Below are 55,890 nucleotides of genomic sequence, written 5' to 3' on the forward strand. Positions count from 1 at the left end.
GTTCCTTGATCCACGCCCCTACTGCCGGGGCGCTCTAAACGTGGGTGTGCTCAGGCGTTCTCGAGGAGATCCGGCGAGACACTCGCCTCGGTGTTTGGCAGCCCGAGCGCGTGCGCCCGCTTGTCAGCCAGCGCAAGCAGCCGCCGGATCCGACCGGCGACCGCGTCCTTGGTCAGCGGCGGGTCCGCGAGCGCGCCCAGCTCCTCCAGGGAGGCCTGGGCATGCTCCAGACGCAGCTGCCCGGCGGCGAGCAGATGCCCCGGCGCGTCGTCGCCCAGAATCCTCAACGCGGCCTGGACCCGGGCACCGGCCGCAACCGCCGCCCGCGCGGAACGGCGAAGGTTGGCATCGTCGAAGTTCGCCAGCCGGTTCGCGGTTGCCCGCACCTCCCGGCGCATCCGCCGGTCCTCCCAGGCGAGCAGGCTGTCATGCGCACCGATTTTTGTCAGCAGCACGCTGATCGCGTCGCCGTCCCGGATCACCACCCGGTCAACCCCGCGCACATCCCGGCTCTTGGCCGCGACACCGAGCCGGCGGGCCGCGCCGACCAGCGCGAGCGCGGCCTCCGGCCCCGGCGAAGTGATCTCCAAGGAGCAGGAGCGGCCCGGCTCGGTCAGCGAACCGTGGGCCAGGAACGCCCCGCGCCACGCAGCCGCGGCGTCGCAGGACGCGCCCGTCACCACCTGCGGCGGCAATCCCCGCACCGGTCGGCCCCGCTGGTCAAGCAGCCCGGTCGACCGCGCCAGCTGCTCACCGTCACGCTCCACCCGGACGATGTAGCGCGCCGAACGGCGCAGCCCACCCGCGGCGAGCACCGCGATGCCCGACGGGAAGCCGAACACCTCCGCGATCTCGCGGCGCAGCCTGCGGGCGGTGGCGCCCGCGTCGAGTTCGGCTTCGACGACGATGCGGCCACGCACGATGTGCAGCCCGCCACCGAAGCGCAACAACGCGGCCATCTCCGCTCTGCGACAACATGGCTTCGCCACCCGCAACCGGCTGAGCTCGTCCTTGACGGTGGCGGTCATTGCGGCCACACGAATCATTCCTCACCTTCACGAGCGGAGACGGTGGCCGCGGGATCGCCGCGCACCGCATCGTCTGAAACCAGCTTGTCGTCCGCGACTGGACCTGGCCGGACGCCGGAACCGGCCCCTGCCATCCCGGCGAACACCGCCTTGAACGCGGCGGCCAGCCGTCGCGGGTCATGGCGCGGCTCACCGGGGTAGGCGACCGGTACGAGGTGCAGCCGCGCTCCCAGATCGGCCGCGGCACGGGCGAGCGCGCCCGGCTCACCGACCGCGTCGCGGTCCGCGATCACGACATCGAACAGGAGGCCCGGCGCATGCTTCCCGATGACCCGCAGATGCGCCTCGGGCGGATAACCGGCGGTCTCACCGGGCTGTGGCACCAGGTTCAGGACCACGACGCGGCGAGCCGGCGAACCGAGCAGGCGCTCGGTCATCTCGGGCACCAGCAGATGAGGCAGCACGCTGGTGTAGAGCGAACCCGGGCCGAACACCACCCACTCGGCCCGCTCGACGGCGTCCAGCGCCGGTGGGCACGCCGGAGGCGTCGCGGGCTGCAGACGCAGGCTCCGGACCCGGCCGGCGGTGGTAGCCACCTCCGCCTGGCCGTGGACCTCGACGACGGCGGCCGGCTGAACCGGGTCGAGCCCGGCCACCTCGGCGACGATGTCGATGCCCGTGTCCGACAGCGGCAGCACCCGCCCGGAGGCCCCCAGCAGCCTGGCCGCAAGGTCGAGCGCGGCCACCGCGGAACCCTGGCGTTCGGCGAGCGCCGTCAGCACCAGATTACCGACAGCGTGACCGGCGAGCGGGCCGCGGCCACCGAACCGGTGCTGGAACAGCTCCGCCCAGGTGGCCGACCAGGTGTCGGCACCGGCGAGCGCGGCCAGCGCCATGCGCAGATCACCCATGGGCAGCGCTCCCAGCTCGTTGCGGAGCCGGCCCGACGATCCACCGTCATCACCTACTGTCACGACGGCGGTGAGATGCTGGGTGATGCGCCGCAACGCCCGCAGGGACGCGGCCAAACCGTGGCCACCGCCGAAAGCCACCACCGCGGGACCGGTACCCGTCACTCCCGCCCCAGATCACGATGGACGACCCGGACACCGACGCCGTCGCCCGCGAGCCGCGCGGCGAGCTGTTCGGCCATGGCCACACTGCGGTGCTTGCCACCGGTGCACCCGACCGCGAGTGTCAGATAACGCTTGCCTTCCCGCACGTACCCCTCCCCCACCAGCCGCAGCAACGCCGCGTACTGGTCGATGAACTCCGCTGCCCCTGGCTGGGCCAGGACGTAGTCACGAACATCTGGATCACGGCCGGTGAACGGTCGCAGTGCCTCCACCCAGTGCGGATTCGGCAGGAACCGGCAGTCGGCCACCAGGTCGGCGTCCAGCGGCAGACCGTACTTGTAGCCGAAGGAGACCACCGTCGCGTTCAGGCGGTTCCCGCTCGGCTGGCCGAACGCGGTGTCAATCTTGGCCCGCAACTCGTGGACGTTGAGATCGGTGGTGTCCAGGACCAGGTCCGACTCGCCGCGCAGCTCCGCCAGCAGCGCGCGCTCACGGCTGATGCCGTCGACCACCCGTCCGTCGCCCTGGAGCGGATGCGGCCGGCGGACGTGGTCGAACCTGCGGACCAGCGTCTCGTCCGAGGCCTCCAGAAAGAGCACCTGCGGATGCATGCCACGGGCCTCGAGCGCGTCCAGCGTCGCGCGCAGGTCGGAGAAGAACGCCCGGCCGCGGACGTCCACGACCACGGCGATGCGATTGACCGCGCCCTGTGACCGCAGCCCGAGTTCGGTCATGGTGGCTAACAATGCCGGTGGGAGGTTGTCAACGACGAACCAGCCGAGATCCTCCAGGCACTTGGCCGCGGTGCTGCGGCCAGCTCCGGACAACCCGGTGATGATGGCGAGGTCAAGCGGCACGGCGGAGGTCATGTGGGAACACCCCAGGTTGACGTGGTATCGGGACCGGGCCCAGCGGTGGTGGTGCCGGCCGCGGCAGCTCCCGATGGCCCCGGTTCGGGCGCGGACACCGCGGGTGGGGGCACCGGCGCGGTTCCGTCAGTCCCAAGAATTTCCCCCGTGTACGGGTCGACCGCGGGTGGGGCGACCGCCGCGGCTCCCGGCCCGGTCGCGGCCAGCGCGTCCACCACGGCCTGGGCCGTCCGCCGGCCGATGCCTGGAACCTCGGCGATCTGGTCGGCCGTTGCCCGGCGTATCCGAGCGAGCGAGCCGAACGTCGCCAGCAGCGCTTTGCGGCGCGTCTCACCGAGCCCCGGCACGTCGTCGAGCAGCGAATGAACCATGGCCTGGGAGCGCTTCTGGCGATGATAGGTGATCGCGAACCGGTGCGCCTCGTCCCGGATCCGTTGCAACAGGTACAGCGCCTCGCTGGTGCGGGGCAGAATCACCGGATCATCCTCAGCCGGCAGCCACACCTCCTCCAGCCGCTTGGCGAGCCCGCACAGGGCGATGCCGCCGGGGCCGCTGTCGATACCGAGCGCGTCCAGAGCTCGGCGGGCCGCGGCGACCTGTGGGGGGCCGCCGTCGACAACGACCAGGCTGGGCGGGTAGGCAAAACGCCTCGACCGGTCCGTGACCGGGCCCGGCGGGGTGCTGGACGGGTTCGCCAGCCCGGCGACGTCCTCGTCCTCGGTGCGCGCCTGCTCGGCAAGGTAGCGACTGAACCGCCGGCTGATCGTCTCGTACATGCTCGCGACGTCGTCCTGCCCGTCCACCCCGCGGATGGCGAACCGCCGGTACTCCGACTTGCGGGGCAGCCCGTCCTCGAAGACGACCATGCTCGCGACGACGTTGCTGCCCTGCAGGTTGGAGATGTCGAACGACTCGATCCGCAGCGGTGGCTCGGCCAGGCCGAGCGCGTCCTGGATGTCCGACAGCGCCCGGCTGCGCGCGGACAGATCACCGGCCCGTTTCGTGCGATGCAGGGTGAAGGCCTGGGCCGCGTTGCGCTCGACGGTCTCCAGCAGGGTCCGCTTGTTCCCACGGCGAGGAACCCGCAGGTCGACCTGGCTGCCACGGGCGGCGCTGAGCAGCTCGGCCACGGCGGCCGCGTCCGGCGGGAGCACCGGGACGAGCACCTCTCGCGGGATCTCGTTGGCGGCGCCGGGGCCGGCGGGCTCGCCGGCCCCGGCCAAGGCGTCGGTCCGGGCAGCGGCCTGGGGGGCGGCCTGGGGGGCGGCCTGTGACAGGTACTCCTGGGCGAGGAACTGCTCGACCAGCTCCCCTGTGGTCAGCTCCTCGAGCTTGTCGACCACCCAGCCGCGCTGGCCGCGGACCCGGCCGTCACGCACGTAGAAGACCTGGACGGCGGCTTCAAGATCGTCCTGGGCGAACGCTATGACGTCGGCGTCGGTGCCGTCGGGCAGCACCACGGCCTGTTTTTCCATGGCCTGGCGCAGAGCGCCGATGTCGTCCCGCAGCCGCGCGGCGCTCTCGTACCGCTGCTCCGCCGCGGCCTGCGCCATCTCGCGTTCGAGCGTGCGGATGTACCGGTCGGTCCGCCCGGACATGAAGTCGCAGAAATTCTCGACGATGCGACGGTGCTCGGCCGCGTCGACCCGGCCCACGCACGGTGCCGAGCAGCGGCCGATGTAGCCGAGCAGGCAGGGGCGGCCCATCTGACCCGCGCGCTTGAACACGCCCGCACCGCACGTACGGGCCGGGAAGACGCGCAGCAGGAGGTCGAGGGTCTCCCGGATGGCCCACGCGTGGGGGTACGGACCGAAGTAACGGACGCCGGCGCGCTTGGGACCGCGCATGACCTGCAGCCGGGGGAACTCCTCGTGCAGCGTCACCGCGAGGCTCGGGTAGCTCTTGTCGTCCCGGTAGCGAACATTGAAGCGAGGATCGAACTCCTTGATCCAGGTGTACTCGAGCTGAAGCGCTTCGACCTCCGTCGACACCACCGTCCAGTCGACCGCGCTCGCGGTCGTCACCATGTGCTGAGTACGGGGGTGGAGGTTGTGTATATCGGTGAAGTAGGTTGACAACCTGGCGCGAAGGTTCTTCGCTTTGCCCACGTACACCACGCGGCCGTGCTCGTCGGAGAACCGGTACACCCCGGGTGTCGCCGGAACCGATCCCGGCGCGGGACGGTAGGACGCCGGATCAGCCATGAACCGAGCCTACGGCGCGCCGGACAGCCATCGAACAACGCCTCCACGTAACCATTTCATCACGCTGGGCATCTGCCCTTGAAGGGCGGCCATGACCCGGGGCGGAACAAAGCCCCGTGACGACCATGGCTGGGCATATCTCACAGCTGGCGGGACACCCGTCATGGCGCGGGGCGGCCGGCGATGCCAGGGTCCATGCTCGGAGACCATGAGCGGTGTGCAAACCATGGCCCGTCAGGCGCTCGCCGTCCGATGGCCACGACGACCGGTCCGACCGGCGCTGATCCCGCGACACCTGCGTGCCGCCATCCCCGGAGAGGGCCTCCTGAGGCTGGCGTCGACCTTGTCCAGGCTGGTCCCGAACAAGTCCCTTAACGTGTTCCGGGTGGCATCTTGCCTGACCGGCTGTCACCCTCGATACCGCGGTGCACAGCGTCGCTGGATGACGAAGGAGGCACGACGGATGCAGGTGGACGATGTGACCACCGAGTTGGTCGTCAATGACGCACCTTCCCGCGGGCGGCTGACCGTGCTGCAGGTGAGCTGGCGACGGGCCGACCCGCTTGCCGTGACGTTGGAACTCATCTCCCGGCCCGATCATCCGGCGCTGCCGCGAGGCACCTGGGTGGTGCTGCGAGACGCGCTACGCGCCGGTCTGGACATCCCCACCGGCGGCGGTGACGTGCGGATCACCCCGGAACCGGACCGCGGCTGTGTGCGGCTCGATCTGACATCTCGTGAACTCCACTCCGTCGTCCGGCTGGACATCGAGGCCGCACGGGCGTTCCTCGACGCGACCGAACAGGTGGTTCCCCGCGGTGCGGAACGTTCTGCCGAGGAACTCGACGCCGTTCTGGCCGATCTGCTACGTACCTGACCTCCGCGTACCCGGTCTGGGGCCGTGCGGACCTGTCCCGTTGTCCCGCGGCGTGACAGGAACCCCGGCGGTCAGGACGCGGCTGACGCCGGCCCGGCCGCCGGCCCGAAGCCGGCCCGTGGCCCGAGGATCTCCCGGAGGAACAGCCCAGTATGGCTGCTCTCGACCGTGGCGACCACCTCGGGCGGTCCTTCGGCGACGACCCGTCCGCCACCGGTCCCGCCCTCCGGCCCCATGTCGATGACCCAGTCCGCCGTCTTGATGACGTCCAGGTTGTGCTCGATGACGATGACCGTGTTGCCAGTGTCCACAAGGCGGCCGAGAACGCCCAGCAGTTTACGGATGTCCTCGAAGTGCAGCCCGGTCGTGGGCTCGTCCAGCACGTAGGCGGTGCGGCCGGTGGAGCGCCGCTGGAGCTCGGCGGCGAGTTTGACCCGTTGCGCCTCCCCACCGGACAGCGTCGGTGCCGACTGGCCGAGCCTGACGTAGCCGAGACCGACGTCGTTGAGGGTGCGCAGATGCCGGGCGATCGCGGGAACGGCCGCGAAGAACTCCGCGGCCTCCTCGATCGGCATATCGAGGACCTCGGCGATGCTCCGGTTCTTGTAGTGGACCTCCAGCGTCTCCCGGTTGTACCGAGCACCGTGGCAGACCTCACACGGCACGTACACGTCCGGCAGGAAGTTCATCTCGATCTTGAGAGTGCCGTCCCCGGCGCAGGCCTCGCAGCGGCCGCCCTTGACGTTGAACGAGAATCGCCCGGGGAGGTACCCACGGACCTTGGCCTCGGTGGTCTCGGCGAACAGGCGGCGAACGTGGTCGAAAACGCCGGTGTAGGTGGCGGGGTTCGACCGCGGGGTCCGGCCGATCGGGGACTGGTCAACCCTGACGACCTTATCAAGATGATCAATGCCGGTGACGCTACGATGCCGTCCCGGCACTTCCCGAGCGCCGTTGAGCTTGTTCGCCAGTACCGCGGCCAGGATGTCGTTGACGAGAGTGGACTTCCCCGAGCCGGAGACGCCCGTGACAGCCACGAAACAGCCGAGGGGGAACGACACCGTCACATCCCGCAGGTTGTGCTCACGGGCCGCGTGGACGGTCAGCGCGCGGCCCGTGGCCGGCTGCCGCCGGATGTCGGGCACCGGTATCTCACAGCGGCGCGACAGGTACGCCCCGGTGATCGAGGACTCCTCGCTGAGCAACGCCTCCACCGAACCGGACACGACGACCGTGCCGCCATGCTCACCAGCCCCCGGCCCGATGTCCACCACCCAGTCGGCGGCGCGGATCGTGTCCTCGTCGTGTTCGACGACGATCAGGGTGTTACCGAGGTCGCGCAGCCGGACCAGCGTCTGGATGAGGCGACGGTTGTCCCGCTGGTGCAAGCCGATCGACGGCTCGTCCAGGACGTAGAGGACCCCGACCAGCCCCGAACCGATCTGGGTGGCGAGCCTGATCCGCTGCGCTTCCCCCCCGGCCAGCGTGCCGGCGGCACGGTCCAGGGACAGGTAGTCCAGCCCGACGTCGAGCAGGAACGCGAGCCGCGCGTCGATCTCCTTGAGTACCCGGCCGGCGATCGTCCGTTCCCGCTCGGTGAGCTCGAGCGCCCGCAGGAACTCGGCGCATTCCCCGATGGCCATAGCGGCCACCTCGGCGATCGAACGACCGCCCAGGGTCACCGCCAGTGATTCGGGTTTGAGCCGGGCGCCGCGGCAGGCCGGGCAGGCGATGTCACGCATGTAGCCCTCGTAGCGCTCACGGCTGCTGTCCGACTCGGCTTCCCGATGGCGGCGGCCGAGGAAAGCGATCACCCCCTCGAAGGCGGTGAAGTACTGGCGTGACCGGCCGTACCGGTTGGTGTAGGCGACCTGGACCTCGGTCTCCCCCCGGCCGTGCAGCACAGCCTTGCGCGCGCGTTCCGGCAGGCCCTCCCAGGGGATGTCCATCCGGAAACCGAGATCGTTGGCCAGGGCCTCCAGCAGCCGGGTGAAGTACTCCTTGTTGTGGCCGGCTGACCACGGCGCGATCGCTCCGTCGTTCAGCGACAGCGTCGGGTCGGGAACGACGAGCTCGGGATCGACCTCCTTGCGGGTGCCCAGGCCGGAACAGTCCGGACAGGCACCGTACGGGGAGTTGAAGGAGAAGGACCTCGGCTCCAGCTCCTCGAACGACAGGTCGTCGTACAGGCAGGCGAGATGCTCGGAGTACATCCGCTCACGGTCGGGGTCGCCCGGGTCGCGGTCGACGAAGTCGAGCAGCACCAGACCACCACCAAGGCCGAGTGCCGTCTCGATGGAGTCGGTCAGCCGCTGCTTTGCCGACGCCTTCACCGCCAGCCGGTCAACCACGACCTCGATCGTGTGTTTACGCTGCTTCTCCAGTTTCGGCACGTCGGTGAGAGCGAGGACGCCGCCGTCGACACGCGCCCGGGCGAATCCCTTGGACTGCAGGTCCGCGAAGAGGTCGAGGTATTCGCCCTTGCGGCCCCGGACGATCGGGGCGAGCACCTGGAAGCGAGTGCCTTCGGGTAGCTCGAGCAGCCGGTCGACGATCTGCTGCGGGGTCTGCCGGGAGATCGGTCGCCCGCACTTCGGGCAGTGCGGGCGACCCGCCCGCGCGAACATCAGGCGCAGGTAGTCGTACACCTCGGTGATCGTTCCGACTGTGGACCTGGGGTTTCGTGAGGTCGACTTCTGGTCGATCGAGACGGCCGGCGACAGCCCCTCGATGAAGTCGACGTCGGGCTTGTCCATCTGGCCAAGGAACTGGCGGGCATAGGCCGACAACGACTCGACATACCGCCGCTGCCCCTCCGCGAAAATTGTGTCGAAGGCGAGGCTGGACTTTCCCGAGCCCGACAGCCCGGTAAAAACAATCAAGGAGTCCCGTGGCAGGTCGAGGTCGACATCGCGCAGGTTGTGCTCTCGCGCGCCGCGAACGACGAGACGGTCTGCCATCGTGGGATCCTTCGCGGTCTGCTCGGGTGACGGGACATGCCGCGTTCGAGGACGGATGTCCGCGGCGCCTGCCATGGTACGGACGAGCTCCGACAGCTTCGGAGCGACATCGCGGTGGGGACAGCTGAGGCGAGCCCCGCCATGGTCGCCGGCATGGCCTGGCCTGCCACGGCCACCGGCGGCGGTATGATGTTCAGCGGAGGAGAACATGGGACACGGCGAGCACGGGTATTCGGGAATGGTCGCGGCCGGCGGGCCGGCGGATGTCCGCGAGCTACCGGGGCTGACGATCATCAAGGTCGCGGTCGGTCCGATGGACAACAACGCCTACCTGCTGCGGTGCGCCGCCACCGGCGAGCAGCTTCTGATCGACGCCGCGAACGAGGCCGAGACGCTGTTGGGCCTCATCGGTGCGGCGGGGCTCACCACCGTGGTGACGAGCCACCATCATGATGATCATGTGCAGGCGCTGGACGCGGTGGTCGCGGCGACCGGGGCGAGGACGGTGGCGCACCCGGCCGACGCCGACGCCATCCCGGTGCCGACGACGGTCCTGGTCCGTGATGGCGACGAGGTGACCGTCGGCACCGCCACCCTGCGGGTGATTCACCTGGTCGGGCACACGCCGGGATCGATCGCGTTGCTCTACGACGCCGACCCGGCCGCGCCGCATCTGTTCACCGGTGACTGCCTGTTTCCCGGTGGCCCCGGTGCCACTTTCGGGAATGCCGCGGCGTTCAGCTCTCTCATGGATGACCTCGAGCGGAAGGTTTTCGGGCCACTCCCGGACGCCACCTGGATCTATCCCGGGCACGGCAGGGACACAACCATCGAGGCGGAACGGCCGCACCTCGCTGAATGGCGTGCCCGCGGCTGGTGAGCGAATACCGGGACGCCTGGACGCGACTTACGGCGTGTTTCGGAAGTCGTTGGGAGAAATCTCGGGCTCGAGGCCCGCAACCGCCGTGTCATGTAGCCGGTTCCGGCTGGCAGTGAGCGCGCGCTGCACTTCCGCCTCGATTTCGAGAGGATCGATCCCGAGCCTGCGGCCGATATGAACGGACCAGATCTCACCGCGCACATTGGTCTCGAAGTCCAGTTCGCTGCGCAGGTCGTTACGAGCTGCCTGCCGATTCTGGCTCACCATGACAAATGTGCTGAGAAAGATGGCCTCCAGGCTGACAAGCATCGTCAGCAGGCCATAAGGATAGCGGTCGAAAACCAACGCGGGACCAAACAGCCCCGTGTTCGCCACAATCCAGAGGCCGAACCACAGAGCGTGGATGTAGACAAATGTGAGACTGCCCGCAAAAGCCGTGACAGCGTCGGCCACCCGGTCCTGTGAGCTCTTCAGGCTGGCGACCAGGCGGGTCTCGTTACGGATGTGATGCCGTGGCCGCTCGCAGACCTCGGCCGGGAGCTGTCGCGGCCGAGGCCTGACGGCGTTGACCGGCCGCTCGCAGGCCGGGCAGCGGTCACCGGAACGATCGGGCGCGGCGGGCGTCTGGCTGGCATCAGCGGATTGGGCGCTGGTCATCTGCTCAGGTTCCCACTGGGGCCACAGCCATGGTGCCCGGTTCGGCTGGCCGGTCGTCCGCGGCGGGAAGAACGTGGCCCACGAAGCTCCGGCAACAGGGGCGTGGATCGGGGAGCGAGGCCGGGGCGCGTGTATCGCGAGGTGACGGAGGGAGTCACCTTAGCGATGACGCGAGGTGCGTGCCCTACGGCCGGTCGCTCTCGATGACATCAACAATACCAGCGCGGCGTCGATGGTACTGGCAATGCCGGTCTCGCTATCGAGGTGGTGACAAGAGGGCCGATCGCTGATACAGGTATTTCACCATTCTGGTTCAATCAGACGAATCGAGGGAAATTGATGCATGCCGCGAGTCCGACCGAACCCGGACGCCATGACAAGGAGCTGCTATTTCGGTACGCGCGGTAGCCGCACCCCCGCACAGAAGGAGACCGAGTTGAACGAGCTACAGACATTCCATTTACCCGAGTTCATCGACGGCACGGAATCCGACCTCGCGCTGGCGCGCGCGATGGTGCGCGCCTGGCGGAGCGACGGAATATTCCAGATTGCTACCAGCCCGGCACAGGATCAAAAAACCCAGGCCGCGATTGAATCGAGTAAACGATTTTTTCGCCTGCCCATGAAAGCCAAAAGCCAATGCGTGAGTGGGCTGACCTACAGCGGCTACATCGCGTCCGGCGAGGAGGTCACGGCCGGCGAAGCGGACTATTCCGAGATTTTCACCGTCTGTCCGGACATCGCGCTGGACGATGCCCGTGTTCAGGCGCGGTGGCCATGCCACGGCCCGGCCCCCTGGCCCGACGCCGAATACCAGCGAAGCATGCGGGTGTTCATGGACGAACTCGGCCGGGTGGGTGAGAAACTGCTGAAGCTGACAGCGCTGGGCCTGGAACTTGATGACACCGACGCGCTGACGAGGCTGACCGCCGATGGCTGGCACCATATGCGGGTCCTGCGTTTTCCCGCTTTGTCGAAGGAGAGCCGTCGCGGCATCGGCGCCCACACCGACTACGGGCTGCTGGTGATCGCCGCCCAGGATGACGTAGGCGGGCTCTACATACGTCCGCCGGTTGCCGGGGAGAAGCGGAACAGGAACTGGCTGGCGAACGAGAGCGCCGCCGGCATGTACGAGAACGAGGAGCCGTGGACGTTCGTGCGGCCGGTGCCGAGCGTACTGACGGTGTTCCCTGGTGACATTCTTCAGTTCCTGACCGACGGCTTTCTGCTCTCGACACCGCACAAGGTCAGGCTGAACACCCGAGAGCGTTTCGCGCTCGCGTACTTCCATGAGCCCAATTTTGCGGCCCGCGTCCGTCCGCTGTCCGGGACCAGCGCTGACTGCATCCACTACGGGACACATTTTACCAACATGTTCATGCGTAGTTATCCAGCACGAATTACTACCCAACGCATCCTCGCGGAGGACCGCCTGTCAGTCCTGTCCCTCCTGCGGGATGACGGCGGGCTCCTGATCAGCTGATCTCCGAGCCCGACCTGGCGGGTGACCCGCCGTACGCTTGTTGCCGGACCGCGCTAACGGTCCGGCAACAAGGCTCCGTCAACTTCCCGGAACCACACCGACCGGCGGCACGGATTCACTTTCCGCGATACCTCCCGCCAGATTTTTCACATCCTTCTCGTCCTTTTTGGTCTTCTCCTGTTTTTCCGTCCGGGTGGCAGCCGCGCCCGGCCAGTCGGTGTCCTCAGCCGCGCGGCGGGCGTCGGCGAGGAACGGCCCGCCGCCGCTCGGGTCGAGTACTCCCGCCTCCGCCCAGTCGAACCTGCCGGCCAGAACCTGTTGCGCGGCCCGGAAATTGTAGGTGTCGTCGTTGCTCCACAACGCGTCGAACAAAACATCGACCCGGCGCCGGGCCTGCCGGCAGAACAGGTCCGCCAGCTCGATGGCGGTCGGCTCACCGTCCCGCGCGAGCAGCTGCGCACGAACCACGCACGCGCTCATGGCGAACAGCTCCGCACCGATGTCGACGATACGGCCAAGAAACATCTGTCTCTTTTCCAGACCACCCTTCCAACGGCTCATCCCATAGAAGGTCGAGCGGGCCATTTTGCGCGCCGACCGTTCAACGAACCGAAGGTGAGTCGCGAGCACGCCAAACTCAGCGAAGGCACGCGGGCCGGTCCCCTCCCCCACAACCAGCCTGGGCAACCAGCGGGCGTAGAAGCCAGCCGCGCGCGCGGAGCTTCTCGCCTTGGCCGACAACGGGATCTCCGGCTCGATGATGTCCCCGGCGACCGTCAGATGAGTGTCGACCGCCTCCCGGGCGATGAGCAGTTTCATGATTTCGCTGGAGCCATCGAAGATCCGGTTGATACGCAGGTCACGCAGCATCTGCTCGGCTGGGACGGGCCGTTCGCCGCGATTGGCCAGCGATTGCGCCGTCTCGTAACCACGGCCGCCGCGGATCTGCACCATCTCGTCGGCGACCAGCCACGCCATCTCGCTCGCGTACAGCTTGGCGAGCGCGGCCTCGATCCGGATGTCCTTACCGCCTTCGTCGGCCATCATCGCGGTCAGGTCGACGACCGCCTCCATGGCGAACGCGGTCGCGGCGATAAAAGCGATCTTCTGAGCGATGGCCTCGTGGCGGCCGATCGGCTGGCCCCACTGAACCCGCTCGGCGGCCCACTCCCGGGCGATCCGCAGCGAGTACTTCGCGCCGCCGGCGCAGACCGCCGGCAGGGCCAGACGGCCGGTGTTGAGGGTCGTCAAAGCGATCTTGAGCCCTTCCCCCTCCCGGCCAAGCCGGTCTTCGACCGGTACTCTCACCCGGTCGAAGCGGGTGACACCGTTCTCGATGCCACGCAGACCCATGAACTCGTTGCGGTGCTCGACTGTGACACCGGGCGCGTGCGCGTCGACGATGAAACAGGTGATGCCGCCGTGACGCTCCGCGGCTGTCGGCACGACAGCCATCACAACCAGCCGGTCCGCGATCACACCGTTGGTGGTCCACAGCTTGCGGCCGGACAGCTCGTAGGCCACACCGCCGTCTACAGGAACGGCCTGCGCACTCATCCGCGCGGGATCGCTGCCCACATCTGGCTCGGTCAGCAGGAACGCGCTGATCTCCTCGCGGGCGACCAGTGGCAGGTACCTGCGCTTCTGCTCACGTGTGCCGAATCTGCGAACCGGCTCGGCTACCCCGATCGACTGGTGCGCCGAGAGCAGGGTCGGGATGGAGGAATGCCAACTACCGGCGAGCGCCAGCGCCCGATTGTAGTACACGGTGCTCAGCCCGAGGCCGCCATACTCCTCCGGGATCTTCATGCCCAGCGCGCCCAGCCCTTTGAGACCATCGAGGACGTCCCGCGAAATACGTCCATCCCGCTCGATCTGGAGTGGGTCCACGTGCTCACGCAGGAATTCCTCGAGCCTTTCAAGAAAGGCCTCACCGCGCTTCCTGTCGGCCTCCGACGGTCGGGGGTGCGGCGAGATGAGATCCAGGCGAAAATGCCCGAGGAAGAGCTCCTTACCGAACGACGGACGCGTCCATGCCGTCTCACGCGCGGCTTCGGCGACCTTGCGGGCGTCCTTTTCGTCCACTTGTGGCATATTCAGCTCCCAGGCTCAGCAGATCTGCTATGCCTTTCCTTCCCCGTCCGGAGCGATCTATTGTTTGTTGCCGGCTGTACGTATTGGGCGTTTTTTGGTGGTTGGGTTTTGGTGTTTGGCTAGATGAAGATCAAATTTGTCAAGAAGCATCGTCAACGTCGTTGACTACACTGTAGGTAGAAGGAAACATGAAGGAGACCAATGGAGACCGCGCAACCTCGCCACACCCGCACCCCTCGCGGGACGCTGTCCCAACAGCTGCTGCTCGACACCGCGATGGAGATCGTCGACATCGGTGGGGTCGGAGGCTTCAGCATGCGAGCGCTCGGTGCCCGGCTGAACATCGACCCCACTGCCGTCTACCGGCACTTCCGCACCAAGAACGATCTTCTGGAGGCCCTGGCCGACCGGGTGGTGCGAGGTACGGAGCCACTCCCCCACTCCGGGAGCCCCCTCGCAGACCTCCGGGAGACCTTCGCCCAGCTGCGCCGGTCGCTACTGCGCCATCCCACCCTCGCGCCGATCGTCCTGCGCCGGCCGCCGGGCGGCGAAGCCAGTTGGGAACGGACCAACCACACGATCGGCCTGCTCCGCGACGCGGGCATGCCCGATCATGAGGCGGCCAACGCCTTCCAGACGCTGCTCTTCTACACCCTCGGGCATTCCCTCACCGAAGCTCGCCACACCGCCGCGACGATCGCCCGGAAAGGGCCGGACGCCACCGTCACGCCAGTAACCGCGATCAGTCCGGCCGCTTCCCGCTACCCCCACCTCGCCGCGGCCGCCGACCACCTCGCCGCCGAGATGGAAACCCAGTTCCACGAGGGGCTGGGCCTCATCCTCGCCGCGCTCGCGATCTGACGGCCCGCCCCGCCGATGAGCGAGTCCAGCCCGAGCCCGGGGCGCACGCCCCGCCGCGACACTCGGTCTGGACACACTCACGGCTGGTGCCAGTACGCGTTCCGGACGCATCATGATCAGAAAAGATCTGACTCGTCAACGTCGTTGACTACAGTGTGGGTAAACACAGGCACCATCCCGCAGGCCGTCCCTCACAAAGGGAGCGCCGTGCTGGCCGCACCGGTGAACGTGTCAATCTCCTCACGGGACGCGATCGCCCGCGGGCCGATCCCCTCGATACTCAGGGCCGCCGCCGCGGCCGCGAACCGGACCGCCTCGCTCACCGTGCTCCCGCCTTCCAGCGAGATGAACAACGCACTGGCGAAAACGTCACCGGCCCCGGTGTCGTCGATGAGCTGAGATGCCGCGACGGCCGGGAACTCCTGCGTACCGTTCGTCAGCAGGACCTCGCATCCGCCGGCTCCCTTGGTGACCACGACGATCCCGCCGGCCCGCCGAACCGCCTCGGCCACGTTTGCCAGGTAGGGCGCCTCATAGTCCGCAAACACCACCACGTCCAGGTGCGCGGCGGTCGGGCCGTCGATCTCAAGGGGCTGGTGGTGGACGCGGCCGTGCTCGTCCCAGGAGCGGATCAGCCCCTGCGGGGTCAGGCCGAGCAGGCTGCGCGCACTCGCTCGAGCGGCCTCCTCGATGAGGATCTCCCGTGCGACGGGGGCGAGGTGCAGCACGCGGCTTTCCGGAAGCTTGTCGAGGCCTGACGCCCGGCCCGCGGATTTTTCCAGCCATTGCGCCCGAAGACCATCAATGCTTTCGTTACGAAACCGTGTCGTGTCCGCCGAAGGCTGGATGTAGAGGACCGCCTCCGTCGCGAACGGCAACCAGACCGGTGCCAGCTCGGGGCCCCGGCCCCGCCCGACTCCAGCGGCGCGAAGGCCAAGGCGTGCCGCCTGGATGATGGCGTAGACCACGCTCCCGCCGACCGCGAGCGACGCATCGGGACGGACATCGACCGTCGGGTTCCCCACCGCCAGGTAATCAAGGGGCGGAGCACTGATCAATGCCTCGGCACTCCTGATCGTCATGGCCGCAACATTACTCGCGGGGCGCCACGCCCCCGGCAGCCCGAGCGAGCCGTTCAGCGCCGCCGCGCGCTCCTGCCGCAGGCACGCAGACAGCCGGGCACGGCGTGGGAACACGACCGGAAGGATCAGCCACGGCCGGTCCGTGTGCCGGAAGCCGGCGCCACGGTCCTCCCCGTGGGCAGGGGCGTGACCGTCGCCAACGCCCCTGCGATCTCCGGATAGCCGACTGTACCGATCAGTCGCGGGCTGGCCGCGGCGTTCGGGGCTCCGTCCCCGGACATTCCGTCGCCGGCCGCACCCGCGTCGTCCAGGACAAGCGCGCAGCCGGCATCCGGACGCTCAGCCAGCCGCGGGAGCAGATCGCTCAGCAACTCACCCGGCGTGGTGGTGGGTACCGCGGCCAGTGGGACGCTGATCTTCGCCACTCGGGTGGACCAGCGGTCGTCACCCGGAACCGCAACAAGATCACACAGTTGTGTCACTCCGGTGAAAGCGCCGTTGACGTCGACCACGGCGAACACCGTCTGTCCCCCCGGCATCCGCGTGCGCGCCATCTCCTCGACAGCCGCGGACACTGTCCGCCAACCGGGCAGGATCTCGGGTGCGGGACCCATCACATCCCCGACCCGGACGCCCGCAAGCATCGTGTTCGTACGCAGCCGGGACTGTTCCGCCCGGCCCGAGGCGAGAGCGGGCCAACCGAGCAGCGCGACCCACAGACCCAGCGCACCCACCACAAAGGCCAACGCCACCCCCGCGGCGATCAGGATCCAACCGGTGATCATTCCAGCTCGGGCGACTGCCATGCCCGCCCGCTCACGGCTGCCGGTCCACCGGTGGACGATCGCGGTGAGCAGCCGCCCGCCATCGGTCCGCGGCGTGGGCAGCAGCTCCGACAACGTAATCAGCAACGCAAGAGCACCGGCCCAGAACCCGGCGCTGCCAGCCAATGCCAGCCCCCCGCCCGGGGGCAGCCAACCAAGCGTGACGAAACCCGCTCCACCGAGCCCACTGACCAGCAGCCCGGCACAGGCGACGCGGGCTCCCGTCCGCGGTTCGTGGCTGCCGATGGTGGCGGCCCGCAGCCGGCTGCCGAAGGCACCGACCGTGATCCCATCCACCCGTATGCCGGCCCGGCGGGCAACGGCGGCCCGAGCGAGGTCGGCAACCAGCAGCAGACCGAGAAGAAGCCCGGCGCCGGCGAGACCTGCGGACAGATACGCGACGGACGATCTGCCCGGCACCGTGCTGGGAAGCGTCCAGGCGCCCAGCACGAAGCTCAGGAAGCCGACGCCCACAGCTGCCCCGGGGCGCACCGAGACCGGCGTGCGGACCGTTCCCGTTGCCACCTGATCGACGGTCATGACCATTCGATCCCCTTTCCGTCGCGGTCGCAAGCTGTGACAAAGATCGCGCTATGAGATCCCTCCCAAGGCCGCCGGCACACGCGGCCCACCCGCGCCGTCCGGAGCCCACGAGGCCGGTCGGGCTTCCTCGGCCACCTCAGCGGGACAGCGGCTCCCGGGCAGTCGGCCGGGCACGGCCTGCCTCGCCGACCGGGCAGTCGGCCTGGGTGGCCGAAGAATCACGTACACGCTATTATATGGCTATCTGCCGTAATTGTTCGCTTTTGCGTCTTCGTCTCTGACCCTGCCTGGACGGTGTCCATGACAGCTCCACGCCCGCCGTTGCACGATCCCCGCGTCCATCGAGCGCGTTCCGCGGAGCACACATCCCGACCGGCAGGCCCAGAGCCCGGCCTGGCCGGACACGCGCCGCGCCGATGAGCCGTCCCAGCGACTGGAGCGTCCTCGGCCTTGATAAGGATCCGGCTCCGGGCGACCTTTATGCCGTCCGGGATCTCGCCCGGCGTTTCCTGGCATTCGCCGCTGACGTCGAACACGCGCGCGGGCAGGTCAGCGCGGCTACCACCGGCAGCGTCGCGCAGGCCTGGCTCGGTGCCGCCGGGGATGCCTTCCGCGACGGGCTCAGCGACTTCCCCGGGCAGCTGTCCCGGCTCGAGACCTCCTACCGCATGGCCGGCCAGGCACTCAAGGCCTACGCACCGATCCTGGACACCGCCCAGGCACAGGCCGGCCACGCGCTCTCCCGTGGCCGCGACGCCCGCGCCCGCCGCGACCACGCCGAAACGCTCCTCGGCCCGGCCCAGACCGCACTGACCAGCGCGACCGCCAGCCTCACGGCCCTGACCCGCGCGCACCATCCCGATACCCCGGACGTTGGGTGGCCAGACCCGGCCCAGGTCACGCGGGCACTGCGCGACCACGAAACCGCCCGGACCCGCCTCGAGTGGACCCGCGGCGCTGTTCACAGCGCTCAGGACGAGATCGAGACCGCCCGCCGCCTCGCCCTTGCCGCGGGCCAGCTGCGCGCGCACGCGGCACGTACCTGCGCTCGGGCCATCCAGGCCGCGTCCCACGCCGGCATCCGCGACAGGCCCTGGTGGTCCTGGGAAAAAATCAGAAAAACCGTCGGCGCGGTCTGGCATGCCACCGTCCGGGCCGCGAAAATCACTGTCGCTGTCTTCGGCGTCATCGCGATGCTCATCGGCGGACCGGTCACCTGGATCGTGTGCGCCGCCGCGCTTGTCATCCTGGCCGACGCGCTGGCCGCATACGCCAACGGCGAGGCCTCCGGCTGGGAGGTCGGCTTCGCGTTACTCGGCTGCGTCCCCGGCAGCAAGGGCTTCACCACCACCGCGGGGCTCGCCCGTGGCCTGCGCGGGGGTGCCGCCCTCGCCCGCGGCGCCCGCACCGCAGCCCAGCTCCGCCTCGCCACCATGGCCGCGCATCTGCGCGGCGCTTACGCCCACCCCGCCATGCTGGCAAAAGGCCTGCTCTCCCACCCGGCGGCCGCCACCCCCGACGGCCATATCCGGATGGCCGCCATTAACCTCCGCGGTAATGCCCATCGCGCCGCTCCCGACACGTTTCGGTCGCCGCGGGGACCGCAACACCACATCCGCGACGGCGTCCCGCTCGGTTTCGCCGGCCAGGAGGAGTTCCAGCGGTTCGCCGATACGCTGCACGAGGGCCTACGACAGGCCGGATATCCGGCAGCACGGGGTATCATGCACGGAAGTTCTGTGACCGGGGCCAGTTTCCGAGAAAGGATGCCGTTCGACGTGGCCAGAAAGAGCGACTTCGACGTCGCCATTGCCGATCAGTCGCTTTTCCGACGGGCGCGGGAAGCCGGCGTCGAGATTCGCGGGCACGGCAATCGGACCGCCCCACTCAGAAATCGCGAGCTCAAGGCGCTCGACCTGCTCACCCTCAGCAGAGAGCTTTCTGGCCTTGCCGGCAGAAAAGTCGCCTTCATGTCGTATCGAGACCTTTCCGCGGCTGTCAGCAGGTCGCCTTCGATTATTTTTCCAAAATGATGGACGAAATATTTCTCTACGGATCCCGCCGGGCTGACATCGACACGCTGGCCGGGGAGATCGGTGATGCGCTCGGCGTGATACCAGAAGCGCACGACAGTAGCTTTTTCGGCGCGTACTACTCCTTTGACGGAGTCGCCTTCGAAGCTCGGATCGAGCAAAACATGGATGCCCCCGAAGAGACGGAGGAAAACAAACGGTACCAGTATCCGAGCAGAAAAGATCTCGTTTTGATGATGGAAATAACGATCACGGGCGGAGATCCCGAGCAGATCAAGAAATCGATTGACCGCATCGCTGGCATGGACTTTCTACGGACCTACTGACCGCGCGGCTTCAGGCGTTCCGTGGAGCCGGCGTCCCGTCAGCGAGAAGGCGAGAAGGCGAGAAGGCGACGGAACAGCTATATGCCCGCCGCCTGCATGCCGCGCAGTTCCTTCTTCAGCTCGGCGATCTCGTCCCGCAGCCGGGCGGCCAGCTCAAACCGCAGCTCCTTGGCTGCCTCGTGCATCTGGTCATCAAGCTGGCGGATGAGCTGTGCCAGGTCGGAGCTGGGCATGCCCGCCAACTGCGCGGCGTGACGTCCGACCGCACCGTCATGGCCCGCTTTCGACGGCATGCCGGCTACCGGCGCCTGCCCGCGGGACTGTGCGCGACCACCGCCACCGATCAGCTCGCCCTGTGCGCTCTCCCGCACGAGGTCGTCAAGGATGTCGATGACCTTCTTGCGCAGCGGCTGGGGATCGACGCCGCGCTCGGCGTTGTACGCGATCTGCTTCGCGCGCCGACGGTTCGTCTCGTCGATCGCCCTGCGCATCGACGGAGTCACCGTGTCCGCGTACATGTGCACCTGGCCGGAGACGTTGCGAGCCGCTCGGCCGATAGTCTGGATCAACGACTTGTCCGACCGCAGGAAACCCTCCTTGTCCGCGTCGAGGATGGAGACCAGCGAGACCTCGGGCAGGTCAAGCCCCTCCCGCAACAGGTTGATACCCACCAGTACATCGAACTCACCCTTGCGCAGCTCGGTGAGCAGCTCGATGCGACGCAGCGTGTCAACCTCGCTGTGCAGGTAGCGGACCCGGATGCCGAGTTCGAGGAGGTAGTCGGTGAGGTCCTCGGCCATCTTCTTGGTCAGCGTGGTGACCAGCACCCGTTCGTCGCGTTCGGCACGCGTGCGGATCTCACCGATGAGGTCGTCGATCTGGCCCTTGGTCGGCTTCAGCACGACCTCCGGATCAAGCAAGCCGGTCGGCCGGATGATCTGTTCGACCACCCCATCGGACCGGGACAGTTCGTATGGCCCGGGTGTCGCCGACAGATACACGGTCTGGCCGATGCGCGCGCAGAACTCCTCCCAGCGCAGCGGCCGGTTGTCCATGGCGCTCGGCAGCCGGAAACCGTGCTCGACCAGGTTGCGCTTGCGGGACATGTCGCCCTCGAACATCCCACCGATCTGCGGGACCGTGACATGCGACTCATCGATGACCAACAGGAAATCGTCCGGGAAGTAATCGAGCAACGTGTGCGGCGCGGTGCCGGCCGCACGCCCGTCGATGTGCCGGGAGTAGTTCTCGATCCCGGAGCAGAAACCGACCTGGCGCATCATCTCGATGTCGTAGGTGGTGCGCATCCGCAGCCGCTGGGCCTCCAGCAGCTTGCCCTGGCGTTCCATCTCGGCGAGTCGCTCGGCGAGCTCCGCCTCGATGCCCGCGATCGCCCGCTCCATCCGTTCCGGGCTGGCGACATAGTGCGAGGCGGGAAAGACGAACACATCACTCGCCTCACGGACGATCTCCCCAGTCACCGGATGCAGATAGGTCATCCGTTCGATCTCGTCACCGAACATCTCGATCCGGACGGCGAGCTCCTCGTAGACGGGAAACACCTCGATGGTGTCGCCGCGAACGCGGAACGTTCCCCGGGTAAAGGCAAGATCGTTGCGAGTGTACTGGACATCGACGAACCGGCGCAGCAACCTGTCACGCTCTATTTCGTCCCCGACTCGCAGCCGGACCATACGCTCGACATACTCCTGCGGAGTACCCAGACCGTAGATGCAGCTCACGCTTGCCACCACCACCACGTCCCTACGCGTGAGCAGGCTCATGGTGGCCGAATGGCGCAGCCGCTCGACCTCCTCGTTGATGGACGAGTCCTTCTCGATATAGGTATCGGTCTGGGCGATATATGCTTCTGGCTGGTAGTAGTCGTAATACGACACGAAGTACTCAACGGCGTTGTGCGGCAGCAGCTCCCGGAACTCGTTGGCCAACTGCGCGGCGAGGGTCTTGTTCGGTGCCATCACCAGGGTCGGGCGCTGCACCTGCTCGACGAGCCACGCGGTGGTCGCCGACTTGCCGGTACCGGTCGCGCCGAGCAGGACGATGTCGGTGTCACCGGCGCGGACGCGGCGGGCGAGCTCCGCGATCGCGGCCGGCTGGTCACCGGACGGCTCGAAGTCCGACACGACCCGCAACGGCGCGGTCGAACGGTCAATGCCGCTACCCGGGCGATCGTTACCGGGATGATCAACGGCGGGGTGATCAGCGGTGGGAGGCACGTGTCCTACAACACCACAGCGGTCCGACAGTTTCCGGCCGGCATCGGTAAGCCGGCGGACAGCCGCGCCGGTGGGCGCGGCCTGGCAGTGTCACCGGCCTACGGGCAACGGCCACGCAGGCTCGTCCACACCTCGTCCACCCGAGCATGAAGATCTTCCAAACTGCCGCTGTTGTCCAGCAGGATGTCGGCCACCGCGCGGCGAGCGGAATCCGACGCCTGGTTCGCCATCCGCGCCAGTGCCTGCTCCCGCCCCAGCCCCCGAGCCTCCAGGCGGGCAAGGCGGACAGCAGGTGGCGCCTCCACGACGACAACCACATCGTAACCGCCGGAAAGCCCGGCCTCGACGAGCAACGGCACGTCGTACACGACCACCGCGTCGCTGGGAGCGGCGGCCATGCGGCGGACCGCCTCCGCACCGACCAGTGGATGTGTGATCGCCTCCAGGCGACGGCGGGCGGCGGAGTCGGCGAACACTACCGCCCCGAGGGCCTCCCGATCAAGGCTGCCATCGGCGCGCAGCAGATGCGGCCCGAACTCCGCCACAACGGCCAGCAGCCCCGGCGTGCCCACGGCGACGACCTCCCGCGCGATCGCGTCCGCGTCGATCACAACGGCACCGTGGCCGGCCAGCATACGCGCCACCGCGCTCTTGCCCGCGCCGATCCCACCGGTCAGCCCCACTCGCAGCACGTCGCCGAGTCTGCCGCATCCCCGGTTGTCCCGATACGGCGGCATCCGGATAAGAGCGACCGGCAATAGGGACACAGGGTCCTGACCTGGGCTCGGGCAGCGAACCCACTCCGGTGAGTGACCGAAATCGAAAAACAATATATAAAAAAATAATAGTAGACATATAGCGCGATATCCATCATGGTCGGCGGTGAGCCCGTGACGTTCCGGCCGCTGGTCGCGCCGTGACCGAAGACCGGCATCCGACGTTCACGTCCGTCCTCCAGGAGCTGCCTCATGGCCGGATACCACCGCCGCGCGCCCTGCGCGGTACCGTCGCACCTGCTCGAGCGCATCGCGCGCAACGGCACCGACGAGCAGCGCTCCTGGGCGCTGTCCACGCTGGCCCACGACACCTCGGTGCGCTCCGTGCGGATGTATAATGCCCTGCTGCGCAACCGCCCCACAGACACGCTGCTGCCCCGGCTGGCGTCAGCCGGCACGGCCGACCGGGTCGTCTGCGACGCCACCGGCACGGAGATCCTGCCGGGGCGGCCCGTACGCGCCGAAGGCGGCGATCCCACCGGGGATACCGCCACCAACGAGGCATACGACGGCCTCGGCGCGGCCTTCACCTTCCTGCGGGACGTCTACGGCCGTGACTCCATCGATGACGAGGGAGTCACGCTGCGCGCGAGCGTCCACTACGGCGACCACTACGACAACGCGTTCTGGGACGGTCGGCAGCTGGTTTTCGGCGACGGCGACGGCGAGCTGTTCAGCGGTTTCACCACCTCTCTGGACATCATCGGACACGAACTGACACACGGCGTGACCGAGGACGAGGCGCAGCTGATGTATTTCAACCAGCCAGGCGCCCTCAGCGAATCGTTGAGTGATGTTTTCGGCTCGCTGGTCAAGCAGTACGCGCTGGGGCAGACCGCCGATCAGGCCGACTGGCTGATCGGGGCGGATCTGCTCGCCCCGGGTGTGGCCGGGGTTGCGTTGCGGTCCATGAAAGAGCCTGGCACGGCGTTCGACGACCCCGTGCTCGGGGACGACAACCAGCCCGGCCACATGGACGACTACGTTCGCACCACGGCCGACAACGGCGGCGTGCACATCAACTCCGGCATCCCCAACCGCGCCTTCTACCTCGCCGCAGCGGCCATCGGCGGAAAGGCCTGGGAAAAGACCGGCCTCATCTGGTACGACACGCTACGGGCAGCGCGGCTGCGGCCGAACGCCACGTTCCGGGCCTTCGCCGCGCTCACTGTCCGGCAGGCCCGGCTGCTGTTCGGCGCCGACGAAGTGACGGCTGTCACGCAGGCATGGCGTGCCGTCGGCGTCACCGTGTAGTCAGCGTCACCGGGTAAGAACGCCGGGCAACAGGGGTGCGTCCCAGGTTCCCGGCAGTGCGATGTCGGCCGGTCCGAACTCGAGCCAGCGACACGATCATAGGTGACAATCATGGGATGAGTGATGAACACGTGCGGATCGTCCTGGAACGGTCGGGGGGGTTTGTCGGACAAGCGATCAGGCGTGGTCTCGACAGCGCCGCGCTCCCCGCCGACGAGGCCGCGCGGCTGCGTGGCCTCGTCGCTGGTGTGGAAGCGTCCGGAGGCCGCCCGGACCGCCCGTCCACCCTGGCGCCCCGCCCCGACCGCTTCACCTACACCCTGGAGGTCGACCGGGGTGGGCATCGGCTCGTCCGGCGCTTCAGCGAGCCGGTTCCCGCGGAGCTGCGCCAGCTGCTCACGCTGCTGTCGAAAGCACCGCTGCTGCCAGCCCACCGGTAGGACCGAACAGCCCCACCGGGCATGACGTACGGCCACAGCAACCGCAACCATCCACGACCAACAATCCAAACACATGTAACACGTACAGCACGTATAACGGCCAGAAAAGGGAATCAGGCGAGAACCTTGGCTTTCATCCGGTCGAATTCCGCGTCGGAGATGGCACCGCGATCCCGCAGCTCGGCGAGCCTGGTCAGCTCGTCGGACGGACTCGCCGTTCCCGGGGCCGGGCTTCCCGAGACCGAGCGCACGTAGTCGCGGAACTCCCGATCCTGGCTCGCGGCCCGCCGCGCCGCCCGTTCGTGCATGCTGTCACCCCGGAAAATCAGATATGCCAGCACGCCAAACAAGGGCAGCACAATCACAAAAATGACCCAGGCGGCCTTTCCCCAGCCGGACAGATCATGACTCATAAAAATATCTGATATGACAACAAACAACAGATAGAACCACAATATGAACAAGAAGAACCACAGCATCGTCCAGAAGACACTGAGCAACGGATACTGATAACCGGTCTGCACGAGACCACCCCCTCGGTCGCCCGCACGCCCTTCTGGTTCCCGACCCACACAGCCGGTAGAAGGCTCGCGAGTCACGGCATCGCTGCCCCGTGTATTACCCACCGGCGGACCCCGCTACCGTGCCGGGCGGTGACGGGCGGCCGGTCACCCCCACAGGATGAATTCCAGGCGATCCCGCCAGCATTCTGTTGATCTTCTGGTATATCGATGCCACGCCGACATGAACAATCATCGGGCGCTTCCCGCGGGTCCTGATCGACCAGATCGCGACGCTCCACACCGAACAAATCCGGCATAGCCTCCCTATTCAATACTTGCCGCATTCATCCGTACGGCCGGCTCCTGCCCGTGTGCCAGCGCGCACCTGGCGCACGCCCTCACATGCCCCGTCCTGTCGGACAGCCAGGTGCTGGTGGACCGCTCACCTCGGTCATGGGACACTTCGCGCCGTGCTTTCCGCGGCCGCGCCCCGCGGCGCGGACGACCCGCCCGCAGACGCTTCCCTCGTACGGGTCCCCACCCGGTCCGCAGCCTCGCCCGCACCGCCACCGCGGCCCGCCGACCTCACCGCGGAGCAGCTCCGCGACCTGCACGCCCGGCTTGCCGCCGGCGATGCCCAGGCACTCACCGACGTGCACGCCCGCTATGCCCGCTACCTCGTGGCCGTGGCCGCCCGGATCACCGCGGATCCCGAGGCCGCGGCCGAGATCGCGCAGGACGTCCTGGTACACCTGTGGGAGCATCCGCTACGGTTTGATCCCGACCGTGGCAGTCTGCGCGCCTACCTGGCCGTCATCACCCGGCGGCGCGCCATTGACTGGCTCCGGCGGGAGAACGCGCGCCGGCCGTCCGATGCCCTCGCCCGGGAACTGGCCGCACGGTCGGACAGCCCCGCCGCCGATACCGAGGTGCTGGCCGAGATCACCGCGGCGATCGTGCGCCGCGGTGTGGCGGAGCTGCCCACCATGCTTCGGGAAACGGTGGAACTCGCGTTCTTCGACGAATGCACCTATCGCGAGGTGGCAACCCGGCTCACCATTCCGGAGGGCACCGCGAAGTCCCGGATCCGCGCGGCCCTGCGGAAGCTGGCGGTCCGGCTGGAGCGCGAAGGGGTCCGCGTATGAGCACGACGCACGACGGAGGATGACGCAAACACCGAACGCAAACGGGGCCTGCGGAAGATTCCCGCAGGCCCCGCCGTACGCTGCCCGGGGCGTACGCGCCCCAGGCTGGGACTATTCCCGGCCGAACTGCTCCCGAAGACGGCGAAGCGCGTCCTCATCGATCGCGGAGGCGGGCTGGTCGGGCTCCGCGGAGGTGTAGGACGACGGGGCGACCGCGGCGGCCTCGGCCTCTTGGGCGGCCCGGATCTGTGCCTGGTGCGCCTCGTAGCGCTGCTGCGCCTCGGCGTACTGCCGCTCCCACTCGGCCTGCTGGTCTTCAAAGCCAGGCAGCCATTCCCCCGTCTCCGGGTCGAAGCCCTCGGGGTAGACGTAGTTGCCCTGCTCGTCGTACTTGGCCTCCATCCCGTACTGGGACGGGTCGAACGCCTCGCCCTCACCGACAAGGGCGCTGGAGTCGTTCGCCTGCTTGAGGGAGAGACTGATCCGGCGACGGTCCAGGTCGATGTCGATGACCTTGACGAGGATCTCGTCGCCGACGTTCACGACCTGCTCGGGGATCTCCACGTGCCGCTCGGCCAGCTCGGAGATGTGCACCAGGCCCTCGATGCCCTCGTCCACCCGGACGAACGCGCCGAACGGCACGAGCTTGGTGACCCGGCCCGGGACGACCTGGCCAATCGCGTGGGTGCGGGCGAACTGGCGCCACGGATCCTCCTGCGTGGCCTTCAGCGACAGCGACACCCGCTCGCGTTCCAGATCGACGTCGAGGACCTCGACCGTGACCTCCTGGCCGACCTCCACGACCTCCGACGGGTGGTCGATGTGCTTCCAGGAGAGCTCGGAGACGTGCACCAGGCCGTCGACACCACCGAGGTCGACGAAGGCCCCGAAGTTGACGATGGAACTGACGACGCCCTTGCGGATCTGTCCCTTGGCGAGCTGCGCGAGGAACTCCGACCGGACCTCGCTCTGGGTCTGCTCCAACCACGCCCGCCGGGACAGAACCACGTTGTTCCGGTTCTTGTCCAGCTCGATGATCTTGGCTTCGAGCTCGCGGCCGACGTAGGGCTGCAGATCGCGCACGCGGCGCATCTCCACCAACGACGCAGGCAGGAAGCCCCGCAGCCCGATGTCGAGGATGAGACCGCCCTTGACGACCTCGATGACGGTGCCGTTGACGACGCCGTCCTCCTCCTTGAGCTTCTCGATCGTGCCCCAGGCGCGCTCGTACTGAGCGCGCTTCTTGGACAGGATGAGACGGCCCTCCTTGTCCTCCTTCTGGAGAACAAGCGCCTCTACGTGATCACCGACCGTCACGACCTCGTGCGGGTCGACATCGTGCTTGATCGAAAGCTCCCGCGAGGGGATCACGCCTTCGGTCTTGTAACCGATGTCAAGAAGCACCTCATCGCGGTCCACCTTGACGATGGTTCCGTCGACGATGTCACCGTCGTTGAAGAATTTGATCGTTTTATCGACGGCGGCGAGGAAGTCCTCAGCCGAGCCGATGTCGTTGACCGCGACCTGCGGGGTGGTCGGGGCGGGCGGTGTGGTCACGGTCTCCACGGGTCGTACGTCGGTGGTGCTCGTCAAGGGGTCGGCTCCGGACTACGGGTTCGTCGTATACACGGGAGACCGGATCGAACCGCCGAGACGGAGGGACAGGGACCGTGCAAAACGAACACTGTCGGTACCGATAGCGACGCTCGAGCGGATCTGCTAGGTCTGAGATCCACAGACTCTCGTGCCAGACCCAAGTCTAGGGATCGGTGTCCAGGGTGGTCAACGCCATCGCGGGTCAACCTCGTCCCGCGCCGGAGTGGATCGCGTCGCAGCCCGCGAACCCGACCGGGGCGCGAGCAGAACGCGACCGGGGCACACCATCGGGACGCGGGGACGCACGCGGCGGACAACCACCCCCCATCCGAAGATCGAAAGACGCTGCGAGGATCGATGCCGTGAACGGACCAGAACCCGCCAGACCGGACGTGCCCCGGCCCGTCCTGCCGCGGTACCCCCCGGGCGGGTATCACCCCGCCGAGTTCGGCTACAGCGACGTCGACGACGACAGTGCCAGATGGGCCAACCGCGGCTACTGGGACGCCACCGCCGATGACTACCAGGCCGAGCACGGCGCCTTCCTCGGGGACGCCGACTTCCGCTGGTGCCCGGAGGGCTTGCGGGAGGCGGACGCGCGGCTGCTCGGCGAGGTCCGCGGCCGGACGGTGCTGGAAATCGGCTGCGGCGGCGCACAGTGCGCCCGCTGGCTGGTCACCCGCGGCGCGGAAGTGGTGGCGCTGGACCTTTCCGCCGGCCAGCTGCGGCACGCCCGGACGCTGTCGGCCGCCACCGGGGTGGCTGTCGCCCTGATCCAGGCCGACGCCACCCGGCTGCCGCTGGCCGACACGAGCGTGGACCTGGCCTGCTCGGCCTTTGGCGCGATCCCCTTCGTCGCGGACAGCGCGGCCGTCATGCGCGAGGTCGCCCGGGTGCTGCGTCCCGGCGGGCGCTGGGTCTTCTCCACCACGCACCCGATGATCTGGTCGTTTCCCGATCATCCGGGCAAGGAGGGCCTCACCGTGGTCCGGAGCTACTTCGACCGGCGAGCGTACGTCGAGCGGGACTGGGCCGGCCGGACGAGCTACGCCGAGACCCACCGGACCGTCGGTGACCGCGTCCGGGAGCTGGTGGCGGCCGGCCTGATCCTGCGCGACCTGATCGAACCGGAATGGCCGGCGGGTCATGACCGGGTGTGGGGCCAGTGGGGGCCGGTACGTGGCCGCCTGTTCCCATCCACTGCGATCTTCGTGACCGAGAAGGCCGCCGGCCCCGCGGGAGAACCCGTTCGGTGAACGCGGTCACCCGTGTGATGCGGCGGCAACCAGACCGGATGATCAAATCAGGTGATCAAGATGTCTGCGGGCCGGCCGGCCGGAGCCCGCCATGGCCGGCCACGGATTTCCCGCTACCAGCTTGTTACAATTAGTAATGGGAATACTACTGTCGTGACGTGGTGGGATGACACAGCAGCCAACCGTCCGGGCGCGGTGGATGTGGGCGCGGTGCCGCTTGCCCAACGCCCGTATCCGCCCGCGCTCGGCCCGGTCGGCGGAGTCCCGCTTGCGCCCCCGGCGGCATCCCGGCGGGCGCTGCGGGGCGCCATCCGCGGCGCGTCCCCGCTGGCGCTTGCCGCGATCACCGCCAATATCGCGAACCTGATCGTCACGCTGCTGCTGGCCCGTCAGCTGTCCACCGCCTCCTACGGGACGCTGGCTCAGTTGCTGGCGCTGTTCTTCGTGGTGTCCATGCCGGGCAGCGCCCTGCTCGTCGGCGTCGTCCGCACGGTGACGCCCTGGCAGCAGGCCGGCGAGACGGTACTGATCGACCAGTGGGCCGCGCGGGTGCGGCGGGCTGGTGTCGTGCTGGTCGCGCTGACCGCGATGACGAGCCTGCTGCTGCGGGGGGTGATCGCCACAGCCCTGTCCCTGCCGAGCCCCGACGGTGTCGCCGAGATTCTCACCGCGGGCGCCGCCTGGTGCCTGCTCTGCGTGGACCGCGGGCTGCTCCAGTCCACCCGCGCATACGCGGGCCTGGCGGCGAACCTGGTGCTGGAAGGCCTGGTCCGGGGAGCGCTCGCGGTCGGGCTGGTGCTGGCGGGCCTCGGTGCCGGCGGTGTCTGCCTGGCGATCCTCCTCAGTGTTCTCGTCGGGCTCGGGCATGGACGGACGGTCATCGCCACGCGCTCCGGCCGTTACCAGGCGTACATCGACCTGCCCGCCGCCCGCGCGGCGCGCCCGGTTCACGCGGGCGGCGCTCCGGTGCCGGCGCCGGACCGCCTGGCCGTCGAGATCGGCGCCGCGCTGATCGCCCTCGTCCTGCTGGGCGTGCTCCAGAACATCGACGTGCTGGTGATCGGCGCACACCGCTCCGCCGAGACCGGCTCCTACGCGGCGGTGTCCGTCGCCTGCAAGGCGCTGGTCTTCGCCGCGGTCGTCCTGGGGGGCTTCCTGCTGCCCGAGACGGCAACCCGCCGCCACCACGGCCAACACGCGCTGCACCAGCTGGGCGCGACACTGACGATGCTCGCGGTGCCGGCCGCGGGGCTTCTCCTCGTCGCTGTGGCCGCCCCGGCCCAGGGACTGTCGCTGGCGTTCGGGCCGCGGCTGACCGCCTGCGCCAGCGCGTTCGCGCCCCTGGCCGGGGCGATGACCTGTCTTGGGGCGACCGTCCTGTGCACCCACTACCTGCTGGCCGTCGGCGCGCGCGGGGTCCTGGTGATGCTCGCGGCCGCGGCCGCGCTCGCCATCGCGGGCAGCTGGTGGATGGGCGGCGCCGCGGTGGCGACAGCCCGGCTGGAACTCGCCCTGTACGCCGTGCTGGCCGCTGGCACCGGCCTGCTGGTCTGGTCCAGCGCCCGGCGCGCCGCGGTCCGGTGAACGTGTGATCCGCCTCCCCGCGCTGGCAGCGGGCAACGGCCGGGCCGCGGGCGTCACCATCGCCACCGCGCGGATCGCCAGCGCCGCGTTCTCGGCCATACCGATACAATTCATCCGGTATCGGTATGGCCTACGGCCTTGCCAGCAATCACCTGGATACGGCTTCATGATCGAACGATGGCTCCCGGAACACGCCGTAGGATGCTCCGGACGCAGCTCACGATCAGCGCACAGCTCGGGGAGCCGGGTATGGCTGCGTGCTGCCGTCCTCCTCCCGGGCGCAGCGGCGGCCGGGAGCCGCACCAGGATGATTGGGCTGCACGGGTGACCCTGACCGCACCATCCGCACGTCCGCGGCGAGGTCTTTCCCGCCGGCTCACCGGCCGGCCGGCCGCTGGCGCCGGGCCGTCGCCGCGCCAGCACCGATGGTCGCCGCCATGGCCGGCGCCGCTGCTGGCCGCGATCGTCTATCTCCCGCTGCTGCTCACCGCGCCCGGTCGGGTCGGCGTCGACACCAAGGCCTACCTGTACCTGGACCCGCAACGGTTGATCAGCCACGCGGGGGTCATGTGGGCCCCGAACGTCGGGATGGGTTCGGTCACCCACCAGAACATCGGCTTCCTGCTCCCGCAGGGCGCCTTCTTCTGGCTCCTGGACCTCGCCGGGCTGCCCACCTGGGTCGCCCAGCGGCTGTGGACCGGCTCGGTGCTGTTCCTCGCCGGTGCGGGCGTGCTCTTCTGCATGCGGTCGTTCCGCTGGCCGGACCGGTTCGCCTTCGTCGCCGCGGCCGGCTACATGCTGACCCCGTACGTCCTGGAGTATGAGGCGCGGATGTCAGCGATCCTGCTGCCCTACACGGGCCTGGGATGGCTGCTCGGGATCACCATCCGTGGGCTGCGCGAGGCCCGGGGAGGCCGCGCGGCCTGGCGGCCGGACGGCTGGCGCTGGCCCGCCGCGTTCGGTGTCACGGTCGCCCTGGTCGGCAGCAGCAACGCGGCAAGCCTGATCTTCGTGCTGCTGGCACCGATGCTGTGGCTGCCCTTCGCCCTGTGGGGCACCCGCGAGGCCCGGCTTGGGCCAGCGCTAGGGATGATCATCCGTACCGCTGTGATGATCGTACTGTGCTCAGCGTGGTGGATAGCGGGCCTGATCACTCAGGCTGGCTACGGTGTGAACATACTCGCCTACAGCGAGACGCTCAAGACGGTGGCCAGCGCATCCCAGGCATCAGAGGTGCTGCGCGGTCTGGGCAACTGGTACTTCTATGGCGCGGATGCGCTGGGGAGCTGGATCGTCGCCTCCCATGACTACACCCACACCATCTGGGTGATCGTCGTGAGCTTCGCGCTGCCGCTGCTCGCGCTGGCGGGCGCGGCCCTGATCCAGTGGGGCTACAAGGCCTACTTCGTCGCGCTGCTCGTCGTCGGTACCGCGATCGCGGTAGGTGTGTACCCCTATGACCGCCCCTCGCCGCTGGGCTCGGCCTTCCGCGCGTTCTCCCAGGCGTCGACGGCGGCTTTGGCGCTGCGATCGATGCCCCGCGCGGTACCGCTGGTGGCGCTCAGCCTGTCAGTGCTGCTCGCCGGAGGGCTCGCCGCGGTGTCCCAGCGGCTTGCGGAGGTGCTCGCACGCCGCAGCTCCCACCGCCCGCCCGGCCGCCTGGGCGGGCGGGCGTGGATCTCGGCCAGGCTGCCGTCCCTCGTTCCCGCCACCGCGTGGGCGATCGTGGTCGTCCTGGTCGTGGCGAACCTGAGCCCGCTGTGGCGCGGCCGGTTCATCGAAGCCGGCCTGGACCGCCCCGAACAGATCCCCGGCTACGAGCGGCAGGCCGCCGCAGCCCTCGACGCGGCCGGTTCCACCACCCGTGCGCTGGAGCTGCCCGGCGCGGACTTCGCGCACTACCGCTGGGGGACCACCCTCGACCCCGTCCTGCCCGGCCTCGCGAACCGCCCGTACCTGGTCCGCGAACTGATCCCGTTGAGCGCCGCCGCATCCGCCGACCTGCTGCGCGCGCTCGACCGCCGGTTGCAGGAAGGTGTGTTCGAAACCGACGGGCTCGCCGACATCGCGCGGCTGATGAGCGTCGGCGACATCGTCCTGCGCAGCAACCAGCAGTACGAGCGTTTCCGCACCCCGCGCCCGGTGCCGACCTGGGCGCTGTTCACCAGCCCGGTGCCCACGGGGCTTACCGCGCCCCGCGCCTTCGGCCCGCCGGTCACCGACACGCCACGCATTCCCTTCGATGACGAACTGGCCCTGGGCACGCCCGTGAACGCCCCGGACCCGCCGGCATTGGCCGTCTTCGGCGTCACCCGCCCGCAGCCGATCGTGCGGACGGCGACCACCGCGGCACCGCTGCTCGTCAGCGGCAACGGCGAGGGGCTGGTGGACGCGGCAGCCGCGGGCCTGCTGGCTGCCCCGCTCGCCGCGAACCGGGCCATCCTCTACACCGCGTCGATGGCAGCCGACCCCGCGTCGATCAACCAGGCGCTGGCCGATGGCGCCGATCTTCTACTCACCGACAGCAACCGGCGCCGAGCCGAGCGCTGGAGCTCGGTCCGGGACGACTACGGGTACGTCGAAACCGCGGACATGATCCCGCTGGTTCCTGACCCCAACGACAACCGGCTGCCGGTCTTCCCGGACGAGGCCGCGACAGCGCAGACGGTGACCGTGCTGCACGCCCCGGGCCAGCCCAGCGAGATCGCCGCTGTCGGCGCGACCGACTACGGCAACGCCTTCTCCTACAGCCCGTCGGAACGTCCAGCGGGTGCGGTCGACGACAACCTCGACAGCATGTGGCGGGTCGGCGCGTTCACCAACCCGGTCGGGCAACGCCTGGCGATCACCATGACGGAGCCGGTGCGCACCGACCGGATTCGCCTGATCCAGCCGTTGCGCGACTCCCCCAACCGGTGGATCACGCGGGCGACGCTCCGCTTCGACGGCGGATCACCGGTGACCGTGGATCTCACCGACGCGTCACGCACCGCAGCGGGACAGCTCGTGACCTTCCCGGCCCGCGACTTCACCCGGCTGGACATCACCCTGGACGCGACCAACATCGGGGCCCGCGCGACCTACACGGGCCTGTCCAGCGTGGGGTTCGCGGAAGTCGACATCATCCGTCCGGACGGCAGCGCGCCGCACGCGCGGGAGCTCCTGCGGATGCCCACCGACCTGCTTACCGCGGCGGGCGCCGGCTCCCTTGCGCACCGGCTCACCCTGCAGCTCACCCGCGACCGGGCAAACCCGGCGGAACCGTTCCGCACCGACCCCGAGACCTCGATGGCCCGGGTGTTCACCCTGCCCACCGCGCGCACCTTCGCCCTGTCCGGTACCGCTCGCGCGTCCGCCTACGCCAATGACCTGGTGCTGGGCAGGGCCACCGGGCTGCCGTCCGGTGGGGTGAGCACCGAGTCCTCCGGCCGGCTGCCCGGTGACCTGGCGGCCGGCAGCGCCAGCGCGTTCGACGGGGACCCGGCAACGCTGTGGAGTCCCGGCTTCGGGGCACAGACCGGCAACTGGGTGCAGATCAACTCCCCGCAACAGGTGAGCTTCTCGGCGCTGACTCTGTCGCTGGCGGCCGACGGACGCCACTCCGTGCCGAGCGTGCTCGGGCTGGTCGTGGACGGCCGGCGGGTGGACACGCTGACCATCCCACCGATCACCGACATGCCGGACGGCACCAGGACCGTCACCCTCAGCTTTCCCCCCGTCCAGGGCAGCCATATCCGCCTCGTCGTCGACAGCGTCCGCCCAGTCACCACCCGTGACACGATCGATGCGCAACAGCTCACAATGCCGGTAGGCCTGGCCGATGTCGACATCGCCGGCCTGCGGACGCCGCGGGCCGCGGCAGCTCTTCCCGGCGAATGCCGCACCGATCTCGTCATGCTGGACGGGCACCCGCTCTCCGTACGGATCACCGGTTCCAGCGCCGACGCGCTTGCCCGCAAGGGCCTGCCCCTGTCGCTGTGCGGCCAGCCCATCGCCCTGGGACCTGGCGACCACGTGCTACGCACCGTAGCAGGGGCGGACGCCGGCTACGACCTGGACAGGCTCATCCTGTCCTCAGAACCTGGGGGCGGCCCGTCGCCGGTCACGGCCGGCGGATCGGTCACCCCAGCCAGCCAGGGCACCCCGGCCGATCCGCCGGCTGGGCCAGCTGGCAACGCCGCCCGCGCACCCGCGGTGACGGTCAGCGCATCCACCGAAACCTCATTCACGCTGCGGGTCACCAACGCTGAGCCAGGCAAGCCCTTCTGGCTGGTGCTCGGGCAGAGCCTGTCCGCCGGCTGGCAGGCGACGACGCCCGGCGGATCGAAGGAGAACCCGAAAGCCATCGACTACGGCGCGCCCCGGCTCGTGGACGGCTACGCCAACGGCTGGCGGATCACTCCGACCGCGTCCAGCTTCACCGTCAACCTCACCTGGGCACCCCAACGGCTGGTACGGCGCGCCCTGATGATCTCCGCAACAGCGCTGGCGTCGAGTGTCGCGCTGCTGGTCGTGACGGCGAGAAAACGCCGGCGGTCACGTGCGCAGGCCGGCCCGGTGACCGTCGATCTGCCCACCTTCGAAGCACCGGCGGCGCGGGCCGCCCGAGTTCCGATCACGGTGGCGATCCCCACGGCGGTGACAGCCGCCCTGGTCGCGCTGGCGCTGGTGAACCCGGTGGCAGGCGTCGCCACCGGGCTGGTGACACTGGCCGCGCTGCTCATACCGCGTGCCCGGATGCTGCTCAGGATCGGGCCGGTGGTCCTGCTGGCCATGAGCGCCGCCTATGTCATCCAGGTCCAGATCCGCCACAACCTCCCGATCGACGGCGAGTGGGTCAAGGCATTCGGGCGGATCGCGACCGTGTCGTGGATCGCGGTGCTGCTCCTGGGGTCCGACACGGTCGTCCGGGCCGTGCAACACCGCTACCGGGAGGCGCCGCCGACGACAGAACGCGGGCTGCGGCAATGACCCCAGTAGCGTCTGTGCAGGGCGGTCACGGTGACCGCCGGTAGTTGCGGACCTGACCGGCATCCCCGCCCGCCGGCCGCGGCTGGCAAGGCTGGGCTGGTCGCCGGGTCAGTGCCGGTCTCCCGCACGCGGGCCTGGGCCGTCCGCGGCCGCGGGAGGAACGGGGGCGTCCGCGCCAGCCACGGAGGCCGCCGCGGTGAACAGCGCCAGCAGCTCAGGGGATGGCGGCAGCGGCCGTGATATCGCCTCTCCCTGAAGAAGGTCGCAACCGAGCTCCATCAGCATCCGCAGGGCGCGGGCGTCCTCGACGCCCTCGCCGACGACCCGCAGGCCCAAGCGGTGGCCCAGGTCCAGGACCGCACAGACGATCGCGGCGTCGGGCAGGCTCCCATGCGCGCCGGAGACGAACCCCCGGTCGATCTTCACCTCGTCGAACGGCAGCGCCTTGAGGATCTCCATCGAGCTGTACCCTGTCCCGAAGTCGTCCAGCGACAGCTTCACTCCGCGGGTACGCAGCTCCCGCAGCATCGCCGCGGCCCGGGCCGGCTGGGTGACCAGCGCGCTCTCCGTGATCTCCAGTGTCAGGACGTCGGCCGGCAGGCCATACGCGGACAGCGTCTCCGCAACCAGGCTGGGGAGATCATCGCGGATGAGCATCCGCGCCGAGAGGTTCACCGACACCGGTACGTGGTGACCGGCCACGGCCCAGTCGGCACACTGGCGCAGCGCCTCGTCCAGTACCCACTCGGTCACATCAATGATCAAAGTGGACCGTTCCGCCATGGGCAGGAACGCCTCGGGTGCCAGCAGCCCGCGGTTCGGGTGCGCCCAGCGCAGGAGTGCCTCGACACCGGCGATGCGGCCGGTCCGCGCGGACCGCAGCGGCTGGTAGTGGAGGCGCAGCTCGCCACTGGCGACGGCGGCCCGCAGCTGAGCGTGCATGGCCAGTTCCCACGGCCGGACGCCGACCATACCAGGATCCCACACACCGACCCGTTCACCATCCCGTTTGGCCGCGTGCAGCGCCGCATCCGCGGCTGGCAGCAGCGCGTCAAGACTCGTTCCGTGCAGCGGGGCGACCGCGACACCCGCGCTGGCCTCGACCTCGACCTCGACGCCGTCGATCCGGAACGGGCCAGCGATCTGGCTGATCACCATCCGGCCGATCGCGCGCATCTGATCATGCGTGGCCGCGGGCTCACCCGGCAGATCGGCCCCGTAGATGACCACCGCGAACTCGTCACTGCCGATACGACCGGTGAACGCGGGATCCGCGGGTACGCCGCGTAGCTGCACCGCGATAGCCTGAAGCAGCCGGTCCCCAGCGGAATGACCGAGAGCGTCGTTGACCTCACGGAACCGGTTGATATCAAAAAGCACCAGGACGGCGTCACGGCCCGCGGCAAGCGCGGCGGCGAGCGCGGGCTGGGCCACCCGAGCCAGTCCGGCCCGGTTCGCGAGGCCAGTCAGTGGATCTCGATCCACCAGGAGCTGGCTCCAGCGGCCGAATCCGTACACCACCAGGGTTGTCGCGGTGATACTGAAGACAGTCATCACGACCGCGGGTATCGCGGCCCCGAGGTCTCCCTCGACCGCGAAACCGGCCACGGCCCCCGCGCTGATGAGTACGGCGTGGGCGACCGCCTCCCACAGCCTGCGCACCATTGCCCCGCATGCCGCGATCCAGGAGTACCAGAGCAGGTACAGATCGGAGTCACGGCCGTGGGTACTGTCACACAGCGCAATCGTTATCGCAAGAACCGAGGTGACCACCAGAATGTGGTGAACGGTCGGCCGCATGCGTGCCAGCAGCAGCGCGACGGCCAGGTTGGCCGTGCTTATCGCTACCGCGAGCCACGTCCCCAGCTGGTTCTGCCCTGGCGACCGGGGGAGCAGCGCGAGAACGAGGAAAAAGAAGAGGCCTCCGGCGGAAAGTATGATCAGAAATCGCCGTTGATCCGTGAAAGGCGGAAGGCTCATGTCGACACCCACCTGATCAACAACGGATACCCACGGCACCAGGGAAGGCCCCACCGGATACTCCACGGGATAACTGCCCAAAAACTGCTCACAGTTACACTGTGAGCCTCAGCGACACGGATGTAACCCGCCAGCCCGCGGGTTTGGCGGGTCTACAGGACAGCTGTGGCTGATCGAGGCTCCTGTATGCACACCCCCGTGACAATGCCGCCGCATCGGCGTGACCTGACAGCGGGCGGCGGCTGCGGACAGCGGCGACAGGCCGGCAACCCGGCAGGCACCCCGGCAGCGGCTCAGCTAGCACCCGGCACGGTGGTCAGTGGGCGGCGGCGTCCCAGGTCAGGCCGCAACCGACACTGACGTCTAGAGGTACCGACAGCTGGTAGGCCGTCCCCATCTCGGCCCGCACCAGTGCCTCGACCTCGGCCCGCTCACCCGGAGCGATCTCCAGTACAAGCTCGTCATGGACCTGGAGCAACAGCCGCGACCGCAGCCGGCGGTCCCGCAGCGCCCGGTCGACGCCCAACATAGCGATCTTTATGATGTCCGCCGCGGACCCCTGGATGGGAGCGTTGAGCGCCATCCGTTCGGCCATCTGCCGACGCTGCGCGTTGTCACTGGTGAGGTCCGGAAGGTAACGGCGGCGTCCCATGATTGTCTGCGTGTAACCGTCCGCGCGAGCCTGCTCGACCACTCCGCGGAGGAAGTCCCGTACCCCGCCGAATCTGGCGAAGTACGTCTCCATCTGTGCGCGGGCCTCTTCCGGATGGATGCCGAGCTGGCTGGCAAGCCCGTACGCCGACAGGCCGTAGGCCAGCCCGTAGGACATGGCCTTGATCCGGCGGCGCAGCTCCGGGTCGACCGCGTCCACGGGCAGGCCGAACGCCTGGGCCGCCACGTAGGTATGCAGGTCCTCGCCGGAGGCGAACGCCTCGATCAGTCCCGCGTCGCCGGACAGGTGCGCCATGATGCGCATCTCGATCTGGGAGTAGTCGGCCGTCAGCAGGGACTCATAACCCGTGCCGACGATGAACGCCCGGCGGATCTGACGGCCCTCGGCCGTGCGGATCGGGATGTTCTGCAGGTTCGGGTCGGTCGAGGACAACCGGCCGGTCGCCGCAATCATCTGGTTGAAGGTCGTGTGGACACGACCGGCATCGTCGATCATCGGGATGAGCGAGTCCACCACGGTACGCATCCGAGCGACGTCACGGTGGCGCAGAAGTACCGCCAGTAGCGGATGGTCGGCCTGGGTGGCAAGCCAGAGCAGCGCGTCCGCGTCGGTGGTGTAGCCAGTTTTGATCTTCTTGGTCTTCGGCAGGCCCAGCTCGTCGAACAGAATCACCTGTAGCTGCCTGGGCGAGCTGAGGTTGAACGGCCGCCCGACGATCTCATGAGCCTGCCCGGACACCGCGGCGACCTCAGCGGCGTAGTGCTTCTGGAGTTCGATCAGATGATCGGTGTCAGCGGCGATACCGGCCCGTTCCATCCCGGCCAGCACGCCGACGAGCGGCAGCTCCACGTCGTGCAGGAGCGCGGTGGCACCGCGGCGGACCAGCTCCGCGTCAAGCACGTTGGCGAGCTCAAGGCAGGCACGGGCCCGCACGACATCCGCGGCGGCCGCGTCCGCCTCGTCCGATCCGTCGATGGTCAGCTGCCCGGTGTCAGACCCCTGCGCGCGCAGGTCGCGCCGGAGATAGCGCAGCACGAGATCGGCCAGGTCGAAGCCGCGCTGGCCGGGCAGCGCGAGGTAGGCCGCGAGCGCGGTGTCGCTGGTGACACCCGCGAGAGACAGGCCACGGGCGGCAAGCGCCGACATGGGGCCTTTGACGTCATGCGCGGCCTTGGGCTGGTCAGGGTCGGCGGCCCAGCGCGCCAGCGCGTTCTCGTCGGCCACGGTGAGCCCGGCTGGGTCGATCCAGGCACCGGCGCCGTCGACGGTGGCCAACGCGAGCGCGGTGACGACGCCGGTGCCCCGCCCCCAGCTCCCCCGGATGTACAGGCCGACGCGCCCGCCGCCATGGGCATGTTCGGCCAGCCATGCGGGCACCTCGCCGGGCCCCAGAACCCGCGTGGCCACCTCGAAACCCTCCTCGGCCTCAGGCTCGGCCATGGCCAGCGCCGTGTACAGCCGTTCCCGCAGCGTCCGGAACTGGAGGGTGTCGAAGAGCTGGTGGACGGCTTCGCGGTCCCACGGGCGCAGCCGCAGGTCGGCGGGGGAGATCTCCAACGGCACGTCACGGGCGAGCTCGGTCAGGGTCCGGTTGCGGATCACGCTGGCAAGGTGTGCGCGCAGCGAGCCGCCCACCTTGCCGCCGACTTCGTCCGCCCGGTCGACGAGTTCGGCCAGCGAGCCGAACTGCTGAATCCACTTGGTGGCGGTCTTCTCCCCTACGCCGGGCACCGACGGCAGGTTGTCCGACGGGTCGCCGCGCAACGCGGCGAAGTCCGGGTACTGCACCGGGGTGAGCCCGTACTTGGCCTCGACCTCCGCCGGGGTGAACCGGGTCATGTCGCTGATTCCGCGCCGGGTCATCAGCACCGTCACCTGGTCGGTGACAAGCTGCAGCGCGTCCCGGTCACCGGTGACGACCAGCACCCGCATGCCCACGGCCGCGCCCTCGGTCGCGAGTGTCGCGATGACGTCGTCGGCCTCGTAGCCGGCGGCGCTGACCCCGGTCACGGCGAGTGCGTCGCACACCTGCTGGATCAGGCTCACCTGCCCGACGAAGTCCTCGGGGGCCTCGGCACGCCCGGCCTTGTACTCCTCGTACTGCAGGTGCCGGAACGTGGGCGTCGGCAGGTCCCAGGCCACCGCCACATGGGTGGGGCGCTCGTCGCGCAGCACATTGATCAACATTGACGTGAACCCGTAGACCGCGTTGGTCGGCTGCCCCGTCGTGGTGGCGAAATTCTCGACCGGGAGCGCGAAGAACGCCCGGTAGGCCAGGGAGTGGCCGTCGAGCAGGAGCAGCCGCGGCTCACCGTCGTCGTGTACGGGCCGGGCTGCGGCCGGCGCCGGCCGGGCAGCCGAACGCGCGGAACCGCGGGTTGTCGGGTTGTCGGGGCTCGCGGTTGTGGCGGACACGACACGAGTCTATTGACAGGCTCCGACACGGGAAGCGATGGCGCGAGGCGCCGCCCGGTCTGCGCGAGCCGGACAGACGGCTGCGGCACCGGTCGGATGACCACTATTCAGCTGACCGCATGGCCACCGGTCGGCTTCCGAGTACGCGATCACAGTACTTCCCGCGCGTCCGGACGCCACGGTGGTCAGCACGCCCGCGGGCCGTATTCGATCACAAAGACGGATGTGTGAACGTGTCACCGGTCACGTCGCGAAGAAGGGCGGGAACGCCGGGGGAAGACAGTGGGGAAGACAGCGAGCGAGAACTGGCCAAGCCGTCCGCCCGGTGCATTGACGTGGCCATCGGTTACGCCTTAGCGTCTTGCCGGTGGGGCCCGGGGCGGACGAGTAGATAACGTCCATGCACGGGGAAGGTGTGGACGGCACCAAAGACCGTTCCGGGTTTCACTTATTCATCTACAGCTTTATGTGCCGCTGGGTACACCGCTCGATCCCGCGGCCCCCGTCCGCGCGCGATAGCGGTCGCTCAGACAACGTCTTCGCCCAGATAAGCACGCCGAACGCGGTCGTCCGCGCGCAGCAGGCGCGCCGGACCGTCCAACACCATCCGGCCTGTCTCCAGCACATAGCCACGGTCCGCGACCGTCAGGGCCTGATGGACGTTCTGCTCCACCAGGAGCATGGACACGCCGGTACTGTTGATCTCGCCGATGACCGCGAAGATCGTGGCGACGACCAGCGGCGCGAGCCCCATGGACGGCTCGTCCAACAGCAGCACGCGAGGCCGTGCCATGAGCGCCCGGCCGATGGCCAGCATCTGCTGCTCGCCGCCGGAAAGGCTTCCCGCGGCCTGCCCGCGGCGCTCGGCCAGCCGCGGAAACATCGTGAACACCCGGTCGATGTCCCCACGCACCCAGCGGCGATCCCGGTAGGCGCCCATCAACAGGTTCTCCTGGACGGACATGACCGGGAACACCCCGCGGCCTTCCGGCACATGACTGACGCCACGCGCGACGATCTCGTGCGCCGGCAGGCCCGAAAGCCGCTCACCGTCCAGTGACACCTCCCCCGCCACCGGGCGCAACAGCCCCGACACCGTTCGCAGCGTCGTGGTCTTACCCGCGCCGTTCGCCCCCAGCAGAGCCACTACCTCGCCGGTCTCGACCCGCAGGCTCACGCCACGCAGCGCGGTCACCGAGCCGTAGCGGACCTCCACGCCGGTGAGCTCGAGCGCCATCAGCAGCCGCCACGGGCGTCAGCAATACCGTCAGGGATGCCGTCGATGCCGCTCGTGACGCTGCCGCTGTCGGCGGGGGTAGCCGCGGCCGTGCCCAGGTACGCCTCACGCACCGCCGGGGCCCGCTGGACCCAGGCCGGCGGGCCGCTGGCGATGACCCGGCCGAAATTGAGCACGACCACGTCCGCCGCCACGCTCATCACCAGGCCCATGTCATGCTCGATCAACATAACGGAGATCCCGTCCGCGGCGATCCGCCGCAGTAGCCCGGCCAGTTCGTTCTTCTCGGCCGTGTTCGCGCCGGCCGCCGGTTCGTCCACCAGCAGCAGGCACGGGTCGCTGCCCAGCGCCCGCGCGATCTCGAGGCGACGCTGCTCCCCGTAGGCGAGCGTGGCGGCCGGGACGTGCGCGCGGTGGGCCAGACCGACGAAGGCGAGCAGTTCCATGGCCCGCCGCACGCCGCGAGCCTCGGCCCGCCGGACGCCGGGGGTGGCGAGCATCACCCGCAGTGCCGCCGGGCGGTCCCGTCCCTCCACTCCGATCTGGACGTTGGCGAGCGCGCTCAGCCCGCCGAACAGCCGGGTGTGCTGGAACGTCCGGGCCAGCCCGAGCCTGTTGATCACATGGGGCCGGCGGCCGAGCAGGTTGGTGGGAGATCCGTCACGCCCCCACAGCGTGACACCGCCGCTCTGCGGACGGTAGACGCCCGTCAGGCAGTTGAACAGCGATGTCTTGCCCGCGCCGTTCGGACCGATCACCGCGAGAATCTGGCCGCGCTCATGGCGTAGCGACACCCCATCCAGGCTGGTGACTCCCCCGAAGCGGAGCACGAGTTCGCGCACGTCGAGCACCAGACCAGCGGTACCACCGTCGGCGGCCGTAGCCCCGATCGGCACGTCGTTCATCCGGCCTGCCCAGCGACCGGGAGCGCTCCCCCGACGCCCGGGACACCCGCGTCGTCGGAGTCGGGGAGCGCCACACCGACCCGCTCACGTCGCCGTGGCGGGAGCAGGCCCTGAGGCCGGAAGATCATCATAATGACCACGATCATCCCGAAATAGATGTACCGATCGGTCGGGGGCACCACATCGCGCAGGAAAAACGCCAGCCCCTGCAGGACCACAGCACCGAGCACCACACCAAACCGGGAGCCCATCCCGCCGAAAATCACGATGGTGAGGACCAGGATCGACGCCTGCAGACTGAAGGTCTGCGGGTTGAAGAACTGCTTGGTCGCGAAGAACACACCCGCGAAACCCGAAACAGACGCGCCGATCGAGAACGCGAGCAGCTTCATCCGTACCGTCGCGACGCCCGAGATCTCGGCCGCGAACTCGTCCTCCCGGATTGCCGCCCAGGCACGGCCGACGCGCGACCGTTCCAGCCGGCCGAACACCACGATCACCGCAATGATGATGGCGAGCAGGAGGTAATAGTACGGCAGTGGCGCCAGGCCCCAGGCATAGTGGAACTTCCCGACGTCCAGGGATAGCGGTGGCACGCCGAACACCCCGCGCGAGCCGCCCGTGACACTGTCGAGGTTGTTCGCGAGCAGCTGGATGATCTCGCCGAACCCCAACGTCACGATGGCCAGATAATCCCCACGCAGCCGCAGCGTGGGCCCACCGAGAGCCACCCCGGCGACCATCGCCGCGACCACCGCGATCGGGATCACGACGAACGGGTTGAGAATGACCGGCGAATGCCAGGGCATGGCTGTCCGGGACGTGCAGTAGGCGGTCGTGTAGGCCCCGATCGCGAAGAACGCGATATAGCCGAGGTCCAGCAGACCGGCGTAGCCGACCACCACGTTCAGGCCCAGCGCGAGCAGAGCGTAGATCCCGACGTCGGTGACGAGGGACTGAGCGGCCGCTGTGGACAGGCCCAGCGGCACGATGAGGGCGATACCGAGCATGCCCGCGCTTACCGCCGCCCTCCCCCGGGCGGATGCCGCGAAGCCGCCGAGGGTGCCGACCCATGCGGTCAGCCGGTGCGGCACACCCAGACCGGCTGGCCCGGCTGGGCGCCCGCGGTCGCCCGCGCGCAGGCGCCCAGCCCACACGGCAGCGGCCCAGGCGCCGGCCGCCAATGCCGCGAACAACGCGAAACGCGGGGCGAACAGTGATCCGCGGATCCCCGCGAGCGGATGCCCGGCGTCGCCGGATGGGCCGGTCACAACGGCGAACAGCGCCGCTCCACCCATATACACCGCGAGCCGGCGCGCCCAGCTGAACGCCGCGCCGGTACGCGGCCGTCCGACGATCATGCCGCCCTGCGCCGGTGTTCACCGAGCAGGCCCGAGGGCCTGACCAGAAGGACGCCCACCAACACGAGAAAGGCAATCACATCCCGATAGGACGCCTGGAACACATAACCGCCATAGCTCTCGACCAGGCCAAGGAGCAGACCTCCCAGCACCGCGCCACGGACGTTGCCGATACCGCCGAGCACAGCGGCGGTAAACGCCTTGACACCCGGAACGAACCCCATCGTATAGGAGGCGTTGAACGTCATCGCGTAAAGGAAGCCGCCGGCACCCGCGAGCAGGCCCCCGAGCACAAAAGTGGCGACGATCACCCGTTCGACGTCGACACCCATCAGACGCGCGGTGTCCGCGTCCTGGGCCGTCGCCCGGATCGCCTGGCCCAGCCGGGTGACCGCGACCACCCGGTCCACCACGACGAGCATCACGACCGCCACGCCGAATATGATCATTGTCTGCACAGAGACCGCGGCGCCGAGGACCCGCCCGACGGTCCCGTTGGTGAACAGGTCCGGGACGGGCACGCTCTGGCGGCCGAACTCCTTCCCGGCCAGGTTGGCCGCGAACAGCGAGGCTCCGATGGCGCTGATGAGGTAGGCCAGCCGCGGCGCGCCACGGCGGCGCAGCGGCCGGTAGGCACCGCGCTCCAGAGCGAACGCGGCCAAGCCGCCGGACGCGGCCCCGGCACCGAGCCCGACCGTTACCAGCGCGACGGACGTGAGCCCTGACGGCGTTGCCCCGCCCGCGGGCAGCAGCGCCCGAGCCGCGAACAGCCCGCCGAAGGCACCGAGCATGAAGACCTCGCTGTGGGCGAAGTTGATGAGCGTGAGCACCCCGTAGACGAGGGTGTAGCCAAGAGCTATGACCGCGTACAGGGAACCGATGGTCAGGCCGTCAACCGTCAGCTGCCCGAACTCGTGCCCGAAGCTCATGCTGATGTCCCCCGAATCGCCGGTGGTTCACCGGGCCACTGCTGGTGCGCGGTATCGCGGGCGGTCATGAACACGGGTCAGGCTTTCATCAGCTCCGCGGTGGTCCCAAGCACTTCCCGCTTGCCAGCGCGGATCCGGTAGACGTAGACGGTCGAACCGGCGACCTCGCCGTTGGGCTGGAACACGATCCGCTTGGTGACGCCCTCGAAATCAACGGATGAGAAGGCCCGGGCAACAGCCTCCCGGCTGGCACCCGGCCCGAGCTTACGCAGGACCTCGATGACCGCGTTCGTCGCGTCATATGCCTCACCGGAGTAGGTGCCCGGCCGCGTGCCGTTGTTCACCCGTTTGAAGTCGGCGACGAAGCCGGCGGCCTTCGGGTCGCTGTTGGCGTCGCCGCATGGGCAGGTCAGATACGCGCCTTCCGCGCTCGCGGCACCCGCCTGGGTGACGAACTGGTCGTCGTTCGACCCGTCTCCGCTCATGATCGCCCCGGTGAAGCCCTTGGCCCGCAGCGCCTTGGTCAATAGGGCGAACTCCCCATAATAGCCGGAGTAGAATACCACGTCCGGCTGCTCGGAAATTATCTTCGTCGCCTCGGATGTGTAGTCCTTCGTCGGGTTGATGCCATCATTCACGACATTCACCCCCTGCACCGCCAGCTCTTTTTTCAACACCGTCGACAGCCCGGTGCCGTATTCGCTCTTGTCATCGAGGGAGAACACCTTCTTGGCCTTGAGAGCCTTTGCGACGTAATCCGCGGCGGCGGTGCCCTGTACGGTGTCGGGGGCAATCACGCGGAAAAAAGTCCCAAAACCCAGCGAGGTGAGCTGCGGGTTTGTCGCGGACGGGCTCACGGAGAGGAGTTTGGCCTGGCTGTAAAGCGGCTCGCTGGCTTTGGTCGCGCCCGAGAAGATCGGCCCGATGACAGCGATGACGCCCGAGTTGTCAATCAGCTTCTGGGCCGCGGTGGGCCCCTGCTCCGGGGTGCCCTGATCGTCTGACTGGACCAGCCGGAGAGTGAACGGGAGCCCGCCGCTGGTGTTGGCGCGATCGACCGCGGTTCGCAGGCCGTTGATCGCGTTGATGCCGAGCTGCGAGCTGTCGCCCGACAGCGGCCCCTGGAAGCCGATGATGTATTCGGGGCGCCCGCTTCCCGAGGAGCCTCCCCCGCACGCGCCGACGGTCAGCGCGATCGCAAGCAATCCAGCGGCTCCCGCCGCCATCGTTCGCCTCGCCATGCCGTGTCCCTTCATCCATTTCAGTAAGACAATTCAGGCAAATCGCCATCAAGCATAGCGCGAGGGATGCCAGCTCTCCCAGCAGAAAGGTCATCCGACCGGTGCCGCGCACGACGGCCTCACGCCGTGCCCACGCCACGCGGCCGCCACCGCCCACCGCGCCTGCTCTGCCCAGCTTGCTGGCCATACTGTCGGAAACCTAGTCGCTACGAGCAGCAACTGAAAGCTTGGAACGCCCGTGTCGTCACAATTTTTCGATTATGGTGTGTTTCGGAAGTTGTCGGACGAAATCGTGGCGTGCGGCCGGGCCCGGCCGCCGGGGCGAGCGCCGAGGGTGAGCGCCGGGTCGAGCCGCGCACGTTCGGGACGGCGCGGATTACGGCCGACGCACCCGCAGCACCACGAACGCCCGGTCGCGCACCGCATAGATGGTCACGAGCGGCGCCACCGCGTCACCCCACTCATCAAAGCCGACCTCGCCGGTGGCCCCGACGAAGCGGCCCTGCCGCAGTGCGGCGATGACAGCGGCCCTGGCGGCGCCATCCACACCGGTTCGGCCTGGCAGAACGCTACTGGCCGCCCGCAACAGCACACCGGCAGCGTCGTAGGCGTACGCGGCGACGGACGGGATCACATCGGCGACCGCTGTCGGCGGGGGGACGGCAGGCCCCGGGGCGCCGGTCACGGCCGAGGCGTCACCGCGGATGACGGCCGGCGGACCAGCCTCGGCGCCAGAGCCTGCGCCAGAACCGGCGCCAGAACCGAGCGCACGAGAGGCGGTCGAGACGGCCGGATCGCCGATACGGGTGCCGGTCTCCCGGTTGCCACGACCGCCCCATCGGTGCAGGTAGGCCGCGGCGAACGAGCCGGCCCGCGGCAGTTCGGAAAGCGGCGCGCCGAGATCGACGACCGTGTCTCCCTCAGCGGCGCCCTCCGCCCGCTCGGGATAACGAGGGTCGCCCAGCCCGTCGGAACCGAGAACAGCGACGGCCAGGCCCTGATCGGCCAGTTCGGTGCGCAGATGCGCGGCAAAGGCGAAGCCCGTCGCCACGTACAGCAGGTCCGGGGTTTCGGCACGTACCCTCTCGACTACCGAGGCCACCTCGGACTCGTCATCCAGACTGCCGTGGACCTTGTGTATTCCCGTGACGGCGGCGCCCAGCTGGCGGGCGTCGGAGGCGAATCGCTGCGCGAGGGAGGTACCGAAGCCGGGGCCACCGTCCACCACCGTGATCCGGCGGCGGCCCATGGTCGCCACGGCGTACTCGGCGCTGGTCCGAGCCGCCAGGACATCGGTGCCGCTCAGCCGGAAGTACCCTGGATACGGCCGGCTCCGGGCGGTGGTGGCCGCGGTAGCGGTGGTGGTGGTCGCGAGGCCCGTGAGTTCAGGGCGGCTGTTGGACGGGGAGACCACGGCAATCCCGGCGGCGCTCAGCGTAGGCACAGCGACCATGGCGACCGTGGAGCTCAACGGCCCGACGACGCCGATCACCGTTTCGTCGGCGGCCAGTTCACCGGCTGCCCGGGCGCCTCCGTCCGGCCGGGACAGGTCGTCCTGGAGGCTCAGACGGATCTTCCAGCCAGGGATCGCCGCGTCCGCGTTTGCCTCGTCGACCGCGAGCCGCACGGCGTTGCGAACCGCGCCGCCCAGCGAGGCGAGATCCCCGGACAGCGGAGCCATCAGCCCAAGCGTGGCCGTCCGCGGCTGCGGCCGCGACGGGCTACCAGCGGACGGTGCGGTACTGAGTTTTACCGCGTACGCCGCCCCGACCGCCCCCGCCGCAACGATCAGGGCGACCAGCGCGGCAACCAGCGCCCGGGTGGGCGGTACCCGGCGTCCCCACCGGGTGGGCGGTGACCGGTCGATCACGTTCCGGGCAGTGCCTCACCGGGCAATGCCTCGCCAGACAGGATGCCTTCGGCCACCGCACGCATCGTGCGCCGCTGATTCATCGAGGTGCGCTGGATCCACCGGAAGGCGTCCGGCTCGGTCATCGCGTGCTCGGTCTGCAGGACCCCCTTGGCCCGTTCAATGATCTTTCGAGCCTCCAGGCGGCCCTGTAGATCCTCGACCTCGGCCTCCAGGCTCACGATCTCGGTGAAGCGGCTCACCGCCATCTCGATCGTCGGCAGCAGGTCCTTCTTCTGGAACGGCTTGACGACGTAGGCCATCGCCCCGGCCTCACGGGCTCGTTCCACGAGCTCTCGCTGGCTGAACGCGGTCAGGATCACCACCGGCGCAATGCGTTCCTTGGCGATGTGCCCACCGGCCTCGATCCCGTCCATACGAGGCATCTTGACGTCGAGAATGACCAGGTCGGGCCGAAGCTTGGTGGCAAGGCTGACGGCCATCTCGCCGTCACCGGCCTCACCGACCACCTCGTAGCCCTCCTCCTGCAACATCTCACGAAGATCAAGACGGATCAGCGCCTCGTCCTCGGCGATCAGCACCCGGCGGGGGGTCGAGGATGGCTGGCTCATCGGGTCGGACTCCTGGGCTCGCAGGGCTAGGATGATGCCGTTGACCCGCCGTAACACCGGGGCGGTCGGTCGATCCGCACCTTACCCGGCTAGAGTCGTCAAGGAAGCGCTACCTGCATATCGGCCAGCCCGGCAGCGGGATAATCCAACCGCCGGTCACCCTCAGTACCTAATGATCATAGAGTAAAAGCAGTATGCCCCTGTACTCCAACGGCAGAGAGACGGTGCTCAAACCACCGACAGTGTGGGTTCGAATCCCACCGGGGGCACGCGCGGCGTTCGGCGTCGAGATCGTTGTAGGTACGCCGTGTTGTCGTCAGCCGGCGCTCAGCACCAGGGCGCCTTCCTCCTCCGCCTTGCCGGATCGGGCGCGGATGAGCCGTTCGCTGATCGAACGCCCTATCCTCGGGCGCTCTAAATGCCCGCGGTCGCGGTGGGGACAGCGGCGATCGCCACCCATCGCTGTGGCGCTCGTTGTTTCGTCAGACCTCGATATGCGAGCCCATGATGACGGTGCGGTCGCGCGGGAGGCCGAAGTGTTCGGCGGCGTCGGCGGTGATGTAGGAGGTGGCGATGAACAGCCGTTTCCGCCAGCGCGCCATGGTCGGCGCGTCCCCGATACGAAGATCGATCTTGGACAGGAAGTAGGACGCCCGGTCCAGGTCCAGCTGCCGTCCCTCGACGGTGGCCAGGTCGGGCGTTCTCAGCGCGCCGAGCACGTTCGGCGTCTCCATGTAGCCGAACCGCGCGGTGATATGGCTGACGCCATCATCGGCGTAGCCGAGGTCGTCCACGGCGATCCGCTCGTTCGCCGGCACGCGAGGCACTGGCAGGGTCTCGACCGACAGGATCAGGACGAGGTCGTGCCGAACGTGGTTGTGCTCGACGTTGGCCCGCAACGCCAGCGGCGCGGTCTGCTTGCCGCGGTTGAGGAACACGGCTGTGCCCGGCACCCGGGCGGTGGACGACCCGTTCGCGAGTAGCTGGTCGACGAACTCGCGGAGCGATCCCTCGCGTCGTTGCCGCTGCGCGGTGACGATCTGTCGGCCTCGCTGCCAGGTCGTCATGACCGTGAACGCCGTCAGCGCGATGAGCAGCGGCAGCCAGGCGCCGTGGACGAGCTTGGTCAGGTTCGCCGCGACGAACAGGAGGTCGACCGACAGCAGCACGCTCGCGCCCAGACCGAGCAGCCACCGCGGGGTGTGCCACGTACGCCAGGCGACGTAGAAGAACATCAGGGTGGTAATGGTGATCGTCCCGGTCACCGCCATGCCGAACGCGAACGCCAGGGCCGCCGAGCTGCGGAACGCAAAGACGAGCGTGAGCACCGAGACCATCAGCAGCCAGTTGATCCACGGGACGTAGATCTGGCCGATGGTGGACTCCGAGGTGTGGGCGACCCGCAGCCGGGGCAGGTAGCCGAGCCCGGCGGCCTGGGACGCCACCGAGTACGCCCCTGTGATCACCGCCTGGGAGGCGATCACCGTCGCCGCGGTGGCCAGCAGGACAAGGGGCAGCCGTGCCCAGCCAGGGGCGAGCAGGAAGAACGGGCTGCTGATTCGGTCCGAGTTGTCGAGGATCAGCGCACCCTGGCCGAGGTAGCTGAGCACGCACGCGGGGAACACCAGCAGCAGCCAGGCGCGGGTGATGGACCGGCGGCCGAAGTGTCCCATGTCGGCGTACAGCGCCTCGGCGCCGGTGACCGCGAGCACGACCGCCGCCAGCGCGAAGAACGCGGTGCCGAAGTGGTGGACCAGGAAGCCCGCGGCGTAGGCCGGCGACAACGCCTTGAGGATGGCCGGATGCCCGGCGATGCCGGCCACCCCGAGCGCGCCGATGGTCACAAACCACACGATCATCACGGGTCCGAACACGCGGCCGACCGCGGCGGTGCCCAGCCGCTGCGCGAGGAACAGCACCACGATAATCACTGCGGTGATCGGTACGACCAGCTCACCCAGCGACGGTTCCACGATCTTGAGGCCCTCGACCGCGGACAGCACCGAAATCGCGGGAGTGATCATGCTGTCACCGAAGAACAACGCCGCGCCGAAGATCCCCAGCCCTGCCAGCACGGCGGCGGTCCGCCGGCCCCGCTGCGTGCCCAACCGCCGCAGCAGGGTGATCAGCGCCATGATGCCGCCCTCGCCGTCATTGTCGGCACGCATCGCCAGCAGTACATAGGTGACCGTCACGATGATCACTACCGACCAGAACACCAGCGACACCACCCCGAACACGTTGTCCGTGCTCACCGGGACGGGATGGGGGTCGCTCGGGTTGAACACCGTCTGCAGGGTGTAGATCGGGCTGGTCCCGATGTCGCCGAACACCACGCCGAGCGCACCGACAACCAGCGCAAGCCGCACCGCATCGCCCCCGTGGGGACCGTCGGCCACCGACGACCGTGCTGATCCGGTGTCCGACGTCGCGAGCTGCTGCCGATCGGGCACGGTCATCCTCCCTGGGCGCCGGCGGCTGCGCACGAGATGCCCGGCTCCCCGCGGACAGTACCGTTGTCGCGGTCAGTCCCCACTCGCCGCCGGTGTCGCTCACGGGTGCCGTCGTCCTCAAACCGGCTTGACAAAGAGGGGTGCGGCAGTTGCGCAACCGCCCACCGCGCACCACAAAGCGCCCGTCCCCCGAACAGGAAGACGGGCGCTTTGACTACTGCGAGAGGATGTCAGCCGACGCAGGCTGGTTGATCGGGTGAGATGATGATGAGCCGCGCGGAGGACCGGAGTCCGTGCGGGCGTTGAGCCGGGCGGCTTGGCGGGTCAGGTGGTCGCGCTCAGCGAGGTTGGCGCGTCGGCGTGGAGTGCCGCGATGGCGGCCTGGGCCTGGAACTCGCCCAGCCGGTCGCGGGCGAGGGCCGTCTGCAGGATCGTGACGCCCTCGGCGATCGACGTGGTGTCCCATCGGCTGCGGTCCTGCTCAGCGAGTGGTACCAGGCTGCCATCGGGCGCGGTCCGGGTGTCGCGCCGGGCGTGGTGGAGCAGCATGAGGGCGATCAGTCCGGTCCCCTTGAGCCGCCGCGAAGTCGTGCATGTGCGGATGAGCCTGGGTGAGCCGGCCCGCGGGTCCACGGCGCGGCGCGAGGGCGAGACAGGACGAGGCCTTCCAAGATCATCATCGGCCAAGCAGACGATCGCTGTTCGTGCCTGGGGTCGAGGAGGGCGCGTGCTACGAATCACGCCGGCTGGCGTACCACCGGACCGGTTCGGCGAGAACCGCCTTCGCGCTGGGCAGGTCGGCCAAGCGGGTGGAGAGGGTGGCTTCGGCCAGGCGTGGGGGAAGGGCCGCGTTGAACTTCAGGCCAGCCAGGGCCTGCTCGTCCACGTGGGGCAGACAGAGCCGCTTTTCCAGATCCGCGGTGGCGGCCTTCCACATAGCTGGGATCAGGTCAGAACGTAGCCGGATGAATGCTTCGTCGAGGTTCTGGCGGGGGTCGGTGAGGTCGCCGAGGGAAGCGGCGAGGGTGCGGTTGGCGAGATGGCCGGCCCAGGTCCACCAGCGGACGTCGGTCTCCGCTTCGCGCACGATCATGGTGCCGGCGGGGTGGACGAGGTCGGTGTGCTTCTCGCGGATCTCGGTCAGGCGGGCGGTGGCGCGTTTGGTCATGGCGACCTGGGGGCCGGCTCCGAGGAGGACTTCGCGCATCGCTCTGACCATGGTGAAGGACAGCGGGGGGAGGGTGCTGGTCCACCGGGCGCGGCCCCCGCTGCCGGCGGGTTCGACGAAGCAGCGGCGGCGTTTCCAGTCGGTGTGGGTGACATGCCAGCTGCGGCCGGCGAGCAGGAGCAGCCGCGGGCCTTCGACCGGGTCGCACAGAAGCATCGGGTCGGTGCGGCCGATCTCGGTGCGGCCGGACAGGACGGTGAACTCGGGTGCCGCGGTGAAGACCGCGGTCAGTTCGGAGAAGTGCCGGTGGCCGAAGCGGCGTTCGGCTTCTGGGCCGACGGACAGCATGCCGCCGTCGGAGTCGAGGAATCCCATGCGGACGAGGTGAGCGACGATCGGTCCGGCGGACCGGTCGAAGGGCGCGAGGCCGTTCCATTCGTCGGCCCAGAGCCGGTCACCGACCTTGTTCTCCTGTAGGCAGTAGGCGAGCAGTTGCTGGGCGACGATGTGCCGTGGCTCGGGTGGGGCGACGACCGGTTCGACCCAGCCTCGTCCCCACAGCAGCAGCAGGCCGGCGGCCTGGACAAGCGCGTCCTCGGTCAGGGTCAGGAACAGGCAGTTGCGGACGGTTCCTGGCCGGCGCCCGGTCCGGCCGAGGCGTTGGAGAAACGACGCGACCGAGCCGGGGGCGTTCAACTGGATCACGCGGTCGAGGTCGCCGACGTCGATGCCCAGTTCCAGCGTGCTGGTCGCGACGATCACGCAGTCGCGGGCCTGGGTGAACGCCTCTTCGGAGCGACGCCGCTCGTCGACCGACAGGGACGCGTGCGAGAGGAACGTGGTCACGCCGCGGGCGCGCAGTTCGCCGCCGAGCTGTTCGACGAGCTTCTTCGAGTCGCAGAAGACGAGCCGTTTCTCGCTCTGGTGCAGCGTGGCGAGTACCTTCGCCGCGTTCGGCACCGAGCCGACGTAGTCAAGCTCGATCTCGCCCGGCGGCGGACCGGCCACCGACGCGGTCGCGATCGGCATATCGGGCGCGACCACAAGCGCGGGCCGGCGACCGACACCGGAGCCCTGGAGCCAGCGGAGCAGGTCGGCCGGGTTACCGACGGTCGCGGACAGGCCCACGACCTGCAGCTCGGGCCGGACCGCGCCCGAGCCGGCCGCTTCGGCGATGATGATCCGTCGCAACCGTTCCAGCACGGCCAGCAGGTGCCAGCCCCGGTCGTCACCCGCGAAGACGTGCACCTCGTCGACGATCACTGTCCGCACGCCGGCGAAGAAGCCGCGATGGTCGGTGCGGACGCTGACCAGCATCGCTTCGAGCGACTCGGGGGTGGTGAGCAGGACGTCTGGCCGTTCGCGGCGGATCCGTTCCCGCCTGCTGGTCGTCACGTCCCCATGCCAGACGGCGGCCTGGCGCCCGAGCCAGCCGGTGTACGTCTCCAGCCGGGGAGCCAGGTTGTTCAGCAGCGCCTTGAGCGGACAGACGTAGAGAACGGACGTGCCCTGCCAGTTCTCGAACGCCATCCGCGACAGCGTCGGGAACATCGCCGCCTCGGTCTTCCCCCCAGCCGTCGGCGCCAGCAGCAACGCATCCGACCCGCCGAGCAGCGGCGCCACCGCAGCCTCCTGCAACGGCCGCAACCCGGGCCACCGCAACGAGTTCACGATGTGGTGCAGCACCACCGGATGCAGCAGGTCCGGGGCGTCCGGCGGTGCCGCGCCCGGCCGGTCCGCCATTACAGGTCCAGGTCGATGTCGTCGGCGGACGATGCGGCCCGTCCAGTGAGGTTGCGCTCCAGGTCCGTCATCTCGGCCGTATGGACAGTCAGCGGGTAGTCCCGGCGCGGGTCGAAGTCGGCGTGCTGGTCGACGCGGTCGAGAACGTCGGCGACGAGCTTCTTCAGGAACAGCCGCGGCGCGACGCCGACCTTGCCACCGAGCCGGCCCGCGACCGCGCCGGCCAGCTCGGCGAGATATGCGTCATCGGCCAGCCTTTCGATGCGGGCCGCGGCCTCGGGCGAGGTGCCGCCGACGAACAGCCCCCGGACCCGCCCGCCGAGCTCGACGAGCGACGCCTCGGTGAAGCCGGTGAGCCGGAGCTGCACCGCCCGCGGATTGTCGAACCTCGGGTCGGTCGAGAAGTCGGTCGCCAGCCGCTGCGCGAGCGGCGCGAGCCGGCGCACCCCCTGCGGCCCGTCGTAGAACGCGGGCGTTCCCGTGATCACGAGATGCAGCCCAGGGAACCGGCCGCCGTGCACCTCGTCAAGGAGCTGGCGCAGCGCATTCAGCGCCTTGTCGCGCGCGTCGGACCGGACTCGCTGCAGCGTCTCGACCTCGTCCAGCACGACGAGCAGCCCCTTGTACCCGCTGTCGCGCAGCACGACGAGCAGCCCCTGCAAGAAGCCCAGCGCCCCGAAATGGTCCAAGTCGCCACGGACACCGCCGGCCCGGCGGGCACTGGCGGCGACGTGCGGCTGTCCGCCGAGCCAGGCAAGCAGCGCCGAGGCGGTCGCCTCGTCACCGGCGACGAGCGCGGACCGGTAGCCGCGCAGCGCGGCGGCGAACGCCGGCGCTGTCCGACCGACGTCGAGCATCCGCCGGTCGAACAGCTCGCCCACTGCCTTCTCCAACGCGGCCGGGTCGTCGCCTGCCATAGCGTCGGCGGCGAGGACGTCCTCCTCCAGCGCGTAGAACCAGCCATCGACGACGTTGCGCAGCGCGCTCGGCGGGAACGTCGACGTGGCGAGCCGCTCGGTGAGCCGTCGGTAAACCGTTTCCAGCTTGTGCAGCGGCGTCTCGTTCTCCGAGATCTGCACCTCGGCCGTGGCCAGCCCGGCTCGCTTCGCCCGCTCGGCCAGCCACCGGGTGAAGAACGTCTTCCCCGTCCCGTACTCGCCCCGCACCGCCTTGAACACCGAACCGCCCGACGCGGCCGCGGCCAGGTCCTCGGCCACGGAACGCTCGAACCTGTCCAGCCCCACGGCCAGCAGATCCAGCCCCGTGGCGGGCACCGCGCCACGCCGCAGCGCGTCCAGGACGTCGCGCCGCCGCGCGGCGCTGACGGCGGCGCCGGTCACGCGAACAGCTCGAACTGCTGGCGCAACAGGTCTACGTTGAGCCGCAGTGTGTGCCCGTCGTCGAGCGGCTCCAGCACCGGGTAGTTGTCGACGTTGAAGACGCGTTGCAGGTTGACGGCGAAGCCGGCGGCCCGATGCGCCAGCTCCCCGGCCCGCTCGGCGACGACGCTGGTCGCCAGCGTGCCACCCGCGTCGAGCAGCGCTCGTACCGCCGCCTCGACCTTCTCGACCGGCACCCGCCGCGCCAGGCCGCTGAGCTGGGATCGGAACAGCTCGCCGGCCAGCAGCGCGGCGACGCCCGTCGCCGGCGCGGCCTCGGCGGGCGCTGGCACTGGCGACGCGGCCAGCGCCGCCTCCTCCGGCAGGTCGAACAGTGCGGGACCGGCCTGCGCCTCGGCCGCTCTG

Annotated in this window: 37 protein-coding genes, 1 tRNA gene and 2 pseudogenes; 13 read left to right on the forward strand and 27 right to left on the reverse strand. The window is 69.0% G+C overall.

The features are described from left to right. Positions 1–50: 50 nt before the first annotated feature. From whiA to uvrC, 4 genes are read right to left on the reverse strand one after another with little or no spacing between them, the layout of a single operon-like run. Positions 51–1,046, reverse strand: a complete 996-nt coding sequence (whiA, locus tag MJ797_RS07535; protein ID WP_239333128.1) for a DNA-binding protein WhiA — start codon at positions 1,044–1,046, stop codon at positions 51–53. Further along, positions 1,043–2,104: a uridine diphosphate-N-acetylglucosamine-binding protein YvcK gene (yvcK, locus tag MJ797_RS07540; protein WP_239333130.1), complete on the reverse strand. Its 1,062-nt coding sequence runs from the start codon at positions 2,102–2,104 to the stop codon at positions 1,043–1,045. The genes whiA and yvcK overlap by 4 nt, the downstream gene beginning before the upstream one ends. Continuing rightward, positions 2,101–2,973 carry an RNase adapter RapZ gene (gene rapZ / locus MJ797_RS07545; protein WP_239333132.1) on the reverse strand — a complete coding sequence of 291 codons (873 nt, stop codon included), beginning with the start codon at positions 2,971–2,973 and terminating at the stop codon, positions 2,101–2,103. The genes yvcK and rapZ overlap by 4 nt, the downstream gene beginning before the upstream one ends. Then, a complete protein-coding gene (gene uvrC / locus MJ797_RS07550; protein WP_239333134.1) occupies positions 2,970–5,177 on the reverse strand; it encodes an excinuclease ABC subunit UvrC in 2,208 nt (735 codons plus the stop codon). Before uvrC ends, rapZ begins: the two co-directional genes overlap by 4 nt. Before the next feature lie 463 nt (positions 5,178–5,640). Between uvrC and MJ797_RS07555 the strand changes: the two genes are divergently transcribed. Then, positions 5,641–6,054 carry an SsgA family sporulation/cell division regulator gene (locus tag MJ797_RS07555; RefSeq protein WP_239309447.1) on the forward strand — a complete coding sequence of 138 codons (414 nt, stop codon included), beginning with the start codon at positions 5,641–5,643 and terminating at the stop codon, positions 6,052–6,054. Between the two features lie 71 nt (positions 6,055–6,125). Here the strand turns inward: MJ797_RS07555 and uvrA are convergent, their stop codons facing one another. Further along, entirely contained in the window at positions 6,126–9,014 is a 2,889-nt protein-coding gene (uvrA, locus tag MJ797_RS07560) for an excinuclease ABC subunit UvrA (protein WP_239333136.1), read from the reverse strand. Positions 9,015–9,222: 208 nt separating this feature from the next. Between uvrA and MJ797_RS07565 the strand changes: the two genes are divergently transcribed. Next, a complete protein-coding gene (locus MJ797_RS07565) occupies positions 9,223–9,894 on the forward strand; it encodes an MBL fold metallo-hydrolase (RefSeq protein WP_239333138.1) in 672 nt (223 codons plus the stop codon). Between the two features lie 27 nt (positions 9,895–9,921). On the opposite strand, the gene MJ797_RS07570 is transcribed toward MJ797_RS07565, so the two are convergent. Next, positions 9,922–10,551 carry a DUF1003 domain-containing protein gene (locus tag MJ797_RS07570; protein ID WP_239333140.1) on the reverse strand — a complete coding sequence of 210 codons (630 nt, stop codon included), beginning with the start codon at positions 10,549–10,551 and terminating at the stop codon, positions 9,922–9,924. Between the two features lie 436 nt (positions 10,552–10,987). On the opposite strand from MJ797_RS07570, the gene MJ797_RS07575 reads away from it, so the two are divergent. Continuing rightward, positions 10,988–12,034, forward strand: coding sequence for a 2-oxoglutarate and iron-dependent oxygenase domain-containing protein (locus MJ797_RS07575; protein ID WP_239333142.1), 1,047 nt, complete (start codon positions 10,988–10,990; stop codon positions 12,032–12,034). Positions 12,035–12,112: 78 nt separating this feature from the next. On the opposite strand, the gene MJ797_RS07580 is transcribed toward MJ797_RS07575, so the two are convergent. Further along, on the reverse strand, positions 12,113–14,128 hold the full coding sequence (locus MJ797_RS07580; protein WP_239333144.1) for an acyl-CoA dehydrogenase family protein: 2,016 nt from the start codon (positions 14,126–14,128) through the stop codon (positions 12,113–12,115). A 201-nt stretch (positions 14,129–14,329) separates the two neighbouring features. Here MJ797_RS07580 and MJ797_RS07585 point away from each other — a divergent pair, with 201 nt between their 5' ends. Next, a complete protein-coding gene (locus MJ797_RS07585; RefSeq protein WP_239333146.1) occupies positions 14,330–14,989 on the forward strand; it encodes a TetR/AcrR family transcriptional regulator in 660 nt (219 codons plus the stop codon). A 191-nt stretch (positions 14,990–15,180) separates the two neighbouring features. Here the strand turns inward: MJ797_RS07585 and MJ797_RS07590 are convergent, their stop codons facing one another. Both MJ797_RS07590 and MJ797_RS07595 read right to left on the reverse strand, forming a co-directional pair. Next, positions 15,181–16,071: a PfkB family carbohydrate kinase gene (locus MJ797_RS07590; protein ID WP_239333148.1), complete on the reverse strand. Its 891-nt coding sequence runs from the start codon at positions 16,069–16,071 to the stop codon at positions 15,181–15,183. Positions 16,072–16,196: 125 nt separating this feature from the next. Continuing rightward, positions 16,197–17,435, reverse strand: coding sequence for a peptidase M50 (locus MJ797_RS07595; protein WP_239333150.1), 1,239 nt, complete (start codon positions 17,433–17,435; stop codon positions 16,197–16,199). Between the two features lie 419 nt (positions 17,436–17,854). Between MJ797_RS07595 and MJ797_RS07600 the strand changes: the two genes are divergently transcribed. Continuing rightward, complete coding sequence (locus MJ797_RS07600; RefSeq protein ID WP_239333152.1) at positions 17,855–19,471, forward strand: WXG100 family type VII secretion target; 1,617 nt, start codon at positions 17,855–17,857, stop codon at positions 19,469–19,471. After that, on the forward strand, positions 19,468–19,797 hold the full coding sequence (locus tag MJ797_RS07605; protein WP_239333154.1) for a hypothetical protein: 330 nt from the start codon (positions 19,468–19,470) through the stop codon (positions 19,795–19,797). Before MJ797_RS07600 ends, MJ797_RS07605 begins: the two co-directional genes overlap by 4 nt. Before the next feature lie 77 nt (positions 19,798–19,874). On the opposite strand, the gene uvrB is transcribed toward MJ797_RS07605, so the two are convergent. Next, positions 19,875–21,971, reverse strand: a complete 2,097-nt coding sequence (gene uvrB, locus MJ797_RS07610; protein ID WP_305039692.1) for an excinuclease ABC subunit UvrB — start codon at positions 21,969–21,971, stop codon at positions 19,875–19,877. 161 nt (positions 21,972–22,132) lie between these two features. Then, positions 22,133–22,771: a dephospho-CoA kinase gene (gene coaE, locus MJ797_RS07615; protein WP_239333204.1), complete on the reverse strand. Its 639-nt coding sequence runs from the start codon at positions 22,769–22,771 to the stop codon at positions 22,133–22,135. Positions 22,772–23,002: 231 nt separating this feature from the next. On the opposite strand from coaE, the gene MJ797_RS07620 reads away from it, so the two are divergent. Continuing rightward, complete coding sequence (locus MJ797_RS07620) at positions 23,003–24,064, forward strand: M4 family metallopeptidase (protein WP_239333156.1); 1,062 nt, start codon at positions 23,003–23,005, stop codon at positions 24,062–24,064. Between the two features lie 116 nt (positions 24,065–24,180). After that, complete coding sequence (locus tag MJ797_RS07625; protein ID WP_239333158.1) at positions 24,181–24,504, forward strand: protealysin inhibitor emfourin; 324 nt, start codon at positions 24,181–24,183, stop codon at positions 24,502–24,504. Positions 24,505–24,617: 113 nt separating this feature from the next. Here MJ797_RS07625 and MJ797_RS07630 read toward each other — a convergent pair whose 3' ends face one another. After that, on the reverse strand, positions 24,618–24,983 hold the full coding sequence (locus MJ797_RS07630) for an SHOCT domain-containing protein (protein WP_239333206.1): 366 nt from the start codon (positions 24,981–24,983) through the stop codon (positions 24,618–24,620). Positions 24,984–25,477: 494 nt separating this feature from the next. Between MJ797_RS07630 and MJ797_RS07635 the strand changes: the two genes are divergently transcribed. Then, positions 25,478–26,152, forward strand: a complete 675-nt coding sequence (locus MJ797_RS07635; RefSeq protein WP_239333160.1) for an RNA polymerase sigma factor — start codon at positions 25,478–25,480, stop codon at positions 26,150–26,152. Between the two features lie 111 nt (positions 26,153–26,263). Here the strand turns inward: MJ797_RS07635 and rpsA are convergent, their stop codons facing one another. Further along, positions 26,264–27,745, reverse strand: a complete 1,482-nt coding sequence (gene rpsA / locus MJ797_RS07640; RefSeq protein WP_239346579.1) for a 30S ribosomal protein S1 — start codon at positions 27,743–27,745, stop codon at positions 26,264–26,266. 365 nt (positions 27,746–28,110) lie between these two features. Between rpsA and MJ797_RS07645 the strand changes: the two genes are divergently transcribed. The 3 genes from MJ797_RS07645 (at position 28,111) to MJ797_RS07655 (ending at position 35,559) form a co-directional block, all read left to right on the forward strand. After that, positions 28,111–29,004: a class I SAM-dependent methyltransferase gene (locus tag MJ797_RS07645; RefSeq protein ID WP_374581675.1), complete on the forward strand. Its 894-nt coding sequence runs from the start codon at positions 28,111–28,113 to the stop codon at positions 29,002–29,004. A 60-nt stretch (positions 29,005–29,064) separates the two neighbouring features. After that, positions 29,065–30,588: a hypothetical protein gene (locus tag MJ797_RS07650; protein WP_239333162.1), complete on the forward strand. Its 1,524-nt coding sequence runs from the start codon at positions 29,065–29,067 to the stop codon at positions 30,586–30,588. A 324-nt stretch (positions 30,589–30,912) separates the two neighbouring features. Continuing rightward, on the forward strand, positions 30,913–35,559 hold the full coding sequence (locus MJ797_RS07655; RefSeq protein WP_239333164.1) for an alpha-(1->3)-arabinofuranosyltransferase family protein: 4,647 nt from the start codon (positions 30,913–30,915) through the stop codon (positions 35,557–35,559). Between the two features lie 108 nt (positions 35,560–35,667). Here MJ797_RS07655 and MJ797_RS07660 read toward each other — a convergent pair whose 3' ends face one another. The 9 genes from MJ797_RS07660 to MJ797_RS07700 form a co-directional block, all read right to left on the reverse strand. Continuing rightward, positions 35,668–37,539: a bifunctional diguanylate cyclase/phosphodiesterase gene (locus MJ797_RS07660; RefSeq protein WP_239333166.1), complete on the reverse strand. Its 1,872-nt coding sequence runs from the start codon at positions 37,537–37,539 to the stop codon at positions 35,668–35,670. A 316-nt stretch (positions 37,540–37,855) separates the two neighbouring features. Further along, positions 37,856–40,627 carry a DNA polymerase I gene (polA, locus tag MJ797_RS07665; RefSeq protein WP_239333168.1) on the reverse strand — a complete coding sequence of 924 codons (2,772 nt, stop codon included), beginning with the start codon at positions 40,625–40,627 and terminating at the stop codon, positions 37,856–37,858. Between the two features lie 526 nt (positions 40,628–41,153). Further along, positions 41,154–41,864 carry an ABC transporter ATP-binding protein gene (locus tag MJ797_RS07670; RefSeq protein WP_239333170.1) on the reverse strand — a complete coding sequence of 237 codons (711 nt, stop codon included), beginning with the start codon at positions 41,862–41,864 and terminating at the stop codon, positions 41,154–41,156. Further along, positions 41,864–42,769, reverse strand: a complete 906-nt coding sequence (locus tag MJ797_RS07675) for an ABC transporter ATP-binding protein (RefSeq protein ID WP_239333172.1) — start codon at positions 42,767–42,769, stop codon at positions 41,864–41,866. The genes MJ797_RS07670 and MJ797_RS07675 overlap by 1 nt, the downstream gene beginning before the upstream one ends. Then, positions 42,766–44,130, reverse strand: coding sequence for a branched-chain amino acid ABC transporter permease (locus MJ797_RS07680; protein ID WP_239333174.1), 1,365 nt, complete (start codon positions 44,128–44,130; stop codon positions 42,766–42,768). Before MJ797_RS07680 ends, MJ797_RS07675 begins: the two co-directional genes overlap by 4 nt. Further along, positions 44,127–45,059 carry a branched-chain amino acid ABC transporter permease gene (locus tag MJ797_RS07685; RefSeq protein WP_239333176.1) on the reverse strand — a complete coding sequence of 311 codons (933 nt, stop codon included), beginning with the start codon at positions 45,057–45,059 and terminating at the stop codon, positions 44,127–44,129. The genes MJ797_RS07680 and MJ797_RS07685 overlap by 4 nt, the downstream gene beginning before the upstream one ends. A 77-nt stretch (positions 45,060–45,136) precedes the next feature. Beyond that, positions 45,137–46,285: a branched-chain amino acid ABC transporter substrate-binding protein gene (locus MJ797_RS07690; protein ID WP_239333178.1), complete on the reverse strand. Its 1,149-nt coding sequence runs from the start codon at positions 46,283–46,285 to the stop codon at positions 45,137–45,139. A 391-nt stretch (positions 46,286–46,676) separates the two neighbouring features. Next, positions 46,677–48,170: a branched-chain amino acid ABC transporter substrate-binding protein gene (locus tag MJ797_RS07695; protein ID WP_239333180.1), complete on the reverse strand. Its 1,494-nt coding sequence runs from the start codon at positions 48,168–48,170 to the stop codon at positions 46,677–46,679. Further along, complete coding sequence (locus tag MJ797_RS07700; protein WP_239333182.1) at positions 48,167–48,781, reverse strand: ANTAR domain-containing response regulator; 615 nt, start codon at positions 48,779–48,781, stop codon at positions 48,167–48,169. The genes MJ797_RS07695 and MJ797_RS07700 overlap by 4 nt, the downstream gene beginning before the upstream one ends. A 196-nt stretch (positions 48,782–48,977) precedes the next feature. On the opposite strand from MJ797_RS07700, the gene MJ797_RS07705 reads away from it, so the two are divergent. Next, positions 48,978–49,050, forward strand: a tRNA-Leu gene (locus MJ797_RS07705). Between the two features lie 213 nt (positions 49,051–49,263). On the opposite strand, the gene MJ797_RS07710 is transcribed toward MJ797_RS07705, so the two are convergent. The 5 genes and pseudogenes from MJ797_RS07710 to MJ797_RS07730 form a co-directional block, all read right to left on the reverse strand. Beyond that, positions 49,264–51,240: a potassium transporter Kup gene (locus MJ797_RS07710; protein ID WP_374581681.1), complete on the reverse strand. Its 1,977-nt coding sequence runs from the start codon at positions 51,238–51,240 to the stop codon at positions 49,264–49,266. Between the two features lie 336 nt (positions 51,241–51,576). Further along, positions 51,577–51,798: pseudogene (locus MJ797_RS07715) on the reverse strand (DUF6596 domain-containing protein); the annotation flags it as partial. A 166-nt stretch (positions 51,799–51,964) separates the two neighbouring features. After that, on the reverse strand, positions 51,965–54,145 hold the full coding sequence (locus MJ797_RS07720) for a DEAD/DEAH box helicase (protein WP_239333186.1): 2,181 nt from the start codon (positions 54,143–54,145) through the stop codon (positions 51,965–51,967). Then, positions 54,145–55,485, reverse strand: a complete 1,341-nt coding sequence (brxD, locus tag MJ797_RS07725; protein WP_239333188.1) for a BREX system ATP-binding protein BrxD — start codon at positions 55,483–55,485, stop codon at positions 54,145–54,147. The genes MJ797_RS07720 and brxD overlap by 1 nt, the downstream gene beginning before the upstream one ends. Further along, a pseudogene (locus MJ797_RS07730) lies at positions 55,482–55,890 on the reverse strand (BREX-2 system phosphatase PglZ); the annotation flags it as partial. The pseudogene MJ797_RS07730 and the gene brxD, both read right to left, overlap by 4 nt.

Origin of the sequence: Protofrankia sp. CiP3 (assembly GCF_917627345.1) — a bacterium.
Taxonomy (GTDB): Bacteria; Actinomycetota; Actinomycetes; order Frankiales; family Frankiaceae; genus Protofrankia.

Coding starts and splice junctions, on each gene's coding strand:
- whiA (WP_239333128.1), bottom strand. CDS start 1,046: ATGATTCGTGTGGCCGCAATGACCGCCACCGTCAAGGACGAGCTCAGC.
- rapZ (WP_239333132.1), bottom strand. CDS start 2,973: ATGACCTCCGCCGTGCCGCTTGACCTCGCCATCATCACCGGGTTGTCC.
- uvrC (WP_239333134.1), bottom strand. CDS start 5,177: ATGGCTGATCCGGCGTCCTACCGTCCCGCGCCGGGATCGGTTCCGGCG.
- MJ797_RS07555 (WP_239309447.1), top strand. CDS start 5,641: ATGCAGGTGGACGATGTGACCACCGAGTTGGTCGTCAATGACGCACCT.
- uvrA (WP_239333136.1), bottom strand. CDS start 9,014: ATGGCAGACCGTCTCGTCGTTCGCGGCGCGCGAGAGCACAACCTGCGC.
- MJ797_RS07565 (WP_239333138.1), top strand. CDS start 9,223: ATGGGACACGGCGAGCACGGGTATTCGGGAATGGTCGCGGCCGGCGGG.
- MJ797_RS07570 (WP_239333140.1), bottom strand. CDS start 10,551: ATGACCAGCGCCCAATCCGCTGATGCCAGCCAGACGCCCGCCGCGCCC.
- MJ797_RS07580 (WP_239333144.1), bottom strand. CDS start 14,128: ATGCCACAAGTGGACGAAAAGGACGCCCGCAAGGTCGCCGAAGCCGCG.
- MJ797_RS07585 (WP_239333146.1), top strand. CDS start 14,330: ATGGAGACCGCGCAACCTCGCCACACCCGCACCCCTCGCGGGACGCTG.
- MJ797_RS07590 (WP_239333148.1), bottom strand. CDS start 16,071: ATGACGATCAGGAGTGCCGAGGCATTGATCAGTGCTCCGCCCCTTGAT.
- MJ797_RS07595 (WP_239333150.1), bottom strand. CDS start 17,435: ATGACCGTCGATCAGGTGGCAACGGGAACGGTCCGCACGCCGGTCTCG.
- MJ797_RS07600 (WP_239333152.1), top strand. CDS start 17,855: ATGAGCCGTCCCAGCGACTGGAGCGTCCTCGGCCTTGATAAGGATCCG.
- MJ797_RS07605 (WP_239333154.1), top strand. CDS start 19,468: ATGATGGACGAAATATTTCTCTACGGATCCCGCCGGGCTGACATCGAC.
- coaE (WP_239333204.1), bottom strand. CDS start 22,771: ATGCCGCCGTATCGGGACAACCGGGGATGCGGCAGACTCGGCGACGTG.
- MJ797_RS07620 (WP_239333156.1), top strand. CDS start 23,003: ATGGCCGGATACCACCGCCGCGCGCCCTGCGCGGTACCGTCGCACCTG.
- MJ797_RS07625 (WP_239333158.1), top strand. CDS start 24,181: ATGAGTGATGAACACGTGCGGATCGTCCTGGAACGGTCGGGGGGGTTT.
- MJ797_RS07630 (WP_239333206.1), bottom strand. CDS start 24,983: ATGCTGTGGTTCTTCTTGTTCATATTGTGGTTCTATCTGTTGTTTGTT.
- MJ797_RS07650 (WP_239333162.1), top strand. CDS start 29,065: ATGTCTGCGGGCCGGCCGGCCGGAGCCCGCCATGGCCGGCCACGGATT.
- MJ797_RS07660 (WP_239333166.1), bottom strand. CDS start 37,539: ATGAGCCTTCCGCCTTTCACGGATCAACGGCGATTTCTGATCATACTT.
- MJ797_RS07670 (WP_239333170.1), bottom strand. CDS start 41,864: ATGGCGCTCGAGCTCACCGGCGTGGAGGTCCGCTACGGCTCGGTGACC.
- MJ797_RS07675 (WP_239333172.1), bottom strand. CDS start 42,769: ATGAACGACGTGCCGATCGGGGCTACGGCCGCCGACGGTGGTACCGCT.
- MJ797_RS07680 (WP_239333174.1), bottom strand. CDS start 44,130: ATGATCGTCGGACGGCCGCGTACCGGCGCGGCGTTCAGCTGGGCGCGC.
- MJ797_RS07685 (WP_239333176.1), bottom strand. CDS start 45,059: ATGAGCTTCGGGCACGAGTTCGGGCAGCTGACGGTTGACGGCCTGACC.
- MJ797_RS07690 (WP_239333178.1), bottom strand. CDS start 46,285: ATGGCGGCGGGAGCCGCTGGATTGCTTGCGATCGCGCTGACCGTCGGC.
- MJ797_RS07700 (WP_239333182.1), bottom strand. CDS start 48,781: ATGAGCCAGCCATCCTCGACCCCCCGCCGGGTGCTGATCGCCGAGGAC.
- MJ797_RS07710 (WP_374581681.1), bottom strand. CDS start 51,240: ATGACCGTGCCCGATCGGCAGCAGCTCGCGACGTCGGACACCGGATCA.
- MJ797_RS07720 (WP_239333186.1), bottom strand. CDS start 54,145: ATGGCGGACCGGCCGGGCGCGGCACCGCCGGACGCCCCGGACCTGCTG.